General features: G+C 60.1%; 55 protein-coding genes and 1 pseudogene (1 of these 56 only partly in view). 26 read left to right on the top strand and 30 right to left on the bottom strand.

Annotation, left to right across the window (positions count from 1 at the left end):
• The first annotated feature begins 85 nt into the window (after window positions 1–85).
• Complete coding sequence (locus NKI35_RS06180) at window positions 86–724, top strand: MarR family winged helix-turn-helix transcriptional regulator (protein WP_352739084.1); 639 nt, start codon at window positions 86–88, stop codon at window positions 722–724.
• 74 nt (window positions 725–798) lie between these two features.
• Here NKI35_RS06180 and NKI35_RS06175 read toward each other — a convergent pair whose 3' ends face one another.
• The 5 genes from NKI35_RS06175 to NKI35_RS06155 are packed head-to-tail and all read right to left on the bottom strand — an operon-like array spanning window position 799 to window position 5730.
• Window positions 799–2001, bottom strand: coding sequence for a mandelate racemase/muconate lactonizing enzyme family protein (locus NKI35_RS06175; RefSeq protein ID WP_352739082.1), 1203 nt, complete (start codon window positions 1999–2001; stop codon window positions 799–801).
• 8 nt (window positions 2002–2009) lie between these two features.
• Window positions 2010–2336, bottom strand: coding sequence for an NIPSNAP family protein (locus NKI35_RS06170; protein ID WP_352459544.1), 327 nt, complete (start codon window positions 2334–2336; stop codon window positions 2010–2012).
• Between the two features lie 47 nt (window positions 2337–2383).
• Window positions 2384–3742: a mandelate racemase/muconate lactonizing enzyme family protein gene (locus tag NKI35_RS06165; RefSeq protein ID WP_352739080.1), complete on the bottom strand. Its 1359-nt coding sequence runs from the start codon at window positions 3740–3742 to the stop codon at window positions 2384–2386.
• A gap of 56 nt (window positions 3743–3798) precedes the next feature.
• Entirely contained in the window at window positions 3799–4965 is a 1167-nt protein-coding gene (locus NKI35_RS06160; RefSeq protein WP_352739078.1) for a mandelate racemase/muconate lactonizing enzyme family protein, read from the bottom strand.
• A 54-nt stretch (window positions 4966–5019) separates the two neighbouring features.
• Complete coding sequence (locus tag NKI35_RS06155; RefSeq protein WP_352739076.1) at window positions 5020–5730, bottom strand: GntR family transcriptional regulator; 711 nt, start codon at window positions 5728–5730, stop codon at window positions 5020–5022.
• Window positions 5731–5933: 203 nt separating this feature from the next.
• Between NKI35_RS06155 and NKI35_RS06150 the strand changes: the two genes are divergently transcribed.
• The 6 genes from NKI35_RS06150 (at window position 5934) to NKI35_RS06125 (ending at window position 12524) form a co-directional block, all read left to right on the top strand.
• Window positions 5934–7412 carry an ABC transporter substrate-binding protein gene (locus NKI35_RS06150; RefSeq protein ID WP_352739074.1) on the top strand — a complete coding sequence of 493 codons (1479 nt, stop codon included), beginning with the start codon at window positions 5934–5936 and terminating at the stop codon, window positions 7410–7412.
• A gap of 81 nt (window positions 7413–7493) precedes the next feature.
• On the top strand, window positions 7494–8453 hold the full coding sequence (locus NKI35_RS06145) for a carbohydrate ABC transporter permease (protein ID WP_023681191.1): 960 nt from the start codon (window positions 7494–7496) through the stop codon (window positions 8451–8453).
• The gene (locus NKI35_RS06140) at window positions 8450–9340 is read left to right on the top strand and encodes a carbohydrate ABC transporter permease (protein WP_023714612.1); all 891 of its coding nucleotides are present in this window, start codon (window positions 8450–8452) and stop codon (window positions 9338–9340) included. The genes NKI35_RS06145 and NKI35_RS06140 overlap by 4 nt, the downstream gene beginning before the upstream one ends.
• A gap of 124 nt (window positions 9341–9464) precedes the next feature.
• Complete coding sequence (locus NKI35_RS06135; protein WP_023830845.1) at window positions 9465–10562, top strand: ABC transporter ATP-binding protein; 1098 nt, start codon at window positions 9465–9467, stop codon at window positions 10560–10562.
• A gap of 31 nt (window positions 10563–10593) precedes the next feature.
• Complete coding sequence (locus NKI35_RS06130; protein ID WP_352521513.1) at window positions 10594–11757, top strand: mandelate racemase/muconate lactonizing enzyme family protein; 1164 nt, start codon at window positions 10594–10596, stop codon at window positions 11755–11757.
• Between the two features lie 23 nt (window positions 11758–11780).
• Window positions 11781–12524 (top strand): ribonuclease activity regulator RraA, encoded by a 744-nt coding sequence (locus NKI35_RS06125; RefSeq protein ID WP_352739071.1) that lies wholly within the window; start codon window positions 11781–11783, stop codon window positions 12522–12524.
• A gap of 83 nt (window positions 12525–12607) precedes the next feature.
• Here NKI35_RS06125 and NKI35_RS06120 read toward each other — a convergent pair whose 3' ends face one another.
• Both NKI35_RS06120 and NKI35_RS06115 read right to left on the bottom strand, forming a co-directional pair.
• Complete coding sequence (locus NKI35_RS06120) at window positions 12608–13744, bottom strand: DUF930 domain-containing protein (protein WP_352739069.1); 1137 nt, start codon at window positions 13742–13744, stop codon at window positions 12608–12610.
• A gap of 141 nt (window positions 13745–13885) precedes the next feature.
• Window positions 13886–14041, bottom strand: coding sequence for a YjiS-like domain-containing protein (locus NKI35_RS06115; protein ID WP_023681184.1), 156 nt, complete (start codon window positions 14039–14041; stop codon window positions 13886–13888).
• A 234-nt stretch (window positions 14042–14275) separates the two neighbouring features.
• Between NKI35_RS06115 and NKI35_RS06110 the strand changes: the two genes are divergently transcribed.
• The 7 genes from NKI35_RS06110 to NKI35_RS06080 all read left to right on the top strand — a co-directional run bounded on the left by NKI35_RS06110 (window position 14276) and on the right by NKI35_RS06080 (window position 19906).
• The gene (locus NKI35_RS06110) at window positions 14276–15145 is read left to right on the top strand and encodes a LysR family transcriptional regulator (RefSeq protein ID WP_023748088.1); all 870 of its coding nucleotides are present in this window, start codon (window positions 14276–14278) and stop codon (window positions 15143–15145) included.
• Between the two features lie 318 nt (window positions 15146–15463).
• Entirely contained in the window at window positions 15464–16444 is a 981-nt protein-coding gene (gene ftsZ, locus NKI35_RS06105) for a cell division protein FtsZ (RefSeq protein WP_031193049.1), read from the top strand.
• Window positions 16445–16899: 455 nt separating this feature from the next.
• Complete coding sequence (locus tag NKI35_RS06100) at window positions 16900–17541, top strand: hypothetical protein (protein WP_023702102.1); 642 nt, start codon at window positions 16900–16902, stop codon at window positions 17539–17541.
• Window positions 17542–17724: 183 nt separating this feature from the next.
• Complete coding sequence (locus NKI35_RS06095) at window positions 17725–18696, top strand: SDR family oxidoreductase (protein ID WP_352739189.1); 972 nt, start codon at window positions 17725–17727, stop codon at window positions 18694–18696.
• A gap of 269 nt (window positions 18697–18965) precedes the next feature.
• A complete protein-coding gene (locus NKI35_RS06090) occupies window positions 18966–19283 on the top strand; it encodes a hypothetical protein (RefSeq protein WP_023687854.1) in 318 nt (105 codons plus the stop codon).
• Window positions 19273–19485, top strand: a complete 213-nt coding sequence (locus NKI35_RS06085; RefSeq protein WP_156932421.1) for a PPC domain-containing DNA-binding protein — start codon at window positions 19273–19275, stop codon at window positions 19483–19485. The genes NKI35_RS06090 and NKI35_RS06085 overlap by 11 nt, the downstream gene beginning before the upstream one ends.
• A complete protein-coding gene (locus tag NKI35_RS06080; RefSeq protein ID WP_084566308.1) occupies window positions 19478–19906 on the top strand; it encodes a GFA family protein in 429 nt (142 codons plus the stop codon). Before NKI35_RS06085 ends, NKI35_RS06080 begins: the two co-directional genes overlap by 8 nt.
• Window positions 19907–20031: 125 nt before the next feature.
• On the opposite strand, the gene NKI35_RS06075 is transcribed toward NKI35_RS06080, so the two are convergent.
• The 5 genes from NKI35_RS06075 to NKI35_RS06055 all read right to left on the bottom strand — a co-directional run bounded on the left by NKI35_RS06075 (window position 20032) and on the right by NKI35_RS06055 (window position 30170).
• Window positions 20032–22107 (bottom strand): PAS domain-containing hybrid sensor histidine kinase/response regulator, encoded by a 2076-nt coding sequence (locus NKI35_RS06075; RefSeq protein WP_502897123.1) that lies wholly within the window; start codon window positions 22105–22107, stop codon window positions 20032–20034.
• A 10-nt stretch (window positions 22108–22117) separates the two neighbouring features.
• Window positions 22118–27829 (bottom strand): HAMP domain-containing protein, encoded by a 5712-nt coding sequence (locus NKI35_RS06070; protein ID WP_352739187.1) that lies wholly within the window; start codon window positions 27827–27829, stop codon window positions 22118–22120.
• 581 nt (window positions 27830–28410) lie between these two features.
• A complete protein-coding gene (locus tag NKI35_RS06065; RefSeq protein ID WP_352739064.1) occupies window positions 28411–28635 on the bottom strand; it encodes a hypothetical protein in 225 nt (74 codons plus the stop codon).
• Window positions 28636–28983: 348 nt separating this feature from the next.
• Window positions 28984–29604: a cysteine hydrolase family protein gene (locus NKI35_RS06060; RefSeq protein ID WP_023687850.1), complete on the bottom strand. Its 621-nt coding sequence runs from the start codon at window positions 29602–29604 to the stop codon at window positions 28984–28986.
• 23 nt (window positions 29605–29627) lie between these two features.
• Window positions 29628–30170, bottom strand: coding sequence for a DUF6894 family protein (locus tag NKI35_RS06055; protein WP_352739062.1), 543 nt, complete (start codon window positions 30168–30170; stop codon window positions 29628–29630).
• 155 nt (window positions 30171–30325) lie between these two features.
• Here NKI35_RS06055 and ku point away from each other — a divergent pair, with 155 nt between their 5' ends.
• Window positions 30326–31153 (top strand): non-homologous end joining protein Ku, encoded by an 828-nt coding sequence (ku, locus tag NKI35_RS06050; RefSeq protein WP_352739060.1) that lies wholly within the window; start codon window positions 30326–30328, stop codon window positions 31151–31153.
• A gap of 653 nt (window positions 31154–31806) precedes the next feature.
• Here ku and NKI35_RS06045 read toward each other — a convergent pair.
• From NKI35_RS06045 to NKI35_RS06025, 5 genes are all read right to left on the bottom strand, one after another.
• Window positions 31807–32853: an ATP-dependent DNA ligase gene (locus NKI35_RS06045; protein ID WP_352739058.1), complete on the bottom strand. Its 1047-nt coding sequence runs from the start codon at window positions 32851–32853 to the stop codon at window positions 31807–31809.
• A gap of 128 nt (window positions 32854–32981) precedes the next feature.
• On the bottom strand, window positions 32982–33488 hold the full coding sequence (locus NKI35_RS06040) for a YciE/YciF ferroxidase family protein (protein ID WP_023668075.1): 507 nt from the start codon (window positions 33486–33488) through the stop codon (window positions 32982–32984).
• A 332-nt stretch (window positions 33489–33820) separates the two neighbouring features.
• Window positions 33821–34240 carry an HD domain-containing protein gene (locus NKI35_RS06035; RefSeq protein WP_023744501.1) on the bottom strand — a complete coding sequence of 140 codons (420 nt, stop codon included), beginning with the start codon at window positions 34238–34240 and terminating at the stop codon, window positions 33821–33823.
• A 40-nt stretch (window positions 34241–34280) separates the two neighbouring features.
• Window positions 34281–34691 carry a DUF427 domain-containing protein gene (locus NKI35_RS06030; protein WP_352739056.1) on the bottom strand — a complete coding sequence of 137 codons (411 nt, stop codon included), beginning with the start codon at window positions 34689–34691 and terminating at the stop codon, window positions 34281–34283.
• Window positions 34692–35317: 626 nt separating this feature from the next.
• Window positions 35318–35638: a hypothetical protein gene (locus NKI35_RS06025; protein WP_031195797.1), complete on the bottom strand. Its 321-nt coding sequence runs from the start codon at window positions 35636–35638 to the stop codon at window positions 35318–35320.
• A 165-nt stretch (window positions 35639–35803) separates the two neighbouring features.
• On the opposite strand from NKI35_RS06025, the gene NKI35_RS06020 reads away from it, so the two are divergent.
• A complete protein-coding gene (locus NKI35_RS06020) occupies window positions 35804–36415 on the top strand; it encodes a GNAT family N-acetyltransferase (RefSeq protein ID WP_352739054.1) in 612 nt (203 codons plus the stop codon).
• A gap of 79 nt (window positions 36416–36494) precedes the next feature.
• Here NKI35_RS06020 and NKI35_RS06015 read toward each other — a convergent pair whose 3' ends face one another.
• The 4 genes from NKI35_RS06015 to NKI35_RS06000 are packed head-to-tail and all read right to left on the bottom strand — an operon-like array spanning window position 36495 to window position 38867.
• Entirely contained in the window at window positions 36495–36827 is a 333-nt protein-coding gene (locus NKI35_RS06015) for a hypothetical protein (RefSeq protein ID WP_023681169.1), read from the bottom strand.
• Between the two features lie 2 nt (window positions 36828–36829).
• Entirely contained in the window at window positions 36830–37192 is a 363-nt protein-coding gene (locus NKI35_RS06010) for a hypothetical protein (RefSeq protein WP_352739052.1), read from the bottom strand.
• The gene (locus NKI35_RS06005; protein ID WP_352739050.1) at window positions 37189–38409 is read right to left on the bottom strand and encodes an NRAMP family divalent metal transporter; all 1221 of its coding nucleotides are present in this window, start codon (window positions 38407–38409) and stop codon (window positions 37189–37191) included. Before NKI35_RS06005 ends, NKI35_RS06010 begins: the two co-directional genes overlap by 4 nt.
• Window positions 38406–38867: a hypothetical protein gene (locus tag NKI35_RS06000; protein ID WP_352739049.1), complete on the bottom strand. Its 462-nt coding sequence runs from the start codon at window positions 38865–38867 to the stop codon at window positions 38406–38408. The genes NKI35_RS06005 and NKI35_RS06000 overlap by 4 nt, the downstream gene beginning before the upstream one ends.
• Before the next feature lie 525 nt (window positions 38868–39392).
• On the opposite strand from NKI35_RS06000, the gene NKI35_RS05995 reads away from it, so the two are divergent.
• From NKI35_RS05995 to NKI35_RS05985, 3 genes and pseudogenes are all read left to right on the top strand, one after another.
• A complete protein-coding gene (locus tag NKI35_RS05995; protein WP_023696321.1) occupies window positions 39393–40190 on the top strand; it encodes an SDR family NAD(P)-dependent oxidoreductase in 798 nt (265 codons plus the stop codon).
• A 605-nt stretch (window positions 40191–40795) separates the two neighbouring features.
• Window positions 40796–41198, top strand: a pseudogene (locus NKI35_RS05990) (SDR family NAD(P)-dependent oxidoreductase); the annotation flags it as partial.
• 90 nt (window positions 41199–41288) lie between these two features.
• A complete protein-coding gene (locus NKI35_RS05985) occupies window positions 41289–41537 on the top strand; it encodes a hypothetical protein (RefSeq protein ID WP_023681163.1) in 249 nt (82 codons plus the stop codon).
• A 177-nt stretch (window positions 41538–41714) separates the two neighbouring features.
• Here NKI35_RS05985 and NKI35_RS05980 read toward each other — a convergent pair whose 3' ends face one another.
• Window positions 41715–42131: a response regulator gene (locus tag NKI35_RS05980; protein ID WP_023741815.1), complete on the bottom strand. Its 417-nt coding sequence runs from the start codon at window positions 42129–42131 to the stop codon at window positions 41715–41717.
• On the bottom strand, window positions 42128–45241 hold the full coding sequence (locus NKI35_RS05975) for a CheR family methyltransferase (RefSeq protein WP_023736052.1): 3114 nt from the start codon (window positions 45239–45241) through the stop codon (window positions 42128–42130). The genes NKI35_RS05980 and NKI35_RS05975 overlap by 4 nt, the downstream gene beginning before the upstream one ends.
• Window positions 45242–45399: 158 nt before the next feature.
• Here NKI35_RS05975 and NKI35_RS05970 point away from each other — a divergent pair, with 158 nt between their 5' ends.
• Both NKI35_RS05970 and NKI35_RS05965 read left to right on the top strand, forming a co-directional pair.
• Window positions 45400–45954 (top strand): response regulator, encoded by a 555-nt coding sequence (locus tag NKI35_RS05970; RefSeq protein WP_050588792.1) that lies wholly within the window; start codon window positions 45400–45402, stop codon window positions 45952–45954.
• Between the two features lie 117 nt (window positions 45955–46071).
• On the top strand, window positions 46072–46248 hold the full coding sequence (locus NKI35_RS05965; protein WP_023681160.1) for a hypothetical protein: 177 nt from the start codon (window positions 46072–46074) through the stop codon (window positions 46246–46248).
• Between the two features lie 221 nt (window positions 46249–46469).
• Here the strand turns inward: NKI35_RS05965 and NKI35_RS05960 are convergent, their stop codons facing one another.
• The 3 genes from NKI35_RS05960 to NKI35_RS05950 form a co-directional block, all read right to left on the bottom strand.
• Window positions 46470–46733, bottom strand: a complete 264-nt coding sequence (locus tag NKI35_RS05960) for a hypothetical protein (RefSeq protein WP_023736053.1) — start codon at window positions 46731–46733, stop codon at window positions 46470–46472.
• A gap of 750 nt (window positions 46734–47483) precedes the next feature.
• Window positions 47484–48971: an alpha,alpha-trehalose-phosphate synthase (UDP-forming) gene (locus NKI35_RS05955; RefSeq protein WP_352739046.1), complete on the bottom strand. Its 1488-nt coding sequence runs from the start codon at window positions 48969–48971 to the stop codon at window positions 47484–47486.
• 286 nt (window positions 48972–49257) lie between these two features.
• Complete coding sequence (locus NKI35_RS05950; protein WP_023681156.1) at window positions 49258–49482, bottom strand: hypothetical protein; 225 nt, start codon at window positions 49480–49482, stop codon at window positions 49258–49260.
• 192 nt (window positions 49483–49674) lie between these two features.
• Between NKI35_RS05950 and NKI35_RS05945 the strand changes: the two genes are divergently transcribed.
• The 3 genes from NKI35_RS05945 (at window position 49675) to NKI35_RS05935 (ending at window position 51211) form a co-directional block, all read left to right on the top strand.
• Window positions 49675–49830, top strand: a complete 156-nt coding sequence (locus tag NKI35_RS05945) for a hypothetical protein (protein ID WP_352739044.1) — start codon at window positions 49675–49677, stop codon at window positions 49828–49830.
• Window positions 49779–50144: a GFA family protein gene (locus NKI35_RS05940; RefSeq protein ID WP_352739185.1), complete on the top strand. Its 366-nt coding sequence runs from the start codon at window positions 49779–49781 to the stop codon at window positions 50142–50144. Before NKI35_RS05945 ends, NKI35_RS05940 begins: the two co-directional genes overlap by 52 nt.
• A gap of 182 nt (window positions 50145–50326) precedes the next feature.
• Window positions 50327–51211: an alpha/beta fold hydrolase gene (locus tag NKI35_RS05935; protein ID WP_023741820.1), complete on the top strand. Its 885-nt coding sequence runs from the start codon at window positions 50327–50329 to the stop codon at window positions 51209–51211.
• On the opposite strand, the gene ligD is transcribed toward NKI35_RS05935, so the two are convergent.
• The 3 genes from ligD to NKI35_RS05920 all read right to left on the bottom strand — a co-directional run bounded on the left by ligD (window position 51191) and on the right by NKI35_RS05920 (window position 54510).
• Window positions 51191–53833 carry a DNA ligase D gene (gene ligD / locus NKI35_RS05930; protein ID WP_352739042.1) on the bottom strand — a complete coding sequence of 881 codons (2643 nt, stop codon included), beginning with the start codon at window positions 53831–53833 and terminating at the stop codon, window positions 51191–51193. The two genes, NKI35_RS05935 and ligD, sit on opposite strands and share 21 nt — an antisense overlap.
• A gap of 162 nt (window positions 53834–53995) precedes the next feature.
• Entirely contained in the window at window positions 53996–54289 is a 294-nt protein-coding gene (locus NKI35_RS05925) for a hypothetical protein (RefSeq protein ID WP_023687836.1), read from the bottom strand.
• Window positions 54286–54510: a hypothetical protein gene (locus tag NKI35_RS05920; protein WP_155921617.1), complete on the bottom strand. Its 225-nt coding sequence runs from the start codon at window positions 54508–54510 to the stop codon at window positions 54286–54288. Before NKI35_RS05920 ends, NKI35_RS05925 begins: the two co-directional genes overlap by 4 nt.
• Window positions 54511–54529: 19 nt before the next feature.
• On the opposite strand from NKI35_RS05920, the gene NKI35_RS05915 reads away from it, so the two are divergent.
• Both NKI35_RS05915 and NKI35_RS05910 read left to right on the top strand, forming a co-directional pair.
• Window positions 54530–55696 (top strand): YihY/virulence factor BrkB family protein, encoded by a 1167-nt coding sequence (locus NKI35_RS05915; RefSeq protein WP_023668046.1) that lies wholly within the window; start codon window positions 54530–54532, stop codon window positions 55694–55696.
• 73 nt (window positions 55697–55769) lie between these two features.
• A complete protein-coding gene (locus NKI35_RS05910) occupies window positions 55770–56066 on the top strand; it encodes a hypothetical protein (RefSeq protein WP_023830869.1) in 297 nt (98 codons plus the stop codon).
• Between the two features lie 91 nt (window positions 56067–56157).
• Here the strand turns inward: NKI35_RS05910 and NKI35_RS05905 are convergent, their stop codons facing one another.
• Window positions 56158–56640 carry the final stretch of a phospholipase D family protein gene (locus NKI35_RS05905; RefSeq protein WP_352739040.1) on the bottom strand. The gene runs 918 nt beyond the window's last position, so only the last 483 of its 1401 coding nucleotides appear in the window; the start codon falls outside the window, past its right edge; it ends in the stop codon at window positions 56158–56160.

Here is a 56640-nt window from a genome sequence, read left to right as displayed (position 1 = left end):
TGCCCGCAACCAGGAGGTGTCAACCAGATATGTGCGCGTAGCATATAATTGACATCTACATATAATCTTGCTAACGCGCTATGGGATGAGCAGCAACGCATCCGGCAGTCCGGACCGATTTCCAGCCCTGTTCCAGACGCGCGGCGACCGGGATCTCGCCGATCTGGCGCGCGGCAGCGGCCTGTCCGAACCGGCGGCCGAGGCCGTGGCCGCCATCGATGCGGTGATGGGCAAGGTGCGCCGCTCGATCCAGCGCCGCGACTTCGGCCGCATGATCCTGGCGCGCGTAGACCCTTCGCTGGAAGTGAGCCATCTCGATGCGATCGGCGCCATCGCGAACAATCCGGTTTTCAGCGATAACCAGCAGGACGAGGTGACGGTTGGCCTCATCGCCGAGCGCCTCGAGATCGACCCGTCGCGCGCCAGCCGCATCTCGGCCGACCTCGTCGAGCGCGGCTATGCATGCCGTGTCGCATCGCAACGCGATGCCCGGCGCATCCGCCTCAAACTCACCCCCAAGGGCGAGCGCTTGGTGGCGGCGGTGCGCCAGACCAAATGGCGGATTTTCGCCGGATCGCTGGCACAATGGGATGAGCAGGACCTGGTAACGTTCGCCACCTTGCTGGAACGTTTCGCGGGATGGGTCATGGACGAAGCCGGGATGAAAAGATCCGCCGACGCCGTCAAGCAGTTGATGGACGAGATGCTGCCCGAAACGAAATAGGCGGCACGGCGTGGACGCTCACCCATGTATGCGAGCCCTTCGATAGCCCTTGACGCTCAGGTCGCGTCGGATCGTTATCGGTCGAAGAAACCGGCGTCCTCTTCCGACAGGTATTTCTTCGCCGCCTTGGCGTCGATGTCGAGGCCGAGTCCCGGAGCTTCGAGCAAGTCCACCATACTATCCCTGACGATCTGCCCCTTGGGCAGGCCGATGACGATGTCCTCCCACCACGGGTCGGAGGCGCTGGGATATTCGAAGGCGATGTAGTTGGCCGGCAGCGTGGCGCAGACATTGATCAGCGCGCCGAGGCCCAGCAGACCGTTCGCCGTGCCGTGCGGCGCCATCATGATCGAGTGCATGTAGGCGTGCTCGGCCACCCATTTGAGCTCGGCGATGCCGCCGATATCGGCGGGGTCCGGACCGATGACACGGACCGCCTGGGTCTCGATCAGTTCCTTGAAGTTATGGCGCAGGTAGATCTGCTCGCCGGTGTGGATGGGGGTGGACGTCGATGTGGTGAGTTCGCGGTAGGCCTGCGGATTGACCCACGGCACGTAGTCGCCGGTCAGCATATCCTCCAGCCACATCAGATTGTATTTTTCGACGGCCCGCGCGAAGCGGATGGCGTCGGGCAGGAACCAGCCGGGGCCGCAATCCAGCGCCAGCGAGACCTTATCGCCGAGCACATCCTTCATGGCGATGACGCATTCGATCATATGCGCCATGCCGCGCTCGCTGATCTGCCCCTGGTCCATCGCGCCGTGATAGGTCGGCGGCTGACGCACGCCGTAGTGGAAGTCGGGGACGCTGGTCTTCATGTTGGAATGAAAGCTGATGCCTTGCTTGACCATGAAGAAACCTTCCGGCCGCTCCATCATCCATTTGACGTCGGCCGCGTAATCCTCCGGCCTGTCGCCGGTGCGCTTCTTGCGGATGGAACCGTTATAGACCCGCACCTTGTCGCGCACCTTGCCGCCGAGCAGCTTGTAGACCGGAACGCCTGCCGCCTTGCCGGCGATGTCCCACAGCGCATGCTCGATAGCGCTGACGGCGGCGCCGTAGGGCTTGAACGAGCCGCGCTGGCGGATTTTCAACATCACGCGTTCGACATCGGTCGGGTCCTCGCCGATCAGCGCGTCGCGGAAATGCAGCGCCCAGGGTTTCAGATAAGGCTTGGTGTACTCGACCTCGCCGAGGCCATGGAGGCCTTCGTCGGTGACGATGCGCACGATGGGGTGCCTGCCGATGACGGCGCACCTGAGATCGGTGATCTTCATGATGTCCTCTATTTCACCGACGAGAAGGCGGTTGGCGCGAGAAACTGGCTGGAAATATTGGCCAGGATCGGGCCATCGCGCTCGGACTCGTCGCGGGCCTCGAGCCATGCCGGATCGGTGGTGAAGGCCTTCCATCTCACTTCGCGCTCGGCAAGGGATTCCCAGGCGACGAAATAGGTCAGTCGATTGCTGTTTTCGCCGACCACCGTGGTGAAGAACCCGGCCTGGCGGATGCCATGTCTATCCCACAGCGCCAAGGTATGGTCGTTGAAACGCTTGAGCAGCGCCGGCAGTTGGCCCGGCACGCAGTCGTAAATGCGAAGTTCGTAGATCATGGTCCATCCTTCTGTTCACCTCTCCCTCCGAGGAGAGAAGTGTAGAGTCAGCTCCAGGTGCGGTCCCAGGAGTATTCGTCGTCCCAGTGATCGGTCGGTTGCCAGATGCCGGTGACGCCGGGCTGCAGGTGCTGGCTGATCACTTCGTCGACGATGTCGTCGATGCCCAGACCAGGCTTGTCGGGCACGGTGATGAAGCCATCCTTGACCAGCGGCTTGGGCAGGCCGGTGACGATATCGTCCCACCAGTCGACTTCGACGCTGTGATATTCGAGCGCCATGAAGTTTTCCGTCGCCACCGCGACATGCGCGGCGGCCATTGCCGCGATCGGGCTTTCCGCCATGTGAATGGCCATGGCGACGCCATGCTCCTGCGCCGCGTCGCCGATCTTCTTGGTCTCGAGAATGCCGCCGGTGGTCAGCAGATCCGGATGGATGACCGAGATGCCGGCGTTGAGCAGCGGCTCGAAGCCTTCCTTGAGGTAGATGTCCTCACCCGTGCAGATCGGCACCGAGGTCGCCTGCTGCAACTGCCGATACTGCTCGGTGTACTGCCAGGGGATCACGTCCTCGAGCCAGGCCGGTGCGTATTTCTCGATCCGCCGGGCCAGACGGATGCCGTCCTGCAGCGAGATGTGGCCGACATGGTCGATGGCGAGCGGAACCTCGTAGCCGATCACCTCGCGGACCTCGTGGATATATTGGTCGAGCAGGTCGATGCCCTTTTCGGTGAAGTGGAGGCCGGTGAAGGGATGCGGCACGTTTTGCGCGTCATAGGCGGCATTACGCGCCCGGCGCTCGTCCAGCGTGCGTGCCGGACCGCGCGCGGCATGGCTGCGGAAACCGTCGAGCACGCCGGCCGGCGCCACCACTGCGCCCGATATGTGCGAAATCTGCGCCAGACCGAGATCCATCTTGAGGAAGGTGAAACCGAGATCCATCCGCGCCTTGAGCCGCTTTCCGGTCTCGGTGCCGCTGGGCTTGTCCGCGTCGGTGTCGCAATAGACACGCACCTTGTCGCGAAACCGTCCTCCCAGCATCTGGTAGATCGGCACGCCATACGCCTTGCCGGCGAGGTCCCAAAGCGCGATCTCGATTGCCGAGACACCGCCACCTTGCCGCCCATGGCCGCCAAATTGTTTGATGCGGCGGAACAGCCGGTCGACGTCGCAAGGGTTCTCGCCCAGCAACCGGCTCTTGAGCATCAGCGCATAGGTCGCGCTGGCGCCGTCGCGCACTTCGCCCAGGCCGACAATGCCCTGGTTGGTATAGATCTTGATCAGCGCCGAGGTGAACGGCGCGCCGACGATCTCGGCAACGCGCAGGTCGGTGATGCGCAGGTCGCTCGGCCTGGAGTTCGTATTTACCCGATTGAGCGCCTCGCCGGCGCTACCCGTCTTTGCCATGGCTTATCCTCGTTCTGATTGGTGGCGCCCCGCACCCCCGGCCTGCATAAGCGTTGCTAGCCAAGCTCTATCTCGTGGGCCTGCAGGTAGTCTCGGTTCATCTCGACGCCCAGACCCGGCTTCGACGTCAGCTTGAGGCTGCCGTTCGAGACATCGAGTGGCTCGTCGATGAGGTGATTGTATTTATCGAGGTTCCACTGCGACGTTTCGAGCTTGTAGAAGTTGGGAACCGTCATCATCACCTGCGCTCCCGCAACCACGTTGATCGGTCCCGCGGCGTCATGGGGCGAGACCGGGATATAGTACGCTTCGCACAGGGCGGAAATCTTCTTCAGTTCGGTAATGCCGCCGGTCCAGGTAACGTCCGGCATGATGTAGTCCGCAAGCCTGTTCTCGAGCACCGGCACGAAATCCCACTTGGTGTGGCCGCGCTCGCCCCACGAGATAGCGGCGCTGACCTTCTCACGCACCTGCTTGAGGGCATTGAGGCTCTCGGGCGGACAAGGCTCCTCGAACCAGTCGATCTGGCCGGCTTCCTCGAGGCTCCGGCAGAGGCGAATGGCGGTGGGGACGTCGAAGCGGCCATGCGCATCGATGAGAATGTCGACATCGGGCCCCGCCGTTTCGCGGATCAGAGCCGTCAATACGGCGGCCTCGCGCTCGTCCTTGCGGGTCATGCTGCCATCGAGGTAGCCGTCCCGCTGTTCGCGCGCCAAGCCATCGGCGGTGCGACCCTGGTGGGGGAAAGGATCGAACTTCAGCCCGGTGTGCCCGGATTCGACGATGTCTCGAATTTCGCGGACCACAGCCTCCTTGCTGGTAAACTTGGCCTGGTTGGGATGGGTATAGAGCGCGATTTCATCGCGCACCGGTCCGCCCAGCAGCTCGTAGATCGGCTTGCCTAGAACTTTGCCGCGAATGTCCCAGAGCGCTATGTCGATAGCGCTCACGCATTCGACTGCGGCGCCGCGGCTGCCCATATAGGTGAAGCTGCGGAAAATCTTGTGCCAGAGATGCTCGATGCGCGCCGGATCCTCACCTGTGACGGCAACACCGATCTGCCGCAGGATCGTGCAGAGCGCGCGGTTGGCGAGCCTTGTGGTGGTGGTGATTTCCCCCCAGCCACTCACCCCTTCGTCGGTCGTCACCTCGACGAACAGGAACTCTCCCCAATAGGAAGCATCGGACTTGATCAGCCACGGCCGAACGCTCGTGATTTTCATCTCTCAACTACCTCTGTCTGATGGCCGGACCAATGATTTTCTGGGCTGGAAGTTCTATCCGGCCCGAGCGGCGTTGCGCGCACGCATCTGTTCGAGAACGTGCCGGCCGGAACCCTCGACATGGCGGGCAATGAGCTCGGCCGCCTCGTCGGCATTTCCCGCTCTGATATGCGCGATGAGCTCGCGGTGTTCACGCATGATGGCGGCCCGCCGCGCGAGCGTGAAATTGAAACGCCGGCTCACGGCTCGCAGCACTTCGCGATGCTTCCACCAAAGCTCGGCGGCATGGCGGTTGTAGTGGCGCTGGTACATTACGGTGTGGAAGGCGGTATCCAGTTCACTGTGCCGCAATGTGTCGGTGAAGTTGTTCTCTTCGATCAGAGCCTGGATGCGTTCGAGTTCGGCGATGTCCTCGCCGGTCGCCATGTTCACGAACCATCGCGTCAGGGCCGGCTCGATCAGGACTCCGATCTCGTAGATATCCCGGACAAAATCCTGGTCTATGGGCCGGACGCGCGCGCCACGGTTGGCGACAAAGGTGACGAAGCCCTCCCCTCGCAACAGCTGCAGCGCCTCGCGTACGGGGTTGGTCGAGGTGCCGTGACGCCGGGCGAGATCGGTGACCACAAGCCGTTCGTTGGCGGCGAGCCGTCCCTCGATGATGTCTTCCCGGATCAGCTCATAAAGCGAGGCGCCCTCGCTGGACGCCCCGATGGGATCAATCCCCACGGGTGGCTCTGCTTTGAAATCACTTGTTTCGGCCAAAGCCGCCCCCCCGATTAGTACATCACATGCTCGATATCATACACGGGTTTTGCAAACAATGTACGATCGGGTGCGTTGACAGGCAATCCACGATCTGAAAACGTACCAGATGATCGAAGGGATACATTGAGCTGAGGACGCATCCCGCACGGTCGAACGAGCCCCTTGGCGCACGGCGGCATGGGAGAATCTGGGAGGATACTATGACGAGGATTACACTCGGCGGTGCCGTCCTGCGCGGCACTGTAGCCACTGCTTTGATGGCGTCGCTGATGTCGGGATCGGCATTGGGTTCGCCGCCGGTCGATTTGAGTAAGTGGTCGCCGGAATATGTGCGCTCCATCGCCGGAACACAGGATTTCGACACGGCCGCCGATTGCGGCAAGGTCACTCCGCTCGACTACAAGGGGCGACTGACGTTCTGGTATCAGGGTGTGTTCGAGGGCGACCCCGATCTCCTGCGCCAGTACTACAAGGATTTCTTCGAGACCTTCCGCAAGACCTATCCGAACATCCAGCTCGAGGATCAGGCCCTCACCTACAACGACCTTCTCGACAAGTTCCGCACGGCGCTGCTCGGCAATGCCGCGCCGATGGCGGTCCGCCTGCAAATCCTGGGCGGAACCGAGTTCGCCTCGAAGGGTTATCTGCAGCCGCTCAAGCCGGAAGATGTGGGCTATCCCACAGAGGATTTCTGGCCCGGCGCCATGAAGGGGGTAACCTGGGATGGCGTGACCTACGGCATTCCCACCAACAATGAGACGATGGCGTTCATCTGGAACGCCGACATTTTCAAGCGTGCGGGCCTCGATCCGGACAAGGCTCCGGCTACCTGGGACGACGTCGTCAAATATTCCAAGCAGATCCATGACAAGCTCGGCATAGCCGGCTACGGCCTCGTGGCGCGCAAGAACGCCGGCAACACGCCGTACCGCTTCATGCCGCAACTATGGGCCTATGGCGGCGGTGTCTTCGACGAAGCCTCCGCGAACCCGACCTATAAGGAGGTCGAGCTCAATAGCCCGCAGAGCAAGGCGGCGTTGCAAGCCTCCTACGACATGTATGTTCGCGACAAGTCGGTTCCGGTCTCGGCCCTCACCAACCAGCAGGCCGATAACCAGCCCCTGTTCGTCGCCGGCCAACTCGGCATGATGGTCTCGCACCCGTCCGACTATAACGTCATGCTCGACCTGCAGAAGAAGGCAACGGGCGCCGACAAGGACAAGGCGCAGACTGTCATCGACAACATGCGCTATGGCCTGATTCCGACCGGCCCCGACGGCAAGCGGGCCGTCGTGTTTGGCGGCTCGAACATTCACATCCTGAAGCCCGAATATGTCGAGGGCGGCAAGGTGGACGAGCCGGCCGCAAAGGCCATCATCTGCATGTGGACGAGCCCTGAATGGTCGTTGAAGATGGCGTATGCCGGCTCGAACCCGGGCAACCTCAACGGCTTCAAGACCAAATGGATGAAGGAACGGCTGGACAACATCAAGTTCCTCGATGTCACCACCTCGATGTTGCCATACGGCATTCCGTTCCCGGCGCTGCCGCAATCGCCCGAGATCATGAATATCATCGTCCCGGACATGCTGCAGAACGCCCTGACCGGAGCGATGACCGTCGACCAGGCAGCGGACGACGCGGCCGAGAAGGTGAAGAACCTGATGGACGGACTCTAGTCCGGGCCTGACCTGCGATCCGACCGGCTGTGCCGATAGTGCGTGCAGCCGGTTTGCTCCGAACAACAAGGGCACGCCATCGTGACGATCGTGACCGGCAAGGCCGAGGCTCGCCGAAGATTGCAACCCGGTAGCTCCGGCGTGCTGCGGAATATCTGGGAGCATCGCGCCGACTACGCATACGTGCTTCCAGCGATCGCCGTGATGCTCATCGTCATCGCCTATCCGATCTACTACACGGTCGAGCTGTCGTTCTTTAAGACGCCGCCTGGCCTGCAGCTCCGCGACAAGACCTTCATCGGATTGGACAACTACACGGCCATCCTCACCAGCCAGGTGTTCTGGAAAGTCACCTTGAACACCCTGATCTGGACGATCGCATCCACCTTCGTTGCCTTTGCCTTGGGATTTGCCGCCGCGCTGGCCCTCCACCGCGAGTTTATCGGCCGGGGTGTCCTGCGCGCTATCCTGATCATTCCTTGGGTCATCAGCGCGGTTGCCGCCTCCTATATCTGGAAGTGGATCTACCATTCGGACTTCGGCATCATCGGCGCGGTGCTGGTCGGCCTCGGATTGGCTGACCGGCCGCCGAACTTCATCGACAACGTCAGCACGGTGCTGCCCTCCTTGATTGTCGTCAATATCTGGCGCGAGTTTCCGTTTGCCATGATCATGATGATGGCCGGTTTGCAGACGGTCCCCGACCAGTTGTTGCGCGCCGCGGAAGTCGACGGGGCCAATGCATGGCAGCGTTTCTGGCACGTCACCTTCCCGCATCTGCGCAACGTCTCGACGGTGACGATCCTGCTGCTCGCAGTGGCTAATTTCAATTCCTTCATCATCCCGTGGATCATGACCGGTGGCGGGCCGTCGAACGCTTCGCACATCTGGATCACCCACATTTATGAGCTCGCCTTCGGCCGGCAGCGATGGGGCGTCGCATCGGCCTATTCGGTACTCCTGTTCCTCATGCTGATGGTGCTGGGCTACTTCTACGTCCGTGCGCTGGCCGGCAACGAGCGCAAAGAGGGGAGCGCATGAGCACGATCGTCGAGACAGTCCCTCGACGTCCGGCCCGGCGCCGCATGCGCATCGACGGATGGCGTTGGGCCGGGCGCATCTTCCTCGTGTTCATGCTGCTTTACACCGCGTTGCCGATGATCTGGATGCTGATCACCTCGATCAAGTCCGGCTTCGCGGCGATGCAGTTCCCGCCGCAATGGTGGCCGGAAGAGCCTACCCTGGCCAGCTACCAAAAGCTGCTCGATCCGCAAAACAGCGTCGGCCAGGACTTCCTGCGTTTTTTCTGGAACAGCCTCTACGTGTCCACGGTCACCACAATCCTTTCGGTGATCGTGGCCGTTCCTGCGGCCTACGCGTTTTCGCGCTTTCGTTTCCCCGGTCGAAACTTCCTGTTCTTCACCGTGCTTTTGCGCAACATGTTCCCGGCGGTGATCTTTCTCGTGCCGCTCTTCATCCTGATGCGCGCGATCGGGCTGGTGAACACGCATGGCTCGCTCATTCTCACCTATCTCACCTTCGGCCTGCCGCTGGCGATCTGGCTGCTCAAGGGCTTTTACGACAACATTCCGGTGCAGCTCGAGCAGGCGGCGCGGATCGATGGGGCGACCCGGTTCCAGGCCTTCATCCTGATCGTGATGCCTCTCTCGACGCCCGGAATCATCGCCACCGCGATCTATTCCTTCATTGGCGCCTGGAACGAGTACATCTATGCCTACACCTTCCTTTCCAAGAACGAGCAGTTGACCCTGCCGGTCGGCATACAGCGTTTCTTCTCGGAGAATACGACGGACTTTCCGGGCCTGATGGCGGCCAGCTTCATGATGAGCGTGCCCGTCGTGGTGCTGTTCCTCCTCCTGCAACGATACTTCGTACGCGCCCTTACAGAAGGCGCGGTCAAACACTAGAGCCGGATGATTTCAGGTCTGTTCGACCTCAAATCTGAATCCGCCTCTAAATCAAAGAGGTAGAGCATGATGTCGTCCGAAAACCGCTTCACACTTTTCGGCATCATGCCGTAGGGAGTTGCCGATGGCCCACGTGGTCCTGAGAGATCTCGTCAAGACCTATGGCGGCTTCAAAGCTGTCAACGACGTTTCGCTGACGGTCAATGACGGCGAGTTCGTTGCGCTCGTCGGCCCTTCGGGCTGCGGCAAGACAACCACGCTCAATCTTGTCGCGGGATTGATCCCGGTCACATCGGGCGACATCGTCATCGGCGACCGCGTGGTCAACGACCTCGACCCCAAGGACCGGGACATCGCGATGGTGTTCCAGAACTACGCGCTCTACCCGCAGAAATCGGTCTACAAGAACCTGGCGTTCCCGCTGCAGATGCGCAAGCTGCCCAGGGACGAGATCGACAGGAAGGTCAAGGAAGCGGCGCGCGTGCTCGACATGACGCACCTGCTCGAGCGCAAGCCGCGCGAACTTTCAGGCGGGCAGCAGCAACGTGTCGCCTTGGGGCGCGCCCTCGTCCGCGACCCTGCCGTTTTCCTCATGGACGAGCCGCTCTCCAACCTCGACGCCAAACTGCGGGTCCAGATGCGCTCGGAGATCAAGCGCTTCCACCAGGACCTCAAGGCGACCATCATCTATGTCACGCACGACCAGCTCGAAGCCGTGACCATGGCCGACAAGATGGCGGTGATGAACGGCGGCTACCTGTTGCAATACGATTCTCCGGCGCAGGTCTTTGCCCATCCGGTGAACATGTTCGTCGCCAGCTTCATCGGCAGCCCGGCGATGAGCCTTGTTCCACTGGAGGCATCGACAGCAAACGGCAACACTGCGTTGACCGGCGCGGAGGGCTGGAGCCTTGAGCTCTCGCCGCTCAACGCCCGGAAGGTTGCGAAGGCAACGTCGAGGAAAGTCGTGCTCGGCGCACGTCACTCGACCATCAGGCTCCACAAGAGCGCGGTGCCAGGCAGCGTCCCGGCCAGGGCCTATACAGTGGAGCCGACCGGAGACGTCACCTTCGTGCAGGCGTTGCTGTCAGGCGCCATCGTCAACATCAGCGTGTCCCCCAACATCTCCGTCGCACCTGACGAGCAGATCTGGCTCGAGTTCGACCAGGAGCGGCTGCATCTGTTCGATGGCGAAACTGAACTGGCCCTCAAGGCCGGCTGAGACAAGACGGGGTTCATTGGGAACGTTGGGGATGACTGAAAAGCTTAAGATCACCGCGATCAAACCCTATCCTGTATGGGTTGGAACGCGTAATCAGATGCTCGTCAAGATCGAGACCGACCAGGGCGTCTTCGGCTGGGGCGAGAGCGGCTTGAGCGGGCGCGAAAAGGCCGTTGCCGGCGCGGTCGAGCATTATCGCGAGTTTCTCATCGGCCGCGACCCGATGCAGATCGGGCGGATCTGGCAGGAGGCATATCGCAGCCAGTACTTCGAGGGCGGGCGCGTTCTGCAGGCGGCGATTTCCGCCATCGACATCGCCCTGCACGACATCAAGGGCAAGGCGCTGGGGGTGCCTGTCTACGAACTGCTGGGCGGCAAGCAGCGCGACTGCATCCCCACCTTCGCCTCGACCGGAGACGAGGCCGAGGGCGACGTCGCCATCGAACGAGCCCGGGAGCTGCGCGCACGGGGGTGGCAGGCGATCCGCTTCTTCCCCGCAGGGCAAAGCAGCAGGGACATCTTCGAACCCCGCGAGTCGATCGGCGCTACCGCGAGCATGCTGAACAAGGCGCGCGAGGCGCTTGGCGACGACGTCGTTCTCGGCATCGACTATCATCATCGGCTGTCGGTGGCAGAGGCGGCGAGCTTCTGCAACAAACTCGGCCGCGGCGTGCTGGATTTCCTCGAGGAGCCGATACGAGACGAGACACCTGAAGCCTACGAATCCCTGCGCAGGATGACCGACATCCCGTTTGCCATCGGCGAGGAATTTGCCAGCAAGTGGCAGTTCCTGCCCTACATCGAGCGCGGCATCCATCAGTTCAACCGGCTCGATGTCTGCAATGTCGGCGGGCTTACCGAGGCGATGAAGGTCGCTGGCTGGAGCGAAGCGCACTATGTCGACCTGATGCCGCACAATCCGCTTGGTCCGGTGTGCACTGCCGCGACCCTGCATCTCGCCGCCGCCGTACCCAACTTCGCGTGGCTCGAGACCAGGGAACCCGAGACGAAGCTGGGCTTCGACAATTCCGACTTCTTCCCCGTGCAGCCACGGCTCGACGGTGCCGACTATCCGGTCAGCGACCTGCCGGGCCTCGGCGTCGAGGTCAACGAAGCGGCGGTCCAGGCGGAGGCTTTTCGTTTCTGGGAAGCGCCTCACCTCAGGCGCCGCGACGGGTCTGTTACGAACTGGTAGTCCCCTTTTATTCGGAGTCCACAATGACGCATACCCCTGACATCACGCGACCGCCCAAAGACCTCATTGACGCCCTGAGGGAAATCGGCGCCGCGACGGTTGCCGGCACGCTAGGCCACATGGGTTTCCGCAATCCGCACATGGTCGGTCCGGTGGCGCAGAACCATGGGAAGTCGATCGTCGGGCCGGCGCTGACGCTGCAGTTCCTGCCGCAGCGGCCGGACCTCTTCAGCGAGGGAGAATACGCCGACCCGGAAACGCAACTGCACCGGCACGTGCTCTACCACGCGCAGGAAGGCGATGTGGTCGTCGTCGACGCGCGCGGTGACATGAGCTCGGGCGTCTTCGGCGATATGATGTCGACCTACTTCAAGGGCAGAGGCGGCGCGGGCATCGTCATCGATGGATGCATGCGCGACCGGCCGAATGTCGAAAAGCTCGATCTGCCGCTATGGCTGCGCGGCTGGACGCCCAACTACCATGTGCAAACCAGCATCTATCCGAACGCCGTCAACGTTCCGATCGCCTGCGGCGGTGTCACGGTGATCCCCGGCGACATCATAGTGGCGGACGACGACGGGGCGGTTGTGCTTCCCGTCGCAATGGCCGCAAAGGTGATCGAGGAATCCCGGAAGCATCACGATTGGGAAGAGTTCTCGCGAGAGAAGCTGATGCAGGGCGCACCGCTGCAGCGCTACTATCCGCTGCATGACGATGCCCGCGGCGAATATGAGGAGTGGCGCAAGGCCAACCGCCCGGCGGATTGAGATGCAACCACGCGGCACCCAATCACAGCGCCTTGGTGCTACATAAACCAGTCGCCCAGCGCGTGGGCATGATAACGCGCAGGCTATCCCCCCGAATGCTGCCGGCGAAGTTCCTGTTCAAGCTGAGCGCTTTCGGCTGGCGAGGCGGCAGACCCGACACGAGAGTCGAAGGACAACACTCGCGTCGCGTCGGTGTCGACCTCACACCGGAAGCTCACATGGTACCATCCGATCGTTGCGCGAAAGGCCGCATCCGGATCTATAACAATATTGCCCGACTTCAGCGGTCTCATTGGTAGCCACTCGGGAGAAAACTCGGCGCCCTTCAGCTCCTCGGCCAACACGTTGGCGCAAAGTGTGGCAACGCGCTCACCGCGAGGCATGCCGTCGGTCGCGGTGGTGCCGAATGCATTGCCGGTAGCGCCGTGCGAGAAGAGCTCGCGGACGCCCGGAAGGCCCGAGTAAGCCCCGGCTGAGGCCACCTCCGTGGAGCTAGGCTTCCTGGCGCCTCCGCCTCCAGGCTTCGAGACCTTTGCAGGGCTGCGCTTCGGCGCGTTTTCGGGCCTGGCCTTCGGCGCCTGGGCCGATGCAGGAAGCTCGATCTCACCATCATCGCCGGGGGTGGCCAACGGCGTCGCGGCTGCCTGCTTGTCAGCATCTTGCGGCTCTTGTTTGTCTGCTCCCTGCTCGCTCGCGTCCTCGGTTGCCTGCTTCTCCTGGGTCGGCTCGGAGGCTGCGGTTGCCGGCTTCTCCTCGGTCTTGGTCGTACCCGCCGGCTCCCCGGAGTCTGGCGACGTGGCGGGTTTGCTCTCGACGTCCTTCGGCTCACCTGGCGGCTTCGTATCCTTGTCCTTGACCGGTGTCGGCGAATTATCCTGCGCGCTGGCTCCATCCAGGGATTTCCTGGGGCCGGTATCCTTGTCGCCGAACTGGAATACAGGTTTCAGCACCTCGAGCGCCGGCGGCTTTTCCGCTACAGGCTTTTCTACTTTCGGTTCCGGTTGCTTTTGCGCTTCAGGCTTTGGAGGCGGCGGGGGCTCAGGCTTCGGCGGTTCGGGTGGCGGGACGAGTGCGACATTGACCGGTTCCTCCTCCTGCGGCTGCTGGGCAGGAACGGGCAGGCCATAGACCAGGAACGCGGTGATGAGCGCATGCAGGACCAGCGATGCGGGCAAGGCCCACAGCAAGGTCCGACGCCGCTCGGATTTCTCGGTCTTCATCCCTCACGATGTGGAGCGAAACTGCGGCGGCATCAAGCGTGGCAACCGTATTGGCGCATTCAGCCGCAGCTCAGCAGTGAGGAGACGACGCCTGATTGCTTCTCGCCGCCGGCTCCATTCTCTGCATGCCCGCCTCCAGTCTCAGCGACGCAGGCTGGCGTCGCGGGCGCGCTCGCGGAGCTCTTCGCGAGAAAGGCCCGCATCCGCCAATATGCTGTCTGGAAGCCGCCTCAAGCTCGCAAGCGTCTGGCGATAGGCAAGCCAGCGGGCGAAACGGTGTCGAAGTTCATGCAACATGATCGTCTCCTTGAGAGCGAAATACCTCACGCTCTTGAGTTGGTCGAAAACGCAAAGCAATCGCGCAAAGCGTATGCACGATCAAAGGATTGGACTGACTTCCTGGCCAACCGAGGTGCCTGTCATTGTCCCACCAGGGCAGGAATTTCCAGCGCCTCCAACGGCTGCATACTTGCGCGTGATGGCCGCTTCGCGCTACAGCCACGGCCGCAAGGAGTTTTTCATTTCTGCAAAATGGATATTGGCTGGGACGATCTGAGGTTGTTTCTCGACGTTGCGCGGCTGGGTGGCCTGAGCGCGGCTACGGCAACCACGCGCCTCAGCGCAGCCACACTCGGACGACGCGTCACCGCGCTCGAAAAGCAGATCGGCGAAGCGCTGTTCGTACGGCAGCAGACCGGCTACCGGCTAACCCCGGTCGGTGAAGAACTGCTGCGGCGCGCCGAAGACGTCGAAGCAGCAATGCAGTCGCTGACCCGCTGGCGCGAGGGAAACCTCCCCGACCGCATTGTCCGCGTCTCGGCCGGGCCTTGGACCTCGGCCTTCGTTTCGGCCCATATCGGCGAAATCTGGACGGTCGATGACGGCATCAGGGTGGAACTCGTCACCACCACCGACCGGGTCGACATCGGTCGCCGCGCCGCCGATATCGGCATCCGCAGCGAGCGTCCAACCGAACAGTGGCTGGCCGGCCGCCAGAGCGGCAAGGTCGCGTATGCCATTTATTCCGGACGCCACCTGATCAACGGCATCGCTGCCGGCTTGTTCGTCGGCGTCACCGGCGAAGGAGCAAACGTCGCCTCGGCGCGTTGGCTGCAAGCCCATCACGGCGACCGCATCGGCGTGCGAGGCAACAACACCCATTCGGTGCGAGAACTTGTGGCCGCGGGCGCCGGCCTTTCCGTGTTTCCGTGTTTCGTCGGCGACAGCGATCCGCGGCTGGTTCGCGTCGCTCAGCCTATCCCCGAACTCGAAACCGACCAGTGGATCGTCACCCATCATGAGGAACGCCACTCCCCGCCAGTACGAAAGATTGCCGACCGGATTGCCGCTCTGATGCGGGCCCATCAGCCGTTGTTTCGCGGCAAGATGCCGATCCGCTAAGCGTCAGGCGTCGATCGGCCGCCAGATTCTCAAGGTTCTGGCGCGGGAGGCGGGCGCGTGAAGCTTGAAGGGGTTGGATCCCGGATTGTGGATTTTCGCTGGCCAGAAGCCGGGCCAATTCCGGAAATTGGCTGGAGACTCGTCCAAAAGGTCGGCTCGTTCAGGCGTATATGGTACAAGTCCCACATCTTGTCTTGCCGCAAAGTTCACCCTCTGATTCCCTGTGCCAAGGCGATAGAACCTGATTCTTGCACCTGGCGTGTTCAAGCGGCGCGTTCCGGGAACTTTTTTATCGATCAATTCCAAGGAGACAAGACGATGAGCACCGCGGCAAGGCCCGTCATCTCGGAAATGCGGCCGAAGATAACCGTTATCGGTGTCGGCGGTGGCGGCGGCAACGCGGTCAACAACATGATTGCCGAAAATTTGCAGGGTGCGGAGTTCATCGTCGCCAATACCGATGCCCAGGCACTGACCATGTCGAAAGCATCGCGGCTGATCCAGCTGGGCGCCCATGTCACGGAAGGCTTGGGCGCCGGGTCCCTGCCGGCGGTCGGCCGCGCGGCAGCCGAGGAATCGATCGACGAGATCAGGGACCACCTTGCGGGAACCCATATGTGCTTCGTGACCGCCGGCATGGGAGGCGGAACTGGAACCGGTGCCGCGCCCGTCATAGCGAACGCTGCACGGGCAGCCGGCATCCTGACCGTGGCCGTCGTCACCAAGCCGTTCACCTTCGAAGGGAAGCGCCGCATGCAAGCCGCCGAAGAGGGCATCGAGCAGCTTCGCGAATGCGCCGATACCGTGATCGTTATTCCGAACCAGAACCTCTTCAGGATCGCCGACGCAAAGACGACTTTCGCGGACGCCTTCGCCATGGCTGATCGCGTCCTTTATTCCGGCGTCGGCTGCATAACCGATCTCATCGTCAAGGAGGGGCTGATCAATCTCGACTTCGCCGATGTGAAGTCGGTGATGCGCGACATGGGCCGCGCGATGATGGGTACCGGGGAAGCCACGGGCGAGGACCGCGCCAGGAAAGCCGCCGAGGCGGCGATAGCAAACCCGCTTCTCGACGAAGCCTCGATGATCGGCGCCAAGGGCGTCCTGGTCTCGATCTCGGGCGGCATGGACATGACGCTGTTCGAAGTCGATGAGGCCGCCACCCGTATCCGCGAGGAGGTCGACGCCGACGCCGACATCATCGTCGGCGCCATATTCGACCGGGCACTCGCCGGAAAATTCAGGGTCTCAGTCGTGGCGACAGGATTGCGGCAGGGCCTGGCGATACCGCAGTAGGCAGGATCCGGGCTGCTGATTTATGAGTCTGGTGGACCGTGGTCATGGGCTTCGCCACCGAAAAGTCGGCCCGCAAGCCCGCACCATTGAACTTGCGGGTGAATTCGCGTTGCCGGCCTAGGGACCGAATTCGTTTCGAGGCCGCTGCCACGAATGCGCGAACTCGCATCAGCGCCGCCGCAGAACCGCTCCCAACTGCAACCGCGCCGCGAATGCGCATCGACCCGGATCCCCAACAGGAGGCCATACAGATTGAACACGGCAGACATTTCGCCTGCGATATGGCCAGCATCTGCTGACCACATGATCGGCCCTTTTTGATCGGTGATGCGGGCTCGCTGGATATGGCACAATAAAACCGGCATGGGTCAGACGTCGGGAGCATCCAGTGGCGGCCAGCCTCGCAAGCACTATATCGAAGAAAAACTCAGGTCTACCCGACAGGAGCATACTCCATGGCTGACACGCCGACACCCGATGCTTCGTTTCTCGCGGCCCTGACGACAGAGCATTTCGTGCAGCAGACAGCGATCAGCACGTCTATAAGTGAAATGGCGTCGCGAACGACCATCTACATTATGTCTCTGTCGAGCGCTCTGGTGGCAACGGGCTTTGTTACGCAGTCCTCCGAGTTCTTCCTGCCGTTTGTCGCGGTTGTGCTGCCATCGGTCTTTTTACTGGGTGCCTTTACCGTCTTGAGGTTGGTCGACATCGCCGCTGAGAACATGCAGGCCCATATCGGCATTGCCCGGATCAGAGCCTACTATCGAACTTTGGGCGACGAGGCTGCCTTCCAGTTTTCCAAGGAATTCGGTCGCTGGCCCGAAAATGACGCCGAACCTTCTCTTCGTACTGGGCCTCTCCTGGCGTACCTGACCACTGCAGCGACTATGATCGCATTCATAAATGCCATCGTCGCTGCGGCGGGCGTTACTCTGCTTGCGTTTCGTGTCGGTGCAGAACTATTGCTCGCGCTGTGTCTTGGCGCTGGAACAGCAATCGGCTTGATGACGATTTTCTATTTATACCAGCGCCTCCGGACGAAAGGCATGGTCCGCATTGCCAAACCCTATGGTTCTGAGAAGAGCGTGCTTTGAGCGGGTAATGAATGTGGTGTTTGTCTGAACGCCACCGGCATGGCAATTCCAGTCTCATTGACGACCAATGCTCCACGCTCCTCGCGGGCTGTTCGCAATGGCGAGCCCTTTCGGGATCGAGATATTTGCGCAAACTTTTTTGCCCGGCATGCGTTGTTCGTTCTCCGAGCACAGGAGAAAGCCATGCAGACTAAGTCGCAGACTTCAGCTGAAGCCGCCAAGCAACGCCATATCCAGCGTGGTATCGACGCCAAAGACGAGACGAAGAGCAATGGCAAAATGCAACAAGCGATGCAAGCCGGCGCCCGCAAATATCCCGAGCCGCCTTTTCCCGAGCAGCATCAACCCAAACCGGGGCATGAATGGGCGATCGAGCCCGCTCCGCTCTACGATGCGCCTTACTACCTCGGATCGAAAAAACTCGACGACAAGGTAGCGCTTATCACGGGTGGTGATTCCGGCATCGGCCGTTCGGTGGCAGTCTTGTTCGCCCGCGAGGGCGCCGACATTGCGATCGTATACTTGAGTGAAGACAGGGACGCCGAAGCGACCAAAAACGCCGTCGAAAAGGAAGGCCGGCGTTGCTTACTGATAAAAGCCGATGTCAGTGAACGCGAGCATTGCCGCAACGCCGTGGCGCTGACGGTCGAAAAATTCGGCAGGATCGACGTGCTGGTCAACAACGCCGCTTTCCAAATCCATTCCAGTGACTTCAACGACCTGACCGAGGAACATTTCGACACGACGCTGAAGACCAATCTTTACGGCTATTTTCATATGGCGCAGGAGAGCGTGCCGCACATGGAGCCGGGCTCCGCGATCATCAATACCGGTTCGGTGACCGGCATCGACGGTTCCAAGCAACTGGTTGACTATTCGATGACCAAGGGCGGCATTCATGCCTTCACGCGAGCGCTTTCGGGCAATCTGATCGACAAGGGCATCCGGGTAAACGCGGTCGCGCCAGGTCCGGTGTGGACGCCGCTCAACCCTTCGGACAAGGAAGCCGACGACGTCTCGAAATTCGGCGCGGATACGCCGATGAAACGGCCAGCGCAACCGGAAGAACTTGCCCCGGCTTACGTGTTCCTCGCCTCGTCGCATTGCTCGAGTTACATCACGGGAGAGATCCTGCCGGTGGTCGGTGGCTACTGAGGTCGCGGAACGTATTTCATTGCATTGGGCTACCGAGTAGACGGCACGCGACGACGTCGTCTCCAGGGAGACGCTTGCCGTGCTCGGTCGCTTCAAGAAACGCGTGATCGGTGCCGTGCGCCGCCGCTACACGGCACCCGCCACGGCTCCGGAGCAATAGCGCTCCGCGTTGGTCGAAATCCTCGCCCGCGTTTTCAGTTTTCTGAATTTCCGCTTGGAACTCTCCCGCCGGCATCCCGTTCAAACATCATTGAGCCAGGAGAACGACCATGCCACGAGGCGACAAATCGAAATACAGCGACAAACAGGAACGCAAGGCCGACCACATTGCCGCAGGCTATGAGAAGCGCGGTGTTTCCGAGAAGGAATCCGAGCGCCGGGCATGGGCGACCGTCAACAAGGACGATGGCGGCGGCAAGAAAGAAGGCGGCTCGGGTCGTGGTAAACACACCGGACACCCCGCGGCCCACAAGGGTGGGAAAAGCGGCGGCAAGGCATCGGCTTCACGGTCAGCCGCAAGCCGATCGGAATCGGCAAAGAAGGCAGCGGCAACCCGCAAGCGGAATGCCGAGCACCATGCCCATTAACACCCCCGCAACAGGTTCGGAACGCGATGAAACCCAAGCTCGCTACCAGGTCAGCGGGCACAGAATTTTCGTCGTGGTGCTCGACCTCGGCGACGAAGGGTTCGGCGCGCTGACAGCCTTCGCAACCGACCAAAACCTCGGCAGTGCCTCTTTGACTGCGATCGGAGCGTTCGGCGCCGCCTTGATCGATCTTGATGCGTGAGGTTGGCAAGCGCCTACCCGGCTCCTTGGCCATCAAGGGCGGATGTCTCTGTGGCAGGATCCGATTCAGCGCCGGGATCGAACCGAGGGTTCACTACTGCCACTGCGATATGTGCAGGCGAGCGACCGGCAGCGCGTTTGCAGTTCTTGCCTGGATGCCCTGCCAAAGCCTGACCTGGAATTCCGGAACGCCAACATATCGAAGGTCTTCGCCGATCGCGCAAAGAGGCTTCTGCCCAGAATGCGGGTCGCCGCTCAGCCTTTGCTACGACGCGTCGCCAACCGAGATCGCGCTGCACGTCGGTACCTTCGATGATCCGGCTCACCTGGTGCCTCGGTACAACTACGGTTCAGCGCAGCGCCTTGGTTGGGTGTGCTGCGGAATAGACCTACCGGACCGCGACACCGAGGAGCGCTGGTAGCGCCGCCTGTTGCGAATGACCTAGATTGCCGATCAGGAATGCGGCCCTTGTCGCCGTGCCCCGAAAGTGCGGTCTCGATCTGCCCGGCCTGCCGACGTGGCCAGACCGTCGACAAGCCCTAAGCGCTAGCCGGTTTTGATCCTTTGGGGGGCCGCATTCTCTATCGCGAGGAAAATCGCTTCGAACAGATCCTCGTCGCGGAAGGGCTTGCCGAGCAAGGGCACGTCGGCCGGCCGATCGGCAATCTCCCGGGCATCGGCATAGCCCGTGATCATGACCGCTGGCCAGTCCGAGCGCAAATTGCGCGCGAAGCGGATCACGTCGACGCCGGATACGAGTGGCATGGCGAAGTCGGTGATAATGACGTCGAACTGGTTGGGAGTGCGCTCCATCATGGCCAGCGCCTCCGCCCCTCCTCCCGCGCAGGTCACCTCGAAACCACGTTGGCGAAGGGACTCGGCGGTCAATTGCCGCAAAACATGGCTGTCGTCGATCAGGAGGATTGATGGGTGCTCCATCCCGGCATCGGCGAACGCTCGTTCAATGTCGGGTTCCACCACAGGATCGACCGGCTGTTCGGTCGATCGTGGCAGCCAGAGTTGCATGGTAGTTCCGCGGTTGACGACGCTTTCTATGCGAAGTGTCCCACCTGACTGCTTCATGAAGCCGTAGACCGTGCTGAGGCCGAGGCCCGTTCCCTTACCGACCGGCTTGGTGGTGAAGAACGGTTCGACGACCTTGGCGACAAGATCGGGGGGTATGCCGGATCCGGTGTCCTTGACGGCGATCATGACATAGTCGCCCGGCGGAATATCCTCTGTTGGCGTCCCGATCGATCGATTCTGCGCATGCACGGTTATTGTCCCGCCAGAGGGCATGGCGTCACGCGCGTTGAAAACCAGATTCATCAAGGCCAATTCAAGTTGGCCTGCATCGACATGCACCGGCCAGATCGTGTCATCGATCTGCCAGTCGAAACGGATCAACCCCCCCAGCACGGGCGCCACCAATCCGTTCATCGTGTCGCCCAGCGCAGCAAGGCGCACCGCTTCCGGCTTCAGGGTCTGGCGCCGAGAGAATGCCAGCATTCGCGCGACAAGGTCAGCGCCTTGTTTTGCAGAACGCCGCGTCAGGTCGAGTACCTGTTGCGCCTGATCATCCAACGTGGCTCGGCGTTCAAGCAGCCCTAACCCACTGAGAATTGCGGCGAGCAGGTTGTTGAAATCATGCGCCAGGCCGCCGGTTAGCTTGCCGATAGCGTCGATGCGCTGGGATTGAAGCAGCTGATCCTCAAGACCGCGCCGCTCGGTGATGTCAAGCAATGTGCCGATGATTTCCGGTTCACGGCCATCTGAGCCGTCCGACATCACCCCCTGGTCGAGAAAAATGCGATACTCGCCATTGGCGCATTGCCAGCGGAACTCGCACGTATAGGAGCCGGTGGTTTTTGCCGCCAGCAGCGCTTCCCTCAATCGCGGCAGGTCGTCCGGATGAACGCGGCTGAGACCGAACTCTGGATCCGATGTCAGGTATTCAGGCGCAAAGCCGGTCAAGCGCTCGACGCCCTCCGTAACAAAGCGCGCCGCAAAGGGCGGCTCGGCTGCCCGAGCATGAAAGCAGACCGGCAACGAATTCAGGATGGCGTCCTGCCGTTGCTCGGCGCTGCGCAGCGCGCGTTCGGCCTGAAGCTTGTCCTTGTGCGCCTGCAACGCCTGCGCCAATAGCCCCTGCTCGACCTCCGCCTTGCGCTGGATCTCGAGCGTCTTCTCGTGGAGTTCGACGAAAACCGCGACTTTCGAACGCAGCATGATCGGATCGAATGGCTTGAACACATAGTCGACCGCGCCGGCATCATAGCCGCGCAGCATATGCGCATCCTCCTTGTTGATGGCGGTCAAGAAGATGATTGGGGTGCGCTTGGATTGCTCGCGCTGGCGGATAAGTGCGGCCGTTTCATACCCGTCCAACCCTGGCATGAGGACATCCAGGAGAATGACGGCGAACTCCTCTTTCAGCAGAAAGCGCAGAGCCTCTTCGCCCGATTGGGCGCAGATGACCTCTCCGATAGTCGCGAGCACTTCGCTGATCGCCAGCAGATTGCGCTCGTCGTCGTCCACCGCCAGGATGCGGGCTCTTGCCGGCCCTTCGGCAAGAGCTGCCACCTCAAGTTTCCTTACCCTGTTTCTTGCCAGCTTTTGCATCGAACGGCCGTCAGTTCGCTGCCAGGAGAATTTTTTCCGGGCTCTCGACACGGGATCGGGCACGTCCGATCCAGACACGAAGCAGCGCCAGCAGGAGATCCAGATCGACGGGTTTGGCGATGTAGTCGGAAGCCCCGGCATCCAGACATTTTTGCCGATCCCCCTTCATCGCCTTTGCGGTGACGGAAATCAGCGGGATATGAGCAATCGCCGGTGTGCCGCGAATCCGCCGCATCGTCTCGTAGCCGTCCATCTCCGGCATCATGATATCGATCAATGCCACGTCTACATCGGGCGCCTGTTCAAGAAGCGCGATGCCATCACGGCCCCGCTCGGCATGCAGAACCTGTATGTCATAGGTCTCCAGAACACTGGTGAGCGAATAGATGTTGCGAATGTCGTCGTCGACGATGAGAACTTTCGCCCCAGCGAGATCGGACTTGCCGTTGTGTTCAGTTCCTGCCCAGGCCTCTTGGCGACCTTCTCCCGGCAGCGTTGCCGAAATATGCAGCGCCAATTGAGCGAAGTTCTCCGCCCGCGGTGCTTCCGCCAAGGCCGGGTTCAATGCCAGTACCTGTTCAAGCGCGTCCGGGTGAGGCGTAAAGAACAGCAGCTGCGGCAAGGCTTCGCCGAATTGGCCGGTGATCTCGTCCAGCGCCTTTGCGTTGTCCTTGGCGGAGCGTCCAAAGCCGAGCACGACGGCATCATAGGAGGCGAGGCCAACGTCTTCTGCATTTGCCGCAACACGACCGATCGCGGTGACCGACGTTACGCCGTCGCGGATTGCCTCGACCAGAGCCAGACGCCGCTCCGGGTCAGGGTCCACGACCAGAACGCGGCGCTGAACGCGGAGCTTCTTCGAGTGGATATCCTGAAACACCTTCATCAGCTCGTCCGAGGAAACGGGCTTGGTGGAAATGCTGGACGCCCCCTTGCGTGCGAGACTGTCGATGTCTTCGGCACCCGAGAAGACATGGATAGGAATTCCCCTCGTCTTCTGGTCATGCCGCAGCAGATCGAAAAGCACCCAGCCATCGATATCCGAAAGTCCGAGATCAAGTGTGATTGCGTCGGGAACGAGCTTGCGGGCCAATGCCAGCGTGCCGGAACCTGCAGTCGACAGAACGCCTTTCAGCCCGGCCGACCGGGCGAGGCCAAGCAGCAACCCGCCAAAGGTCGGATCGTCTTCGACGATCAACACGATCCGATCGGTGGGTAGGATTGAATCGCGGTCGTCGATCAGCTCTGCCGAGGGCGGACTGCTGAGCAGAGCTGTCGCAGCAACCGCCTCCGCCGCCGGAGCCAAGGTCGACTGTACTGTCGTCACGCGGGGGCCGTCGAACGGGATGATGAGGGTAAATGTCGACCCCTTACCCGGCGTGCTTTCGACCCGCAATTCGCCGCCAAGCAAGCGAGCGATCTCGCGGCTGATCGAGAGCCCAAGGCCGGTGCCACCATACTTGCGGCTGGTGGTGCCGTCGGCCTGCTGGAAGGCCTCGAAAATCAGCTTCTGTTTGTCTTCTGGAATGCCAATGCCGGTGTCGGTGACGGCGATCGCGAGAGCCTTCACCGGCTGCGTCGCGCCATTGCGGCGGCCGGCCTTCTCAACCCGGAAGTTCAGGCTGACCTCGCCTTCCGAGGTGAATTTGAATGCGTTGGAAAGCAGGTTGAGGACAATCTGCTGCAAGCGTTTCTCATCTGTGCGGACCGTGTCGGGAAGCGCCGGATCGACCTTGATGGTGAAGCCAAGTCCCTTGTCGGCTGCCAGCTGACGAAAAGTTCGTTCCATATGCTGGCGAAGATGCGTCACCGGCATATCGTTGATGTCGATGGAAACAGTGCCCGACTCGATCTTCGACAGATCGAGGATATCGTTGATGAGGCTGAGAAGATCGGTTCCTGCCGAATTGATGGTGCGGGCGAACTCTACCTGTTTTTCGTTGAGGTTGCCGTGCTGGTTGGTCGCCAGCAGGTTTGACAAAATGAGCAGCGAATTGAGCGGCGTGCGCAGTTCGTGGCTCATATTGGCCAGGAACTCGGACTTGTATTTCGACGTGAGCGCCAGTTGCTCGGCTTTCTCCTCCAGCGCGCGTCGCGCCATCTCGATTTCGAGATTCTTGTTTTCGACCTGCTTCTTTTCGTTCTCGAGCAACTGCGCCTTTTCCTGCAGCTCCTCGTTCGTCGCATGCAGCTCTTCCTGCTTTTTTGTCAGCTCGGTTTGACGCGCTTGCAATTCCGACGTCAGCAGTTGCGACTGCTTGAGCAGGCCCTCCGTGCGCATCGTCGCAGCGATGGTGTTGAGAACGATGCCGACGGATTCCATGAGCTGGTTGAGGAACGACTGGTGTGTGTCACGGAACTCGCCGAACGAGGCGAGCTCGATGACGGCTTTGACTTCATCCTCGAACAGGGCAGGCAGGATGATGACATTGGCTGGCGAGGCGCTGCCAAGACCAGATGTGACCCGAAGGAATTCTGGCGGCACATTGTCCAGCATGATGGCGCGCTTGTCGGCGGCACTTTGCCCAACCAGGCCCTCTCGCAGATCAAGCCGCTGCTTGATGGCAGCTTTGCTCTCGGCGCCATAGGAAGCCGCCAGCTCAAGATAGGATTCCTCCTCGTCGCGATTGGTGACGTAGAACACCCCATACTGGGCGTTCACCAGAGGAGCGAGTTCGGACATGATGAGCCGCGAGACGGTGGCAAGATCGCGCTCGCCTTGCAGCATGCGCGAAAACCGGGCGAGATTGGTCTTCAACCAGTCCTGCTCGGCATTCTTCAGCGTCTGATCCTTCAGATTGCGGATCATTTCGTTGATGTTGTCTTTCAGCGCGGCGACCTCGCCGGACGCTTCGACGCTGATCGAACGGGTAAGATCGCCCTTGGTCACCGCCGTCGAAACCTCGGCGATGGCACGCACCTGGGTGGTCAGATTGGCAGCGAGTTGATTGACATTGTCGGTGAGGTCGCGCCAGAGGCCGGCGGCACCTGGCACACGCGCCTGACCGCCGAGCTTGCCCTCGATGCCCACCTCACGGGCGACGTTGGTCACCTGGTCGGCAAAGGTGGCAAGCGTCTCGATCATGCCGTTGATGGTGTCGGCCAGCAGGGCGATCTCTCCCTTCGCGTCGACCGTCAGTTTGCGCCTGAGATTGCCTTGCGCGACCGCCGTCACGACATCGGCGATGCCGCGCACCTGATTGGTCAAGTTCGTCGCCATCAGGTTGACGTTGTCGGTCAGGTCCTTCCAGGTACCGGCAACACCTTCGACGCGCGCCTGGCCACCAAGCTTGCCCTCGGTGCCAACCTCACGCGCGACTCGGGTGACCTCGCCGGCGAAGGAGTTCAACTGGTCCACCATGGTGTTGATGGTCGACTTGAGCTCCAGGATTTCGCCCTTCACATCGACGGTGATCTTCTTCGACAGGTCGCCGCGCGCCACGGCGGTCGTGACTTCGGCGATGTTGCGCACCTGGCCGGTCAGATTCTCGGCCATCGAGTTCACATTGTCTGTGAGATCCTTCCACGTGCCGGCAACGCCGCGCACCTGCGCCTGGCCTCCCAACTTGCCTTCCGTGCCGACCTCGCGTGCCACGCGCGTGACTTCCGAAGCGAAGGAATTAAGCTGGTCCACCATTGTGTTGATGGTGTCCTTCAGCTCCAGGATCTCGCCGCGGACATCGACGGTGATCTTCTTCGAAAGGTCCCCGAGCGCCACGGCGGTGGTTACCTCGGCGATGTTGCGCACCTGGCCTGTCAGGTTGGCCGCCATGGCGTTGACGTTTTCGGTCAGATCCTTCCACGTGCCGCCGATGCCGCGCACCTGGGCCTGGCCGCCGAGCTTGCCATCGGAGCCGACCTCGCGCGCCACACGTGTCACTTCCGAAGCGAAGGAATTGAGCTGGTCGACCATCGTGTTGATGACGTCCTTGATCTGCAAGATCTCGCCCAGCGCGTCGACGGTGATCTTCTGGGTCAAGTCGCCGGTCGCGATGGCCGTTGCCACCTTGGACACGTCGCGCAATTGCACCGTCAAATTGCCGGCCATGGCGTTGACGTTGTCGGTCAGATCCTTCCAGGTGCCACCGACGCCTTCGACATGCGCCTGGCCACCAAGCTTGCCTTCCGATCCCACTTCGCGGGCCACACGCGTGACCTCAGAGGCGAAGGAGTTCAGTTGGTCGACCATCGTGTTGACGGTGTCCTTGAGCTCCAGGATCTCGCCTTTGACGTCGACGGTGATCTTCTTCGACAGGTCGCCGCGCGCCACGGCGGTGGTGACTTCTGCGATGTTTCGAACCTGGCCAGTCAGGTTGGCGGCCATGAGATTGACGTTGTCGGTCAAATCCTTCCATGTGCCGCCGACGCCCCTCACCTCTGCCTGGCCGCCCAGCTTGCCTTCGGTGCCGACCTCGCGTGCCACGCGCGTCACTTCCGAGGCAAAGGAGTTCAGTTGGTCGACCATCGTGTTGATGGTGTCCTTGAGTTCCAGGATTTCGCCTTGCACGGCGACCGTGATCTTCTTCGACAGATCCCCCGACGCGACCGCCGTCGTCACCTCGGCAATATTGCGCACCTGACCGGTCAGGTTCTCGGCCATCGAGTTGACGTTGTCGGTGAGGTCCTTCCAGGTGCCGGCGACGCCGCGCACCTGCGCCTGGCCGCCAAGCTTGCCTTCGGTGCCAACCTCGCGGGCCACGCGCGTGACCTCGCCCGCGAATGAATTCAGCTGGTCCACCATCGTGTTTATCGTGGATTTCAGCTCGAGAATCTCGCCCTTCACGTCGACCGTAATCTTCTTCGACAGGTCGCCCAAAGCCACCGCGGTCGTCACTTCGGCGATGTTGCGCACCTGGCCAGTCAGGTTCTCGGCCATGGAATTCACATTGTCGGTCAGATCCTTCCACGTACCACCAACACCCTCAACGCGCGCCTGGCCGCCAAGCTTGCCTTCAGTGCCGACCTCGCGCGCCACGCGCGTCACTTCCGAAGCGAAGGAATTGAGCTGGTCCACCATCGTGTTGATGGTGTTCTTCAGTTCGAGGATTTCGCCCTTGACATCGACTGTGATCTTCTTCGACAGGTCGCCCGACGCGACTGCGGTCGTAACCTCCGCGATGTTGCGCACTTGCCCGGTCAGGTTCGTGGCCATCGCGTTGACGTTGTCGGTCAGATCCTTCCACGTGCCGGCGACGCCCTTGACCCGGGCTTGGCCGCCGAGCTTGCCTTCCGTACCGACCTCGCGCGCCACGCGCGTCACCTCGGAGGCGAAGGAGGCCAACTGGCCGACCATGGTGTTGACGATCTTGCCGATGCGCAGGAATTCGCCGCGCAGCGGTCGGCCGTCAATTTCTACCATCATGGTCTGCGACAGGTCGCCCTTGGCGACGGCGCCGATAACGCGCGCAACCTCAGCCGTTGGCTGAACCATGTCTTCTATGAGATCATTGACTGAACGGACACTGGATTCCCAACTGCCGGTGGCATTGCGAACCCGGCCGCGCTCGCCTATCCGCCCTTCCTTGCCGACGACCCGGCTCAAGCGCTCGAACTCGCGCGTCACTTGGTCGTTGAGGTCAGCGATCTCATTGAAAGTCTCAGCTATCTCGGAATCGAGGCCTTCATAAACATTGTCGATGCGGACGGAGAAATCGCCGCGCCGGAAGGCTTTCAGAGAATTCAGGATGCTTCGACGGTCCAATTGCTTCTTGGATGCCTGCACGGTCACAGCGCCACTCCCAGCCCTATGGATTTATACGGATAAAATTGCCCCCGCGGCCAATGTGGATCGCGCCGCAAGACCCCAAACGCGGCATTTTCCATTTTGTTCCATCGTGCCGTGAATTCCAGGCCGACGATTGCGCCTTGGTTTGAACGCCGGATTCATGATGCGGTTGTGGATTTATCGGGCTTTAGCCGACCACGACACGTCATCGCCGTTTGCCATTGCCAGAGAGGCATGAATTGCGTTGCGCAACTCGGAAGGCGAGGCAGGCTTTGCGACCCATGTCCCTTGAAGGAAAATCGGATCGTGAAAACCCGAATTGGCGTAGCTTGCCGAATGGACGACAAAGGGGATGTTTCGGGCGTCAAGCAACGTAGCTATTCGTACGCAATCCCCATCCGCCAGGCCGATATCCATGACAACAATGTCGGGAGAACTGCCCCTGAACCATTCCAGCGCGTCGACGCAGGACGAAAAGACCCCAGCGATGTCGAACCCGCGTCGCGCAACATGTCTTCAAGTTCGAGCGCGATAAACGCCTCGTCTTCCAAAATCGCAACGGACCTATGGTGGTCCAATTATCGCAGTCCTTTGCTCTCCGAAGCGATCGGCAGCGCAGCACGCCGCCTGACCGGTTCCACCCGGTGGTCGAAGCTCACGGCAATTTTCTTACCGGACATGGCATGGACCATAAGCCCGACCAATTCCTCGTCGTCGCAGCGACACTCAGGAAACCTTGCGCGGATTTCATCGACCGCAAACGCCGTCGAGATAATGTCCTCAGCGCGATAGCCAGAGATCACCGCGTAGACTGCGCTATAGGTTTCAAGGTGAATGACCTTCGGTTTTCAGCACATCATCCTCCCTGCGGAAGGCCGACGGCAGAGGCGCCGGATGTCTCGCAAAGATTGCTAGATGCCGGCATCTAGTCTTCGGCGCTGTATCCTGTTCATTCTATGACGGTTGGCCGCGCTGTCGATAGCTCTGCAAGGCTTTGTACGCTTCCAGACACTGATTCGCGCGAGCGACCAGATCAGGCAATCGTGCCGTTCATATACGTTTTCCGGTTCACTGTAGTGCCGTCCGCCAACTGAAACAGTCCACCCGACCAGAATGACGATTGTCGGCCCTTTCACTTGAAGCCCCCCAGATCAGCGAGTGAGTTGTGGCCAACACTCCAACACCTCCGCCATGCTGGCCGCCTCAATCTGCTCACTGAAGCGGGAATGGTAGACTTCCATCAGTGCGTCATGGGTCTGGTCGGCAGAGCTGCAGATGGCATCGGTGACGAGAATGACGCGAAAGCCACGATCGATGGCGCCAAGCACGGTCGCGAGAACGCAAACGTCGGTTTCGCCACCGGTGATCACGAGCGCACGCACGCCGGAGCCACTCAGCAGCGCGTCGAGCCGCCCCTCGGTCCAGGGCGAATAGACGTGTTTGTCGACCACCGTCGCCGGCGGTACAAATCGTGCAAGTTGAGGCATCAACTCGATCAGGCGCGGATCGATGTTGGAAAGGGTTACCTCCGCCCACCGACGATAGTAGTTTGCCCACATTCCCGGCGCCTCGCCCGGGCGGGCGGCAGGAATGAAGCGCGTGAACAGGGTACGGCTGGCATGTCTGGCGACCAGTTCTTCGATCGCCGGGACCACCTTTTCAGCCCACGGCACGGGCCAAGGTCCACCCGGCGCAAACAGGCGCTGCATGTCGACGCACAAATGCAGACCATCGTCGCCTATTGGTCCGTGAATCAATCCTTGGGCGGCCACTGGTGGATTCCGTCGGGTTTGGGTTACTGGCCTGCCTGCCGCGCTGCATCGGCCTCAGCCACATCAACAGTGTAAAGCAATTCACCGTTTTCGTTGGATACCCTCACAAGCCAGCCGGACAGAGCGTCCGTGCCAGGCTGCAGGTCGGCGAGAAGATCGATTGCGCAGCGGATAGCTTCGGACCGGGCCGCCTCAAGGCTCGCCATCCTCGACGGCGGTATGCGTCGGCTGGTTTCGCCATCGCGATACTCAAAGACATATACGTCGCCGGCGCCGTCGCTTGCAGAGGTTATCTCGACCTGGTCGAAATTGCCGTTGCTGCTCGCGTCATATTCATTGGCTGCGAGATCAAAGGTCGCTGTCTGGACCAGGATTGCCTTTGCGCGGGCAAGCACGTCATCTTCAGCTTGTATCCCGACGTCTGCCATGTCCACCGTAACGCAGTCGCCGCCCTCGCCGCAAAATATCACCCGGCGAACCGACTGACCGTCTGGCGCCCTGGCATTCACCACTTCGGTTCGAACGACTTGCATGACACTCTCCTGCTTGTGTCTGACAATGTTCATGGTGCGGTTTCGGTTCCTGCGGATGCAGGGCGTCGGCCCGGCTGTCGAGACCGACAGGACTTCCCCGCCGGACATTGACGGTGCACCGAGCCCCCGCCGCAGGAACAATTCGAACGGAAACGCGTTGCCCTAGCTGGAAACGGGATAAGCGCAAAATGGCCGCGCCACGTGCTGCCTGGAAGGGCTTCTTGAAGGTTGGTTCGGTTACTTGCGGCGTGAAGATTGTCGGCGCAACCAGCGAAGCATCCAAGATCCATTTCAAGATTTTGAACCGCAAGGACGGTCTGCCGGTCAGGAGCGTCTACGCCGACGAGGAGACCGGAAAGCTGGTGGATGCAGCGGATCAGGTGAAGGGTTTCGAGATCGAAAAGGACGAATTTCTCCAGATCGAACCTGACGACATAAAGGCGTTGAAGCTGACGTCGAAGCACACGCTCGAAGTCGGCGAATTCGTATCGATTGACGATATCGATACGCGCTATCTCGAGAAGCCCTACTATCTGATCCCGGCCGACGGCACCGCAATCGAAGCATACGGAGTGATCCGCGATGCCATGAAGAACAAGGGCGTGGCCGCTCGATCCTGCGTGGTGCTCTACCAGCGCGGCCGCGAAGTGCTGATTCAGCCCTATGGCAAGGGGATGGTGATGACCGAGCTTCGCAACCACAACGAAATGGTTTCGGAAAGCACTGTGTTCGATGGATTGGCCAAGCAGAAATACGACCCCGATCTGCTCGAAATCGCCGGCATGCTTATAGACAAAAAAGTGACGACCTTCGATCCCTCGAAATTTGAAGACACCTATGAAGACGCGCTGATCGCCATGATCGATGCAAAGCGCAAAGGCAAGAAGCTGCCGAAGCCCGCACCAAGGCCACAGGAGAATGTCATCAACCTCGCTGAGGTGCTGAAGAAGAGCCTCAAACAGGAAGGGCTGGCGAGATCCACAAAGAGAGCCTCACCGAAACGCAAGACAGCATAGTTGATAACTGCCCAGCCAGAAGGTCCGCACAGCAGCCCCAGCCGCCCCTAAATCGTTTGGAACAATTCTCGCGGTTGCCCGTTGGCCACCAAGGACGATGCCGTATGCCGAGATCAAGAACGTCGACAGGCAGTCCTCAAAGAGCCAGAGGCAGCGGATGCCAACATTGCGCTCAAAGGAGCCGGAACGCAGGACTCTGATCGGGCGCCGACAAGCCCCAGGACCGCTGGCCATCGGTAAAAATACATGGGGTGTGAAAAGACCCTTTCGCCTCCAGACGCGGCGACGCGCGACCGGTGGCGGGCCGAACCCCACGCCCAAGCGAAACCCGGAGAATAGATGTGCCCCCCAAACCAGAGCCAACCGAAGAGCCGCCAGTGGATGCGCCGACGTGGACGCCGGACATACGCGAGCCTGAGCCGGATCTTCTTCCCGACGAAGTGCCAGTTCCTAATCCGGACGAGAACCGTGATCCGCCAAAGCGAGGCGTGGTGACAGACTGAACAACGGGTTTGGTCCGGCATCCTCCTGCAAAGGCGTTCATCTCGCCGCCGGCTTCAAGATCGGCAGTGAAATGCGACTGGATTTGGCTGCGCCGAATGCTTGACGGATTTGGTCTCGATGGTGTGGACCTGCCGACGCCTCGCCAAGCCTCATTTTCCAAGTATCTGTTCGAACGTGCATTGCTTCGGGCTTTTGTCAGGACGCCATCGCAGAAATTTGGTGCCATGACGGAAACGATCCCCGGTGACATGATCGAACCGCACCTCCGCCACCAGTTCGGGCCGCAATGGCTCCCATTGTCCGCTTCTTTCCGTGCTCCACCGACTGGGGCCGCCCGGCGCTTTTCCCGTGAAGCCGGGAGCCGATCGCAAAGCTTCAAGTTGTCGCGTAAGCCTGGCCCTGTCCTCCCGGGCGATCGTCGAAGTGAACCCGACATGGTCGAGTTGCCCCTGGTCATTGTACAGACCGAGCAACAGGGAGCCGACTTCACGCGACTTCGCCAGGTAGCGGAACCCTCCGACGACACAATCGGCCGTGCGCAGGCGCTTGACTTTGACCATGGCGCGCTCGCCGGGTCGATATTCGTCATCGAGAAGCTTGGCAACGACCCCGTCGGTCGAACCTTGTCCGGATTGGCCAAGCCATCTGCCTGCCGCCGCCAAATCAAGCGTTGCCCGAGACAGTTCTAGATCCTTTCGCCCGGCCGACTTTACGAACAGTTCGAGTGCAGCGCGCCGAACCGAGAGCGGCTGCTGCATCAAGGCGCCCTCGGAGGTCGCCAACATGTCAAAGAGGATCAGCTTTGCCGGCGTCGCGACCGACAGTTTCCGGATCCTGCTTTCCGCCGGATGCAGCCGCATCTGCAAGGCGTCGAAAGAAAGAGAGCCTGCAATTTCGATGACGATCTCACCATCGACCACGAACTCTTTTGTTTTCAGTTCATGCAACATCGCGACGACTTCCGGGAAATACCGCCCTAACGGCTTGCCGGATTTTGCTCGCAACTCCACGGCCGCGCCGGCTTTAAAGGCCAGGCAGCGGAACCCGTCCCATTTGGGTTCGTATTGCCATCGGCCAGCATCGGCCGGCAACGTGTCGGCAGCCTTTGCTTCCATCGGCGCCGTGCTCAACGCTACGCCGAAAGACGATTTTGCACTCGTCGGCAGATCGCGAGAGATGGCAGATTCCCCCGTCATGAAAGTTCCGTGGACAACGATGGAGATCGACTCAACGCAGCACTGGTGCCGGCTTTGGAAAGAATCATGCTCCAACAGGGTTAGGTCATGATGAGATTTCAACCAATCTCATCATGACCTGGGACGGTCTACTCGGCAGCCTGCATGTTGATCTTGCTTTCCGCCATTTCGGTGAGCTTGCGATCGGTCGCCTGCTCTTCTTTCAGGTTCTTGGCCAACACGTTGGCGCAGTCACTGCGGCCAAGCTGCTTGGCCCAGGCGATGAGCGTGCCATATCTGGTCATCTCATAATGTTCGACCGCCTGCGCCGAGGCTATCAGTGCCGCGTCTAGGACCTCCTTGTCGTCAACGTCGCCGCTCACATCGTCGGCTTCCTCCAGAATGCCGTCTATCGCCGGGCAGTTGACCTCCTTGGCCTTGACGCCATGCAATTCGAACACCTGTTCGACGCGCTCGATATGGCCTTTGGTCTGCTCGAGGTGTTTTTCGAATCCGGCCTTCAATTGCGGATCGGTTGCTTTGCCGATCATCTTCGGCAGCGCTTTCTCGATCTGCTTTTCGGCGTAATAGATGTCGCGCAGCGTGTGCACGAAGAGATCGTCGAGTGTCTTGATGTCCTTCGAAAAGAAGCCCATGGCCTTACCTTTCATTGTGCAGAAGTTCGGGTCCGGCGGCGGCTTGCCCGCCACCCGCGGAGGCCGGGAACTCGTCCCGGCTTGCTGGTCAACGCACCGGTGCCGGAGGAGTTCCTGATTCCGAGCCGGGCCGTTACTCCTTTTCGAGACGCTGCGATCCATCTCCGGAGGAGCTTTGACACGATCACACGTTCCACGGTCCAGACGACGACCTTCAGGCGCACGCCGGCGCGGAAAAACTGACGGCCAGGAGAGCCGAAACGTGCTGTGCGCCGCAAGCTCTCGCAGGCGATGGCTGCCTCGGCAGATGCAATGCCAGCGTCGGGCGCGCACTATTGTCGGGAGAACTCTTGGTCAAGTATGCGAAGGCCCTCTTCATATTTGGCCGCCGACGCTCCGACCTGCCTCGACTGCCAGATGTTGTCCTCCAGATCGGCGCGTTTTACGGGGAGCGCCACTGGGTTCGACGCAGCCCGCCGGACAAAGGCGAAATACTCCTCATCCGGACTGCGCGACATGGCATCGACCGCCGCGGCAATTGTCGGTCCGAAGCCTGCTTCTTCGAGCTTGGCGCGGGTCCAGCCTTCGCCTTTCTCCAGAACGTCATGAAGGTAGGCAACAGTCTTCTGATCGATTGTCTCGACAGCGTCGACGACACGGCGGCAATGCTCGATATAGGGCCGCCCGGTCTTATCGCGCTGCGACGCGTGAACCTCCTCCGCAATCTTTGCCGCCTGGTAGAAAATGCTCATCGCGCCTGTCCTTACCGTGATTGTCTCTGCCTGATGAAACCTATTCGACGATATGTGGCGTGTGTCGCTTGTCCTCGGCAGGGTTGACATCGATACGGGCCTTTTCCGGATCGAAAGCGCCGTGACCTGCAATAGCCAGAGCGGCCGCATCGGGCGTTTCGTAGGCCCACATGAAATCGTCGGAAGAACTGCCGACGGCGTGGACACGCCAGTAGCTTGCGGTGCCTTTAAGCGGGCACCGGGTGGTGGTGTCGGTCTTTTCGAAAAGATCGAAATAGATGTCCTCGAAGGGGATATAGAAAACGGGCTCGTGCCCGTCTTCACGCAGGACCTTCGCCCGCTCCGTAGCTGCGACGATGGCGTCGGAAAACCGCACCGTCACCGTGCCGGAAAACGGTTCTATGGCCAATCGGCCAAGGTTTTGCTGTGAAGTTGCGCCTGAAGTTTGCATCTGAATTTCTCCCTGGCGATGACCGCAAGATGCCTGGAGACGAAATGCGCGGCGGCGCTTCAGGTTCCGGCATGTTCGATGAAGCTGAATGGCGGGCCGGACTTAAAGTGCCTACCGGTTTCCGTATCCAGCAGTTCTCGTTGGTAAGGCGCGGTGAAATGCTCGTCCAACCCATTCGAAGACTTTGGAAGGACGACACGGTCGTCGCTTCCGTGGAGCGTCAGGGCTGGCACCGAAATGATCTTCGCCGCTACTTGCCGGCGGGCGAGTTCGTGGCTGGAGATGCTCCAGCTGTTTGGCCGTCGTCAGCTGCCGCCTCATGTACGGGCTCCGGGGCGGCCTCAGTTGCTGCCAAGTGGGCCGCAAGGTCCCTATAGACCTTGTCCCTGCCGCCATCGTGTTTAGCGATCAGGCCAAGTAGGTCATGACGGCTTAGCTTTGCAATCTTCATTAGGAATTCGAATTCGTGCTTCGGAATCGAGGCTGCTAGGCGATCGAGTTTGGCCCGCCGGGTCTCTTTGGACACATGTGCTCCTATGTATCCAGCCATGCGAGGCACGTACTCGGAGGCCCGCCATTGTCTTGATGGCGGGCCTTCGGGCGGCCGAAGCCGCTAGGTCCATCGGCTACTTGTTGCAATTTTGCACGGTCGAGGTCGTTGCGCCACTTGCAGTGTTGTTATCGATGTCATTGCCTGCGGCGTCCTTGCAACGGTCGGTCATGCCGTTCGATTTTGTAGTCGAGTTTGTGGAATTCGGATCGGTTGGCACGGCCGCATTCCCGCTGCCAGTGCCATTGCCAGCGGCGCCGCCGCTGCCAACAGTTCCAGTACCGGTTCCATTACCCGTGCCAGCCGTGCCGCCAGCACCCGTTCCATTTGTCTGCGCCAAGGCGGAACCGGCCAAGGCAATAGTTAGCACCGACGCGGCTAGAATTTTCTTCAACATTGGAGTCTCCGTGTTTGAATCGCCGAATTGCGATCGCTTTCCCAACGACAGGTTTTTCTCATTGTTCCCGGCGTAATGGATTGTGATCCGCAGCAGCCTTCGTCGAGGTGGACACTCTTGACGGCGCACGAATTGTGATGAGACCTGACAAGGGCAGGATGGGCTTTGTTCAACACCAAAGCGATATGTTGGGCGCGGCTGCATGCATCCGACGCGGATCGCGATGCGGAATGTGGGCAAGACGGTTACAACAGAAGCGGCGATCAGAGCTGCGAGCGAACCGGCCGCCTTGATGTTAATCTGACGGTTGAATCTCAAGACCATTCCGACGCAGGAGCAGAACGCATGCCGGCTCGATCCGAAGGATTTACAATCGCTCTGGCTCACAACGGGGATGCACGAACGCAGGCGGCCGCTGCGCTCTATCGACACAACATCGAACAAACCGGAATCGATGACCGGGCAGTGATCGGCGCGGAGCTTACCGACCCCTCGGGAAAGATCTGGGGTGGAATTTGGGGCAGAACGGAACTGGGGCTCCTGTTTCTCGACCTGTTCTTCTTGCCTGAAAAATTGCGTGGCCGATCCTATGGATCACAGCTTCTTATGGCGATTGAGGAGGAAGCCGTTAGGCGTGGATGTAAGAGAGCCGTCGTCGAGACGAGCAGTTTCCAGGCGCCTCAATTTTACCGGCTTCATGGGTTTGAGGAATTCGGCAAAGTCGAATTCGTTATTCCAGGACACGCCCGCATCTTCCTTCGCAAGAACCTGCAGTAATCTTTGCGGAGGCGCCATCTGCACGAACGGCTGTTCGCCGGCAAAACGCCGGCGCCTTAGCCCTCCCAGCCGTAGCCATCTACTCCCGAAGGTCCTTTTGCCCTTTCCATCCGGGAAGCTCGGTCATCGGGCATAGCAGCCGCGGTCGCGCCGGATCGGAGATATCGAGTTTATCCCAGGGAATGCGGTACAGGCCGTCGCGACGGCGCAGCCGAAACAGGTCGAGCATCGCGATGCCGATGGTCGAAGCCGACAGACGCTCGAACGCGGCGTAGATGCCAACGTGGAATTCAGTAACGACGAGCTCGTCGCCACGCTGTTCGGCGAGAATCTCTTCGATGTGACCGATGCTCTTTCCACGCTGCGAGAGCACGCGTCGCCCGGCAAGATGTTCGAGGTTGACTGTCCTCATCATCACGCTCCTGGGATGCGCCCGATGACATGATCGCGCAACCAGTCCTGCCAGGCGAAAATCGACGTCTCGCCCACCTCGATGTCACATTCGATGTCGAGCCCGTTGTCCTGCACCTTTTTCCACGCAATCCTGTGTGGCTCGGCGTGGCGTTTGCCACCCACCCTCTTCGCCAGTTGCGCCATCCATTCCCCGGGCCGCGCGCCAAGGCGGCGCGCCAAAGTGATGGAGCCGAGTTCTATCGCGACAATCCTTGGTGGTTTGCCCCGCCGCAACTCGGCCACCACTCCGTCGACCTTGCCGATCTTGACCCGCCGGCGGTCGAACACCTGCTTGTCCAGGAGATCACGCATCAATTCCATCATGTGCCTCCGAATATCTGCAGCGGAATCGTCACCACGGCGAGCACGAAGGCAAGCGCGATAATGAAGACAACGGCGGCGTTCGAAATGATGCCGTTGCGACGTTCGCCGACATAGCGTTCGTCATTCAGCAGGAAGAGAAATGGAACTACCGTCAGCGGAAGGCTCGCCGCCGTTACCGCCATGGAAAAGATGGTCAGCCTCAGTGGGTCTAGGCCAAGCATGATCGGAATGGCGGCCAAAAACAATGATGCCGTATAGACGGCACTGAAGCCCGGATCATCGCGCGGCTTGCGATCCTCACCCCACGTCCAGCCAAAGCCCTGTCCCACCAGATATGCCTGTTGCAACCCGACTTCGAGTGCGGCGCCGAAACAGGCAATGGCGAGCGAGGCAACGAATAGAACGAACCCCCAGAAGCCGAATATAGGGATCAGCATCAACGGCAGTTGGTGATAGTCGTCCACCTGGTCGATGCCGCGCGTCGCGAGAACGAGAGCAGCGACGATCAACACGCCGATCGAAATGGTCCCACCAAAGGTCATGCCCAGCCCGGCGATGGCACGATTGGCCCCAAGGTGGCTTTCATCCCATTTGTCCTCGATAGCTCCCGAGGAATAGAACATGAAAAGATAAGGCGATATCGACGCGCCGAGAATGCTGGCCGCCATGAACCAGTAATTGATGGCATCGTGAGCCGGCAGCGAAGGCACGGCGCTGCCAGCGACCGCTGTCCAGTCGGGCTTTAACATCACCGCACCAACCACGAAGCACAGCGTCACGAGGCCGAGGACCGAAACGCCTTTCTCGATAAAGCCAAACGTGCCTTTCCACAGCAGCAACCATGCCAGCAACGCCACCGGCAGTGCCCACCACTGGAAGCCTATGCCGGTGGCAAGTTCGAGTGCGATGGCCACACCGCCGATCTCAGCGGACAGCACCATGAAATTGACGAGAAGGACGACGAGCAACGTCCATAGGAAGACGTTGAACCCAAATCTTTCACGAATGCCCTCTGAGATCGTGTGATGGCTCATCGCGGCGAACCGACCGGCCATTTCAACCAAAAAGATGATGCATATGGTGCCGAGAACTATGGCCCAGATCAGCTGGAATCCGAAGGCGGCACCCGCCTGCGCCGCCGTAGCCATCGACCCGACTTCGAGGAAACCTCCGACACTGGTGACGACGCCAAGCGATATTTCCAGAAGTTTCTTCACGGCTTTGGTCCGAAAGCGCTGGTGTAAGCGGCGGCGAGCGAGCGCATGCCCGCCCGAAGATCCTGTTGTGCGCTTTCCACCTCAGTGCGATTGTTCACCCGCAATCCCGCCTCGGCATGCGCCACCGCCACCGACAAACTGTTGACTGCTGCCGTCAGTCCTGCTCGCCCGGCTGGTTCAGCGGTCTCGGCCGATCGAATTTGCGCCTCGACATCGGCCAGCGTTTTTCCGACCGAGTGCAGTGCGGCCGTGGCATAGGCGGACGGTGCCGCTCCCTCCACCCAGGCATCCAGCACCATCGATACGGTCTGTGCCGCGGAGGCCGCTGTTCGTGATTGCTGCGCCACCTGATTGGAAGACGAGCATCCGGCCAACCCGGCTAGAATCAGAAGCAAGCACAGGCAGCCAACCGGAAAATGACGGTCGTTATGGGGTACAGCGCGCGTTGGATGCGCCACGCGGATTTCCTCCCCGGCCCGAACCAACTGCGTCCGGCATCAATGATCTAGAGCGCTCGGAGAGCTCGTCAAACGAAACCGACGACGAGCCTGTGAGGTCGGCTAGTCCCACGTAACAAAACGCTCCGTCCCGGACAGCCGTGAAAGAGGGCGGGCCCGCGCTTCTCTTTGGCGCGGAGAAGCGCGGGCAGATCGGGCTGAGGGGATGACCCGATCGCGCAGCATCAACATGGGAGGGCAACAACGCTGCACGGTTCGAACTTCCAGCCGGGCCACTTGTTCCAACTTCAACTGATTAGGCTCATCGCCGTTCTGAGTACTCAATCCAGGCGTTGGTGGGCCTTTTGAAGGTAGGCCATGGCGAGTTCTCATGGCGTAGAACGGTTTTTGTCGCAACGGCCCATCCATGAACGCGCGCAACGACCGCGATGACGACCGTCGCCTGACCGTGATGACAGCGCACGATCAATCCAGCCCAAACGCCGCGGAACAATTGTGCCCGCTCGTGGTTCCGATGGCACGAAGATGGAGGATATGATGACGGACGCCAAACTCGCTGTGGTGACCGGCGCCTCGAGTGGCATCGGAAGGGAACTCGCAAAGCTGTGCGCTAAAGACGGTTACGACCTGATCATCGCCGCCGACGAGCCGGCTATCCGGCAGGCGGCAGAGGCACTTGAGACCCACAATGTAACGGTCGAAGCCATTGAGGCCGATCTGGCGACCGTCGAGGGCGCCGATCGGTTGATCTCCCAGATCGGCGATCGCGATATCGACCTGTTGTTTCTCAATGCGGGACGCGGGCTCGGCAACGGCTTCGTCGACCAGGACTGGCGAAAAGTCCGCCGGATCATCGACACCAATGTCACCGGAACGGTCTATCTGGCGCATGAACTCGGCGCCAAGATGGCCCGGCGAGGCCGCGGGCGCATCCTGTTCACCGGATCGATCGCCGGCTTCATGCCCGGCACATTCCAGGCCGTCTACAACGGCACGAAGGCGTTCATCGATTCCTTCTCGATCGCGCTCCGCCATGAGCTGAAAGATAGCGGCGTGACGGTCACCGTGCTGATGCCTGGCCCCACGCAGACGCGATTCTTCGAGCGCGCTGAAATGATGGATACAAAGGTCGGCTCCGATGAAAAGGACAATCCGGCCGATGTCGCCAAAACGGGTTACGAGGCGATGATGGCCGGTGATGAACAGGTCGTCAGCGGTTGGAAAAACAAGCTGCAGGTTGCCGCCGCGCATGTCACGCCGGCAGGCACCTTGGCCGAACAGCACCGTAGGATGGCCGAGCCGGGGTCGGCGTCCAGCGACTGAGCTGATATTTCGCGTCATCAAACGGGCTGGCATTCGCAGAGACCGCATGTGCTGCGCGAGGCAATCTATCGCTGCCGCAAGGCGGCACCATCTCGGTTCCCGGCGTCTGTGTTGGCCTGGTCGATCACATCCCGTCTGGCGGCGATCAATAAGGGACCGGCTTTCCGGATGGGCCAGACGCATACGCAACGCTACCTGGAACCTTTATTGGCGACGGTCCAGAACGGCGAAATCGATTCCTCCTTTCTGACTACCCACCGGCCGATCTGGAAACAGGGCCGGATCTCTACAAGACGTTCCGCGACAAGCAGGAGGTTGTGTCAAAAGTGGTGATGCGGCCTCACGGCCGAGACGGGCAAGGCGACCGACACTCACTGCAATCACAAGGGAACATTCGCGTCGACGGCCGGTTAGGTGCCACTTCCGTAACGGTCACCTGCCGTCAAAGCGAGCCCATGATGAACCACGACCAGCATGACAATGTACCAGACGCAGCGCGTAGACTTGTCGTCGGAAGCATGGCGGGAGGAATTCTCGTCGCTTATGCTTCCACGGCGTCAGCCGATACGGGAACAGTGCCTGCTAAAGCAGGCCCTGCGAGCCCGATGCTCAAACAGAATCCGGTGACGCAATATCCCCAGCCGCCGTTCAAGCCACAGGAACAGAAGTGGCCGGGTTTGGCCACCAAGATGGTGCCGCGCCCGGATCACGGCGAAACAACCTACAAGGGATCAGGCAAGCTTGCCGGTCGCAAAGCGCTGATAACCGGCGGCGATTCCGGAATTGGTCGTGCGGCGGCGATTGCATTCGCGCGCGAGCGTGCGGACGTCGCTTTCGGCTACCTCCCCGAAGAACAGGAAGACGCCGACGAACTGGTGGACCTAATAAAAGCGGCAGGTCAAAAGGCTTGCCGGCGATATCCGCAATTAGGCCTTTTGCAGAAAGCTGGTCGATGAAGCAGCAACGCCCCTCGGCGGTCTCGACATCCTGGTCAGCAACGCTGCCCGCCTCACTCGAGTCAACGGTCCTCAAAAAGGGCCGCCAGGCCCACCGCTCCTTAGGCGTGGTGGGCTTTCAGACTGTCCACAGGAGGAACCAATGGCTGGCGATGAAATAGAAAGAAGGCGACTGCAGATGTTGATCGAACAATATCTGGAGACCCGTAAGCGACGGCACGATTTCGTGTCGATCGCGAATGCCGAACTCGCGATCAAGGCGGTCATGCCGCATTGCCCGGTGTCAAACGCAGCGTTGGCAGAGATGATTGCCGCTGGCGCCGTCACTTACGGCCTTGGCGTCCTATTCGACGCGAAGCAAACCGAGGGCGAACTGCCCGTTGTTTGCTAGGCTCATCGCCTGACCAATCGTCGCGCGGTCGCGAAGTTTCGCCCAGCTCTGGAATACGCCAGACCGGGAGCATGCCAATCGTGCCGGCCGGATCGCAGGCACTTGCCGGCGACGTCGTCTCGGGCCTGGACCCGAATGTCGTCGCATATCTGATGAAAAACCAGTGTCTTTGTGCAGTTACCGGGCTTCTCGTTGGGTTGGCACCGTTCCGCTGTCCTGGTGTCTTGCCAAGGCTGTCGGTTGAACACCGAGCATATTTCGCACGGCCTCGACCAGCGCGGCAGCCCACACGGGTTTTGACAGCATCTTGTGATGACGCAAATCCTGCGGAATGTCGGATGTTGTGTACCCACTGACGAAAATAAACGGAATTCCGCGTTGCGCTAGAAGAGGGACAAGGGCAGCGCTGGTCTCGCCGCCGAGACCAATGTCCAGGACCGCGGCAGATATGACTTCACTCTCGATCAGCTTTTTCGCGCGAGCAACGGACGGCACTGGCCCGGCGATGGCGAAGCCGGCCTCTTCCAGAATTGCGCGGTGCTCCTCCGCGACCAGCCATTCATCTTCGACGATAAGGATACGAGATGCAGTCACGTTTCGCTCTCCCGATGATCAAACGGAAACTCAATCCGCAAGCTCAAACCATCGGAACCGAAAGATGTTTCAAAATTTCCGCCAAGCCGATACTCAATTTCGCCCTTCACCAGCGAAAGACCAAATCCCGTCTTCTCAGGCGGACTGACAGCGGGACCGCCGCTTTCTAACCATTCGAGCTGAAAACCGTGATCCGACGCCGACCAAGTCACGGACACCACGCCGTTTGGCACGGACAAGGCGCCATATTTTCCAGCATTCGTGGCAAGTTCATGGATCACCATGCCAAGCGACAGGCCCTGCTGAGGCTTGAGCCGAATGTCCTCGCCTGTGGTGTTGATGCGTTCCAGCCCGAACGGCTCGACTTCCTGCCGCACGATTTCCTCGACCGAGACCTCTTTCCAGCTTTCGCGCGAGAGCACTCCGTAGGCCCGCGCCATGGCGCGCAGGCGACCGATGAGCGCTTCGGCGAAAGCCTCCGAAGAGGGAGCATTTTTCAGGGTCTGACTGGCAATGCTGACCGTAACAGCCAGCATGTTCTTGACCCGATGGTTGAGTTCCGAGATCAATACCCGCTGGTGGGCTTCGGCTTCAGCCATGGTCGTCACATCGACAAAGGTCACCACCACGCCCTGGATTTTCCGCGCGCTGTCGCGGTAGGGGATCAGCCGCACGAGATAGTGGATGCCGTTGCTATCGCGCGGCAGCTGGTGCTCGATCATCTCGCCGGCCCTGAAAACCTGGGCAATATGGTCGCGCAGGTGCGGATAATCGAGCCGGCTGGCAAGATCGGTCAGCGGTCTTCCGATGTCGGTCGGCAGCAAGTTGAAGAACGAAGACGCCGCCGGCGTGAAGCTGCGGATAACCAGCTTGGTATCGAGAAAAACAGTCGCGATCTGTGTGCTCTCGAACAGGTTCTTCAGATCGCTGTTGGCACGATCGAGATCCTCGATCTTGGAAACCAGTTCGGCATTGATGGTGTTCAATTCCTCATTGAGGGACTGCATTTCTTCCTTGGAGGCCTCGAGCTCCTCATTGGAGGACTGGGCTTCTTCGTTGACCGAGACGAGTTCCTCATTGGAAGATTTCAACTCCTCCAACGCGGTCTCATATTCTTCGATCGTCGATTGCAGGCGCTCGCGCGTATCGCGGAGCTCGCGTTCGAAATCAGCAATCCCAGATGCCACCGGCTGTCGAACCTTTAGAGCCTCCAGCCGCGGCTGCGGCTGGCCCACCGGCTCGAACAGGACGAGAAACAGCGGCTCGCCGCTGCCGCGATCAGTCAAGGGCTCGATCGTCAATGTGACGAATTGGACACGATCTTCATCTTCTTCAATGGCTATCGCTTCGCGCACAACCGTGCGCCGGCCCTCGGCGGCTTCCCGCAAAGCGCCGCGCAATTCCAGACGCAGGCCGCTGCGTGCCATTGTGAGCAATTGTCTGCTCGGCACTCCTTGCGGCGGCTCGAGATATTTGCCGGTTCGGACCGAGTAATAGACGACATCTCCATCACCATTGACGACGACGTGAGCCGGAGCGAAGCGTTCGAGAACCTGCGCTTCAACGGTTTGCCTTAGGGAATAAGACAAGCCACGGCGCGCATGTGTGTCATTGGCGCTGGAAAAGTTGGTTGCAGGCGCAGCATTCAACAAGATCGGCAGCCGCGGCGGCGCCGAATGTTCTCGTGCCTTGAAGATCCGTTGTTTCTTGTCGACCGGTGCAAACAGGTCGGCATGCTGGCTTATGCTTTCGGAGGTGCCAAGGAACAGATAGCCGCCGGGCTTCAGCGAATAGTGGAAGGTCGGAATAACCTGCTTTTGCACATCGGGGCCGAAATAGATCAGGAGGTTCCGGCACGACACCATGTCCATGCGCGAGAAGGGTGGATCGCGGATGACGCTGTGCGCCGAGAAGATGCAGAGATCACGTACGCTCTTGCTCAAGATGAAACTTGTGCCGTCATTGCTGAAGAAGCGTTCGCGACGTCCAGGCGAAACGCCCGCAAGCAATGACTCCGGATAGCGCGCCGAACGTGCGATGCCCAGCGCCGCGTCATCGATGTCCGTGGCGAAAATCTGGATGCGCGGCACAGCCGAAAGTGTATCCATATGCTCGCGCATCAGCATTCCGATCGAGAAGACTTCCTCGCCGGTTGCGCAGCCGGGCACCCAGACGCGGATCGTATCGTTGGCGTCCTTGCCTTCGAAAAGTTTGGGGATGACGGTTTCTTCCAGGGTTTTGAAAGCGTCCGTGTCGCGGAAGAAATTTGTCACGTTGATCAGCAGGTCGCGAAACAGCGACCGCACTTCCTCCGCATTTGAACGAAGCAACTCTATATAGGCATCGATCGCGGTGTTCTGTGTTATTTGCATGCGTCGCCTGACGCGACGCAAGAACGTCTTGGCCTTGTAGCCCGAGAAATCATGTCCCGAATGGCTGCGCAGGATCGCGTAGATTTCCTCCTGGCCCTTGCGGAGTTTCAAAGCACTGGCCTTGCCATCGTCAGCTTCAAGCTCGTCGAGCAGTTCAAAGCTGTGGGCAAATTCCATGAGTTTCGCACCCATCTCATCGGCTGGGATGGCGATATCGATCAGACCGGAACTGATCGCGCTGCGCGGCATGTCGGGATTGCTCGGACCCGACTCGTCGGAGAGTTGCGCCAGCGTCAGGCCGCCATGCTCCTTGATTGCCTTGATGCCCAACGTACCGTCGGAATCACCGCCCGACAGGACGACGCCGACGGCGTATTCGCCCTGATCCTCTGCCAGCGCGCTAAAAAAGATATCGATGGGCTTGCGCTCCCTGGACACCGAATTCGGTTGGCGCAGCTTTAGGCTGGAATTTTCGATGGTGAGGATCGCGTTGTGCGGCATCACGTAGACGGTGTCAGGATGGATATCCATTGCATCTTCAGCGACACGAACCGGAATTCCGGTGTAAAGCGCAATCACTTCGTGCAGCAGACTTTCCCGTTCCGGGCTGAGATGCGTGACGATCACGAACGCCATCCCGCTCGAAGACGGCATCCCGCGAAAAAATCCCTCCATGGCGGCAATGCCGCCCGCAGAGGCGCCAATACCGACTATGGGGAACCTCGGCAGCTTTTGCATCAATTGTCCTGCTTCAGTGAAATGCAACGCGGCAGCGCTGATTTCGATCCAATGTGTAAACCGTTCCTGGTCGAATTCCCATCCCGCACCGCCGATAGCCACGGAACCGATGAACGCGACCGCCGTTTAAAGCCCGGAGGGCTGCTATGTTATTAGGCATGCGAATTCTGCTCGTCGAGGACGAATTCTTGCTGGCAAGCGAACTTGCCTCCTATTTCAGCGATTGTGGAGCGACCGTTTTGGGGCCGGTGTCGTCAGTCAGCCGGGCTCGACGATATATCGATTCAGCGGATGGGGCGGTGCTGGACATCGATCTTAACGGTGAGACTGTTTTTCCCCTCGCCGATGAGCTGACGGACAGAGGCATCCCGTTCGTATTCTTCTCCGGAAACGATCAGATCACCCTGCCGGAGCGGTTCCGGTACACCCAAAACCTCTCCAAGCCGGCCGGGTTCAGGACGGTTGCCGGGATCCTCGCCGCGCAATCAACAGCGCTTGGTGAAGACAACGTTTTCCGCGCTCTTCCAAAACTGAGGCTGTCCGCGCGGCTGCTGCTGGGCGACCCACAGGCGGCCGATCGCCTCGTCGAACGGACATTGAAGGCGGCGCTGGAGGAGCGGTTGTCGACGCGGCATGACCTTCCCTTGAGCGAATGGCTCAATACACTCATGGAGGAGGTGCTCCGCAACGACAGGTCTGGAATCATGAATTAAGATTGTCCGATAGTTTGCCGCAGGCCGCCCTGTCGACCGCCCCCGCCACGGTACCCCTCCCCCAAGAGCGCTTCGCTTCGTCTTGCAAATACGGCCGCATTCCTGCTAGAAATCCTCGTGGCCAAACCTCCGCAAACCAAACCTGACTCATTCCGCGATCCTGTTGAGGGCGACGCACTCGCAGCGCTGCTCGACGAAATCGCGGAAGAGGAAACACCTGAACGGCTGTTGAAGCTCGCCCTTGAGCTGCAGCAGCAACTGCTGTTGTCAAAGCAGCTGAAAAACCCCAACTGAACGGCCTGCAGCTAGGCATCTTGATTTGCCTCGAGTTCCACGATGGCGTCATCGCCTCGTTCGCCAGACCCCTGGTGCGGTAATCTTTCAGCGCTCGATGTGGGCGAAAGCCCAGTCTCAATAGCTCAGCCGTTCTGCGCCCAGAAAGCCCTGATGCCATCATGGCGCCGATGAGACGACCTGGAAAATCAGGGCCGACTTGGGTCGCAGCCCGAGGTCGATCATTGCTGCCCTGGCATCTCGGTATTTTCTTGCGGGCTCTTTTTGACGCCGGCCGCGGGTGATGTCTCGGCGGGGGCATTGCCGCCTTGGTTCTGTTCCGGGGTGCGCTTTACCGGCGATGTCTGCCACGATCCGCCTGAAAGGGGTATGAACACAAAGAAGGCTAGCAGGGCGACGAAGATAACAGCCGCAATGACGACGCCCCACCCGAGTACATTTCGGGTGCCACGCTGTTCTTCCTTCCGGGACACATGCTCCGTCATCACTGGACTCCTTTGTGTCATTCGATGAGATACAAATTTATCGTGCAGATCGACCGCACGGTCTGCTCTTCCCCGACGCGTTCCGCCGGCACAGCCGAAGAAGCTGAAGCTAATCTTCTCCAGCTTTTCGGCTGCCTGGTTTGGCGGCCCGCTTTGGCGCTTTCGGCACTGTCGGTTGCCGCTCGGGTGCAGGCGGATTGATCGCCTCGTGCGCCAAACGGGCTTTGCGCAATCGCGCCGTTTTCTCTTCCCGCGCTTTGCGCTCGGCTTCCATTACTCCTTGTGCGTAGAGGGTGGCTCGTGCGTCTCTGTCGTTTGCGGATCCACTGGCCGCCATAGTCAGCCCTCCGCCTTGTAATTTCTTGCTTCCTTCTTGGCGCCGGCTTTGCCGTGCTCGGCTGCAAGCTCTTTGGCCTGCCCGGGTGACACGTCGGTGGCTTCGGCCAACTTGATTGCCTCTTGTTCAGAGAGATCTCTGTCCTTTCGCGTGGGGTTCCTTGTCATCGCAGATCTCCTATCAGAGCCCAAACGACCGGACCGGCGGTGTGTTCCCTGGGACCTTCGATAGTCCACCGATTGAGGCGGGCTATCGCGCTTCCGTCAAACGAGCGAAAAGGTTCTGATGCGGACGGACAAGATACACGATCAGCTTCAAGGCCTTTCGAACTGCTAGGCAAGCCGGGTTATGGCCGGGCTATGACCGTGTGGGACGCGTGACACACGGACGGGTTCAGGCATCGATGCCAGGCGCTAGTTCTCACCCGCGAGCGTGGCGAGAAATGACCGCCGCCATTCTGCTGCGTCATTGCGCGTGATGCGCTTGAGCAGTGCACTATGCCTTGCAATTCTTTCCTCAAGCGGCATCGCGAGCGCTTTTGCGATCGCATCGGCAACCTCGTCGACCGCATACGGGTTTACGATCAAGGATTCGGCAAGTTCTTCGGCCGCACCTGCAAAACGCGACAACACCAGCACTCCGGGATCGGCTTCGTCCTGCGCGGCTATGTATTCCTTGGCGACGAGGTTCATTCCGTCACGCAGGGGCGTGACCAATCCGACCTGGCTAGCGCGCAACAGGCCAGCAAGCCGAGAGCGTGATACGGCACGGTGGATGTAGCGGATCGGGGTCCAAGCCAAATCCGCGTATCTTCCGTTGACCGCGCCGGCGGTTGCCTCAAGCTGGGCCCGGATGTCGGCATAGGCGCTGACCTCCTCGCGCGTCGGCGACGCAATCTGCAAATAGGTTGCCGCCCGCTCTTGTTCCGGATGCCTTTCCAAAAGACGCGCGAAAGCCTGCATGCGGCCGGGGAGACCCTTGGAGTAGTCCAGCCGATCGACGCCGATGATTTGCTTGAGGCCCAGAATCTGGCGGCGCATGGAATCGATCTGCACATCCTCCGCCGCCTCATTGGCCATGCGTGCGATTGAATCGACGTCGATGCCTATCGGAAAACACCTCGATAACACCGTGCGGCCGTTCATCTCAGCCGAACCATTGATATCAAAAGTAGTGGAGTTGGCCGCCTGCACTGAGCGCCGGAAATTCCCCACGTCCGTTTCGGTCTGGAATCCCACGACGTCATATTGAAGCAGATCATCGATGAGTTCTTCATGGTCGGGCGTGGCTACAAACAAGTCAGGCGGCGGGAACGGTATGTGAAGAAAGAAACCGATCCGATTCCGGACTCCCAGCCGCCGCAACTGGGCGGCCAAGGGGATAAGGTGGTAGTCGTGAACCCACACCAGGTCGTCGTTGCCCGACAGCAGTCCTGCGAGCGCCTTCGCGAACCGCGCATTGATCTGCCGGTAGGCGTGTAGAAACTCTGCCCGGTGGTTCACCAGGTCGAGTCGGTAATGAAAAAGCGGCCACAGCGTGCTGTTGGCATAGCCATTGTAATAGAGCGAATACTCCTCATAGGGCAGGGTAAGCGCAGCCGTCTCGATCTTTCCCACCCGTTCCAAGCGGATCAGCGGTTCGTCGCTCGCGGCGTAGTCCTGATACTCGGCGCTTGCTCCTAGCCACAGGCCTCCACGCTCGGCCAACGCATCCCCGATGCCTACAGCAAGTCCGCCGGCTTGCGACAGATCGCGAATGTTCCCCAGCCTGTTCGAGACGACAACCAGACGACGCGGGATGGCGCGATCGCCAGTTGGCTCCCCACCTACGGCGTCGCGCTCAAGAGGGTCACCAACCGTTTGCGAAGCCTCGTTGAGAATTTCATCCGGTCGCTGCAACAAGAGCAAATCCTGAGCGTGAAGATCGCTTGGGGAACGGTCCGCGCGTGCGATTGTTCCCGACGTAAGTGTCCAGCCGGATTCGCTGGTTCTCGGCCCGCTCGGGCGCCTTTTTCAGCGGCTCTCGCAGGATCGTCGTCGGACACACCGGTGATGAGACCCCGATCCAGCACGCCGAGCAGCCGCTTTGGCGACGGCCGGACTTACCGCTTTGGTATTCATGCTGCCGGATCCCCTGCCCTGTCATATCAACTCCCCACCTTGGCAAAAGCCCCAAGTGACCAAACCGTCAGTCCACCTCGATTACCTTGCGCGTCGGCTTTCGTTGGCGGGGCGGCTGCTTTGCGGCTACGGGCGCGGGCGGGGTCTGCGCTATCGATGCCTCCAACAACTGTCGCTGTTCTCTAAGCCGCGCCGTCTTGGCTTCCCTGGCATGCCGCTCCGCTTCCAACAGCAACTTGGCTTCTCGATCCGCCCTCTCGATCTTTTCCCTGTCGACGCGTCGTGTTTTCAAGGTCGCCTCCTTTGGTCAGACGGCGAACAAAGTGCGGACCTGAAAAAATGTTCCCAACAAATTAAGGCCTGATCTGCCTCGAATGATATTGACCAGCAGCCCGCCGGTTGCGCGCATCTGCGGCTCTGTGACGTCCAAAGGAACTGCTTGCCGTCCGCGGCGTTACGCCACCACGCTGGCCGGAAGATTACCATGGACGACAAACCCCGAACGACGGTCAGAAAACCGGCCCGGATTGATGAGGGCATTGCTTTTGCGGAGCCATCACAGCTGAATTCAGTGGCGATCCCTTTTGGATTTGTTTCGACCACGACGATGACTGCCGACGAGCGATCGGCAGCCCACTGACGATCTGGATTGGCTATCGTCCAGATCAGGTCGATTGGCTCGGCTCCAAACCAAAAACATTTTCGAAAACCAGGGGCGTCGTGCGCTCCTTCTGTTCGGAATGTGGCACCTCGATTGGGTACACCGATGAAGGCTTGCCAAATGAGTTCTACATCTCGATCGGATTCATGGACGCGCCCGAGAAGTACCATCCCCAAGCCCAGGCCTATTGGGAAATGCGGCTGCCGTTTATCAGGATGGATGACGGTTTGCCTCGCGTCGAGGGCTACACCCGGGCGCGCGACCCCGCCCTGGGCAATCCCAGAGACCGGTGAGGCAGGACGCTGGATCTCGGGCGTCGTATCTGCAAGCCAGCGCCAGGGCTGGCGGAACGGCGGCCGAACCATTGGAATGAGAGAGATCTCCAAACGGACAAATGCCCGAAACCAATTTCACCGGCGTGGGTTGAAGATGGACATGCGGGACTTGTTTTCACAGTCTGACGACAAAGAAGCGGATGTTTGAAGGATTCAAGCTAGAGACCGTGGATCTGCCCGAGTCCTCACTGCGAGTCAGGTATGGAGGTTCAGGCCCGCCGCTTCTTTTGCTGCATGGCCATCCTCGGACGCACGTTACCTGGCACCGGGTAGCCCCACTTCTCGCCGCCGACCACACAGTTGTCTGCCCCGATCTGAGGGGCTTTGGCCAGTCCTCGGTACCGGCGGACGCCGTGGACCATGCTGGATCCTCCAAGCGTGCCAAGGCCAGGGACTGCATTGCTCTCATGGGACATCTCGGCTTTCGCCGGTTTGCCATCGCAGGCCATGACCGCGGCAGCTACACAGCGTTCCGAACAGCCATGGATCACCCGTCGGCGATCAGCCATCTGATCGTCATGGACAGCGTCCCTATCCTGGAAGCCCTCGAACGCTGCGACGCCCGCTTTGCGAAGCTCTGGTGGCATTGGTTCTTTTTCGCACAGCCGGACAAGCCCGAACGCGCAATCATGGCCGATCCTGACGCATGGTATGGCGGCTCAGCCGAGTCCATGGGGGCTGAGGCCTATGTCGACTACAAGGACGCAATCCACGATCCGAATGTTGTTCACGGCATGCTTGAAGACTATCGGGCAGGTCTGGCCATCGACCAATTGCACGATGCCGACGACAGGAAAGCTGGTCGCCGGGTCGCGTGCCCGACCTTGGCGCTCTGGTCCGCCCGCGATGACCTTGAGGCACTCTACGGCAACGTGCTCGATGTTTGGCGACCCTGGACCACCGAACTGAAGGGCCAACCGATCGAAAGCGGACATCATATGGCCGAAGAAGCAGCCGAGGCGGTAGCCGCAGCTGTCATGGCGTTCTTGCGCGAACCGACGTCGTCATGCGGCGAGCTTTGCTGAACCAATCCGTTTGATGGCACTGCTGATCGACCGTTCGCCATCGTCGTAGTCAGCCCAGGCGACGGTCTTTTTCAGGTGGCCCGGGACCGTGCGAACGGTGTATTTTTTCGGATCGAGATCCGCCTTCACCTGACTCCAGGTCAGCGGCATGGATACAGTCGCGCCTTCCCTGGCGCGAGGGGAGAGAGGGGCGACGGCTGTCGCCATGCGATCATTCCTGAGATAGTCGAGAAAAATCCGGGATGTCCGCAGCTTCTTGGCCATGTTGACGAGGTAGAGATCCGGGCTATCTGCCGCCATCTGGATGCAGACGGCCTTTGCGAAGGCCTTGGCCTCGGCCCATGTCGTCTTGCTGCGTTCGGCCGCCAATGGCGTCACGACATGCAAGCCTTTGCCGCCCGTGGTTTTGCAGAAGCTCACCAAGCCCAGATCTTCGAGACGATCGCGCATTTCCTTGGCTGCCGCGACCACCTTCGCAAAAGGGACTTCCGGACCGGGGTCAAGGTCGAAGACAAGTCGGCCAGGTATTTCGGGATGACCCGGCTGGCAATTCCAGGGGTGAAGCTCAAGGCCGCCTATCTGGGCGATCGCGGCCAGACCCTCGACGCGGTCGATTTGCAGATACGGTTTGTGGTCGCCGAAGACTTTTACCAGTTCCAGCAGATTGGATGTGCCTGGCATTGCGTGGCGCTGGAAAAACTGCTCGCCGGCGTAGCCATCCGGCGCGCGCACGAGTGAACAGGGACGACCTTTGATATGTCTGATCATCCAGGGGCCAACGGTCTCGAAATATTCTGCAAGATCGAGCTTGTCGACGGGCTGACCGTCGCCGGCATTCGGCCAAAGCGGCTTGTCCGGCTTGGAAATGATGACGCCCATGACAACCGGGCTTTTTCCTGTCTTGCCAGTCACCTTGGCAGGGTCGGCAATCGGCGTCTCTTGAGGATCGGCTGGACGCTCGGCCTCGACGTCTTTTGCGGGCTTGTCTTCACGCAGGCCTTTGAAGGCGGCCTGCCTGATATTGCCACCCCCGGTCCAGCCGGCGAACTCGATTTCCGCGACCAATTCCGGCTTCGTCCAGAAGACGGTTGAATTCCTTTTCGGTGCGCCATCGCCGGTAAACGGCGACGTCGCGGCTTTCATCTCCTGCAGCCTGGGCATCAGCTGCTTGACCTTTGCCTCGCTGAATCCGGTCCCCACACGGCCGATATAGGCGAAATGTTCACCGCGATTGACGCCGACGAGCAATGACCGGAATTTGCCGTTGGTCGTCGACCAGCCGCCGATGACCACCTCATGCCCGGCGCGGCATTTCGATTTTGCCCAGGTGTCGGTCCTCCCCGAAACATAGGTCGCATCGGCCTTTTTGGAGACAATCCCCTCAAGCGACAGGCGACAGGCAGAACGCAGCACCGCGTCGCCGCCATTGCTGAAGTGCTCGACATAGCGGATGAGATTTTGCTCGCCGCGATCGACTTCGCCGAGCATCTCGCTCAGACGTTCCTTCCGTTGTGAGAGAGGCATCTTTCGCAGATCGACGCCATTTGCGAAGAGCAGGTCAAAGGCAAAGTAGATCAGGTCCTTCGTCCGGCGCTCCGACAGCGCTGCCTGCAGTGCGGCAAAATCGGGCGCGCCGTTCTCGCCAAGCGCTACGATCTCGCCGTCGATGATGACGTTGGGAAGACTGGAGGCCTCCTTTGCGATGGCGCCAAATTTCTCCGTCCAGTCAAGACCCTTGCGGGTCCTAAGCGCGATGTCCTTGTCTTCCACGCGCAACTGGACGCGATAACCGTCAAACTTGATTTCGTGAACCCAGTTCGTCCCGGCCGGCGGCCGGGAGAGCGTCGCGCAAAGCTGTGGTGGGATGAAGTCGGGCATCTTCGCCGCTGAGGCACCAGCGGCTCGCTTCGGCCGCGGAGCAGGCTTTGCCGACCTGGCGGCGCGCTTGTCGGCATGGCCGCGCTTGCTGTCCCAAACGGCATCCGCATCGGCCAACGATGAACCTTTCATCATGAACGGCTTCGGACCTGCCCCCTTCCCCGCTGCAATCCTCTCCATGCTCCGACCCGAGGCGACGGATCGATCCTGAGCCAGCACGGCATCGCCATTGCCCTCTGTCGCGTATTTGTCGCGGTGTTTGATCAGCAGCCAGTTGGTCCGCTTCCCGCCATTGCGGTCATGCTTCATGCGCACTAGGACGAAACTTCCATGCAGGCGCTTGCCCTGCAGCGTGAATTTCAGGTCGCCTTTTTCCAACGCCTTTTCGGGAGACATGGCGCCTTCCGGTTCCCAATATCCGCGATCCCACAACTGCACCGTGCCGCCACCATATTGTCCTTTGGGAATCGTGCCTTCGAAGTCGCCGTACTCCAGCGGGTGATCCTCAACCTCCACGGCAAGTCGTTTGTCGTGAGGATCCAGTGATGGACCTTTGGTCACAGCCCATGATTTGAAGACCCCGCCAAGCTCGAGGCGAAGATCATAGTGCAGCCGCGTGGCCGCGTGTTTTTGGATGACGAACCGGAGTCGGTTCGAACCCGCAATCGAGCTTTCGCCGCTGGGCTCTTTCGTCTTCGCGAAATCCCTTTTGGCCCGGTAGGTTGAAAGCTCGCCCGTTTTCATGGAAGTGCCCCGACTAATGACGCAACGCCGGGACTCAACGCAGTGGGTGAGATTTGGTTCGGTTCATAGCCGAGACGACGCCGATGCTGCTTTTCCGCTTCAGAGTGGCATCGGCGTCAAATGAGGCCTTCACGGAGACTACAGGTGTCGTCACCGCTGACGTTAAGGTTCCTTGGTTTGCCCAACCATTTTTGCAAGCTCTGAAAATGGTGGGATGTCCAGTTCGCCTTGCGCGTTGTTTGCGATCTGCAGAAGCCGGATCGGGAAGCAGATCGCGTCACGGTTGGCCGGTGACATGTCTTCGTAGGTCCGCTCGTCACCTGTCATGGACGCCTCTGCCTTTCGCAGGGCGGTATCGATCTCGTCAATTGACAGCAGACCTTTGTGAACGAGCAGGTTGTTGATTGACGCGACCGCCATCATCAACCCTTCAAGCTGAAGATTGGCAACGTTCATGGCTTGACCGTGTTTCCGCCGCCCGGCCTCGCCGGGGCGTTCTGGCCATCGGATTGGTGCGTCTTGTCATCCACCTCATTGACTGGCCGCGTCAGACCGACCCCACTCTTGGGTTTCTTGTTGCCGGCCGCATCCTGAGAGAACGCATCCGAAGGATCAGGACCTGTTCTAGCCGGGTACTTCGTTGCGCCGGTCTCGCGACGGTTTTCATTATCAGGCATTTTTGATCACTCCAATCGGATGACCGATAACCATTACGAGCCCGGCGAGTTCCGGCGCCGCATGGAACATTTCTGGCCGTTCGTGCAGAGACAAGCGGGCGTGTCTCGGCAATCGCGCCTCGCGCACTGGCGGCAGGTCTCGCTTTCGTTGCCGACAGCACTAGGTTGCTCGTTGAGGCAAAAGGAATTCCCCATGCGGGTGGCACGCGAAGCCTGGGTTCTTGGCAAGGAGAGCATCCTCGGATTCATCAACGACAATGCCCTCAGCCACGGTGCGGCGATGGCGTTCTATGCCGTTACGTCCCTGGCCCCGATCTTGTTGATCGTTGTTGCGATTGCTGGACTTGTCTTTGGGCATGAAGCAGCTCAACTCGCTCTGTCGGCCGAAATCGCAGGCGTGATGGGATCGCAAACCGGCGACCTTCTGCGCAGCACCATCGAAAGCGCTTCTCACAGAACCGCCGGCACTGTTGCCACCTTGGTGGGCATCGTCACCCTCTTCGTGACAGCCTCCGGGGTGTTTGGCGAAATGCAGCTTTCGCTCAACACAATCTGGAAGATTGACCCACCACCCATGTCTGTGTCGCGATTGGTGCGGGCGCGGGCGGCCAGCCTGGGTCTGGTTGCAGCGTTGGGATTTCTACTGCTTGTGTCGTTGGCGGCGAGTGCCGCCATTTCCGCGCTTGGCGCTGTCATCAACGCCCATCTGCCGTTCGGCACGATCATTCTCGCGTCGATAAACGGCATTGTATCATTCGTGCTGATTTCCGCTCTGTTTGCCGCGATCTTCAAGATCCTGCCGGACCGGTCACTCGCTTGGCGCGATGTCGCAATTGGCGCGGCAGTGACCGCTTTGCTCTTCACCATCGGCAAGTCGCTGATTGGCTGGTATATCGGAACCAGCGCGATCGCATCCTCCTATGGCGCGGCGGGTGCACTGCTGGTCGTGCTGCTTTGGGTTTACTATTCGTCTGAGATATTCCTGCTCGGCGCCGAGTTCACGCGGGCCTATTCCGTCCGTCTCGGCAGTCGGTCCGACCTTCAACCGATAGTGGAGGCAGAGAGCCCGTCGCGACAGACATCGAACCTTGGACCAACCATCCAACGCGAGGTGCAGGCCTGGATTGTGATCACGGGTTTGCTGACCTTCGTGGCGACACGGGTCTGGCCATCGCGGCGATCTTAGCTGCTTCCCACCAATTCTGTTTCTTTGGAACGCAACCCGGACGCCGGAATTGCATAGGAACAGGAGGTTGCCCATGCCAAAATTCCGCTTTGAGACGACAGTATCCGGCCAGACTACCGCTCTCGAGGAAGAGCTAGCGAGTGCGGAGATGGCCAGTCCGAGAGCAATAGAGATGGCGCGCGTAGCGGTGGCGGCGGATCCTGGGTCAGGAACCAAGCAATCGGGATCGACTATCAAGGTCTACGATGAAGCCGGATACCTGGTCGCCACAGTCAATTTTTCCGACGTGTTGCCGAGTGATCCGGACGCCGGACAGCATGGGATTGGCGACGCGATTGTCGAAGAACCGGGTGTGATGCGGTCTGGCTGACCCGTGGTAGATCAGGGTTTCACGTTTCGCTCACGCGATCCCCGGCAGGGCAATTTGCTGAGATCGCGAGGTCCTCGGCCATCGTCGGATGCTAGAGCTGAGATTCGATCGGGAGGTGACGGACGAAGACCGCCAGGATACGGCGAAAAAATCCGGCTTCTGGTTCATGCGTATAGTCCTGAATCTTGCCTTCGCCGCATCCATGCCAATGCAGGACATTGTGTTTCAGTTCGAGCCGATAGCTTGTTTCCGGAGATATTTCCGATTGGAATCGATGCCGCAGCTCGGCGACCAATTTCGGATCCTCAAACAGCACGCCCATTTCCGAGTTCAAGGACACTGACCGTGGATCGAAATTGAAGGAACCAACAAAGCCGATATTGTCGTCGACGGTGAAAGCTTTCGTATGCAGACTGGCGCCCTTCGAGCCAAACACCGAGATTGCCGAGCGCCGGTTGAACGGCTGAAGCTCGAAAATTTTGACGCCATTCCTCAGCAGCCGCTTGCGATAGTTTGCGTAAGCGCCATGGACTGCGGCCACGTCGGTAGCGGCCAGGGAGTTGGTCAGAACCGA

The sequence above is a fragment of the Mesorhizobium sp. M0676 genome (assembly GCF_040320535.1).
Lineage (GTDB): Bacteria > Pseudomonadota > Alphaproteobacteria > Rhizobiales > Rhizobiaceae > Mesorhizobium.
This window is presented reverse-complemented; position numbering and strand designations above follow the sequence as displayed.

Coding starts and splice junctions, on each gene's coding strand:
- NKI35_RS06180 (WP_352739084.1), top strand. CDS start 86: ATGAGCAGCAACGCATCCGGCAGTCCGGACCGATTTCCAGCCCTGTTC.
- NKI35_RS06175 (WP_352739082.1), bottom strand. CDS start 2,001: ATGAAGATCACCGATCTCAGGTGCGCCGTCATCGGCAGGCACCCCATC.
- NKI35_RS06170 (WP_352459544.1), bottom strand. CDS start 2,336: ATGATCTACGAACTTCGCATTTACGACTGCGTGCCGGGCCAACTGCCG.
- NKI35_RS06165 (WP_352739080.1), bottom strand. CDS start 3,742: ATGGCAAAGACGGGTAGCGCCGGCGAGGCGCTCAATCGGGTAAATACG.
- NKI35_RS06160 (WP_352739078.1), bottom strand. CDS start 4,965: ATGAAAATCACGAGCGTTCGGCCGTGGCTGATCAAGTCCGATGCTTCC.
- NKI35_RS06150 (WP_352739074.1), top strand. CDS start 5,934: ATGACGAGGATTACACTCGGCGGTGCCGTCCTGCGCGGCACTGTAGCC.
- NKI35_RS06140 (WP_023714612.1), top strand. CDS start 8,450: ATGAGCACGATCGTCGAGACAGTCCCTCGACGTCCGGCCCGGCGCCGC.
- NKI35_RS06135 (WP_023830845.1), top strand. CDS start 9,465: ATGGCCCACGTGGTCCTGAGAGATCTCGTCAAGACCTATGGCGGCTTC.
- NKI35_RS06130 (WP_352521513.1), top strand. CDS start 10,594: ATGACTGAAAAGCTTAAGATCACCGCGATCAAACCCTATCCTGTATGG.
- NKI35_RS06125 (WP_352739071.1), top strand. CDS start 11,781: ATGACGCATACCCCTGACATCACGCGACCGCCCAAAGACCTCATTGAC.
- NKI35_RS06120 (WP_352739069.1), bottom strand. CDS start 13,744: ATGAAGACCGAGAAATCCGAGCGGCGTCGGACCTTGCTGTGGGCCTTG.
- NKI35_RS06115 (WP_023681184.1), bottom strand. CDS start 14,041: ATGTTGCATGAACTTCGACACCGTTTCGCCCGCTGGCTTGCCTATCGC.
- NKI35_RS06110 (WP_023748088.1), top strand. CDS start 14,276: ATGGATATTGGCTGGGACGATCTGAGGTTGTTTCTCGACGTTGCGCGG.
- ftsZ (WP_031193049.1), top strand. CDS start 15,464: ATGAGCACCGCGGCAAGGCCCGTCATCTCGGAAATGCGGCCGAAGATA.
- NKI35_RS06100 (WP_023702102.1), top strand. CDS start 16,900: ATGGCTGACACGCCGACACCCGATGCTTCGTTTCTCGCGGCCCTGACG.
- NKI35_RS06095 (WP_352739189.1), top strand. CDS start 17,725: ATGCAGACTAAGTCGCAGACTTCAGCTGAAGCCGCCAAGCAACGCCAT.
- NKI35_RS06090 (WP_023687854.1), top strand. CDS start 18,966: ATGCCACGAGGCGACAAATCGAAATACAGCGACAAACAGGAACGCAAG.
- NKI35_RS06085 (WP_156932421.1), top strand. CDS start 19,273: ATGCCCATTAACACCCCCGCAACAGGTTCGGAACGCGATGAAACCCAA.
- NKI35_RS06080 (WP_084566308.1), top strand. CDS start 19,478: ATGCGTGAGGTTGGCAAGCGCCTACCCGGCTCCTTGGCCATCAAGGGC.
- NKI35_RS06075 (WP_502897123.1), bottom strand. CDS start 22,107: ATGCAAAAGCTGGCAAGAAACAGGGTAAGGAAACTTGAGGTGGCAGCT.
- NKI35_RS06055 (WP_352739062.1), bottom strand. CDS start 30,170: ATGAACATTGTCAGACACAAGCAGGAGAGTGTCATGCAAGTCGTTCGA.
- ku (WP_352739060.1), top strand. CDS start 30,326: ATGGCCGCGCCACGTGCTGCCTGGAAGGGCTTCTTGAAGGTTGGTTCG.
- NKI35_RS06045 (WP_352739058.1), bottom strand. CDS start 32,853: ATGACGGGGGAATCTGCCATCTCTCGCGATCTGCCGACGAGTGCAAAA.
- NKI35_RS06040 (WP_023668075.1), bottom strand. CDS start 33,488: ATGGGCTTCTTTTCGAAGGACATCAAGACACTCGACGATCTCTTCGTG.
- NKI35_RS06035 (WP_023744501.1), bottom strand. CDS start 34,240: ATGAGCATTTTCTACCAGGCGGCAAAGATTGCGGAGGAGGTTCACGCG.
- NKI35_RS06030 (WP_352739056.1), bottom strand. CDS start 34,691: ATGCAAACTTCAGGCGCAACTTCACAGCAAAACCTTGGCCGATTGGCC.
- NKI35_RS06025 (WP_031195797.1), bottom strand. CDS start 35,638: ATGTTGAAGAAAATTCTAGCCGCGTCGGTGCTAACTATTGCCTTGGCC.
- NKI35_RS06015 (WP_023681169.1), bottom strand. CDS start 36,827: ATGAGGACAGTCAACCTCGAACATCTTGCCGGGCGACGCGTGCTCTCG.
- NKI35_RS06010 (WP_352739052.1), bottom strand. CDS start 37,192: ATGATGGAATTGATGCGTGATCTCCTGGACAAGCAGGTGTTCGACCGC.
- NKI35_RS05995 (WP_023696321.1), top strand. CDS start 39,393: ATGGAGGATATGATGACGGACGCCAAACTCGCTGTGGTGACCGGCGCC.
- NKI35_RS05985 (WP_023681163.1), top strand. CDS start 41,289: ATGGCTGGCGATGAAATAGAAAGAAGGCGACTGCAGATGTTGATCGAA.
- NKI35_RS05975 (WP_023736052.1), bottom strand. CDS start 45,241: ATGCAAAAGCTGCCGAGGTTCCCCATAGTCGGTATTGGCGCCTCTGCG.
- NKI35_RS05970 (WP_050588792.1), top strand. CDS start 45,400: ATGCGAATTCTGCTCGTCGAGGACGAATTCTTGCTGGCAAGCGAACTT.
- NKI35_RS05960 (WP_023736053.1), bottom strand. CDS start 46,733: ATGACGGAGCATGTGTCCCGGAAGGAAGAACAGCGTGGCACCCGAAAT.
- NKI35_RS05945 (WP_352739044.1), top strand. CDS start 49,675: ATGGACGACAAACCCCGAACGACGGTCAGAAAACCGGCCCGGATTGAT.
- NKI35_RS05935 (WP_023741820.1), top strand. CDS start 50,327: ATGTTTGAAGGATTCAAGCTAGAGACCGTGGATCTGCCCGAGTCCTCA.
- ligD (WP_352739042.1), bottom strand. CDS start 53,833: ATGAAAACGGGCGAGCTTTCAACCTACCGGGCCAAAAGGGATTTCGCG.
- NKI35_RS05925 (WP_023687836.1), bottom strand. CDS start 54,289: ATGAACGTTGCCAATCTTCAGCTTGAAGGGTTGATGATGGCGGTCGCG.
- NKI35_RS05920 (WP_155921617.1), bottom strand. CDS start 54,510: ATGCCTGATAATGAAAACCGTCGCGAGACCGGCGCAACGAAGTACCCG.
- NKI35_RS05915 (WP_023668046.1), top strand. CDS start 54,530: ATGACCGATAACCATTACGAGCCCGGCGAGTTCCGGCGCCGCATGGAA.
- NKI35_RS05910 (WP_023830869.1), top strand. CDS start 55,770: ATGCCAAAATTCCGCTTTGAGACGACAGTATCCGGCCAGACTACCGCT.